This window comes from Orrella sp. JC864 (assembly GCF_037026685.1).
Taxonomy (GTDB): Bacteria; Pseudomonadota; Gammaproteobacteria; order Burkholderiales; family Burkholderiaceae_B; genus Orrella.
On sequence record NZ_JBANET010000020.1, the window covers coordinates 1 to 55,167 of the forward strand.

Genomic DNA, 55,167 nt, shown 5'->3' on the forward strand with positions numbered 1-55,167 from the left:
GTGCGGCGCGGTTGCGCCGCGCCCGGCGCCAGAAATCGCCCGCCACCCCGCCCGGCCTCGGCGGACTGCGTAGTCTGGGTGTGTGTTGGCGCTGGGGCCGGAGTCGTTCTTGCCTGCTTGCCCCATGCCGGTTGAAAAGAGAAAGATCTTGCGGGGCCGCTCAAGCGGGGCGCGCAGGCGCCCCTTCTTTCGCATTCGACCGCCAAATTTGGGAGGTAGGGCAGCGGGGCAGGCCCGAAGATCTCGGGATTGCAAAAGACTCGGCATGCGTCAGCCCGAGGGCGCCGTAATCGGCCTGACACGCATCCCCCTGCGCCCCGCCCCTGAAATCTTCCGCCTGCCTCGTCGCCCCTACCCCTCAAAAGCGGCGGTCGAATGCGAAAGAAGGGGCGCCTGCGCGCCCCGCTTGAGCGGCACTGCAAAGTTTTTCTCTTTGAGCGATCGCCGCGCAACCGCGCCGCACGGCGACGGCATCGCCCGACGCCCCGACCGGCCACGGTGGCCGTCAGGCAGCGGTCTTTCCAAACAGGGGGGAGGGGCCGTCAGGCAGAGCGGTCTTTCCAAGCACGGGGAAGGCAGCATCAGCGGCCAGCCCGGCGGCGCCACTTCTCCCCCATTGCGCCCTGCTCGGCATGGCGCCACAACCGCTCCTTGTGTTCGGCCGGCAAATCCAGTTCCGCCAGCAAGGCTGGCCAGCGGGTCATGGCGGCCTCGACGGTGGCGTTGACCGTATCCTGCAGGCTGCGCTCGGGCACTTCCCACAGGTTGGACCAGATGCGCAGCACCAGGGGCCGCAGCTGGCGGTGCGGCCGTTCGCCCGGCACCAGCGCCAGGCCGTGGCCGGTGGTGCCCAGGTAGACGCTGTAGGCCACGATATCGTAGGCCGGCGAGAGGGCGGCCTGCTGCGGGGTTTCATACAGCAGCCCGAAGTTCTTCAGGTGCGCGTCGGGATTGCCCAGCAGCTCGTTGACGACGATGCGCCGCACCAGTTCGTGGATGTCCTGGCGGGGCCGCGCCGAGCGGGCCAGCAGCGCCGCGCCCAGCTCGGCGTAGCCCAGCGTGTATTTGCGCTCGGGCGGCGTGGCGGTGACCTGGGCGAAATCCTCGGCGTGGCGCCGTCCGTTGGGCGTGCGGGCGTCGCGGTCGTAGCGGTGCACCAGCAGGAAGCGCCGCGCGTCGGCGCGCAGTTCGAAAGGCAGGCGGTCGGCGATGGCCGACAGGGGCAGCAGCTCGTGTTCGCAGGTGGTCACCCCTGCCTCGCGCGCCAGCAGGAGCGAGGCATGTTCGACCTCGGGCAGGGCGGGGTAGTCGCCGGTAGGCAGCTTGCCGATGAAATGCGCGCCGTGCGCCTTCGAGCGCATGACGTAGCGGCCTCCCGGCTCGCGCACCAGCGCGACCTTGGGCTGCACGCCGGAGATCGATTCGCCTTGCGGCGTGGGAAGCTGCCCCGCGCTGAACTCGAAGCTGTCGTGGCCCTGGCCCAGCAGCCGGCCCATCTGCGCGGGGCTCAACTCCTCGGCCACGGCCTGCACGTTGCCGGGCAGGTCCAGGCCGCAGTAGGCCAGCAGCCCCAGGCTGTCGTCGGGCGCCAGCCTGGCCAGCTCGGTCAAATGGCGCCGCAAGCGGCCTTCGGGCAGCAAGTTTTCGAAAAAGGGCGGCAGGGCGCCGCGTCCGTCGCCGCGGTTGGCGGCCAGGGTGGGATCCAGCAGCTGGCGCGTGGTGGCCTGGGGCGTGCCGCCCTCGTAGGCTTGCGACAGGACCGGCCGCGCCGCTGGCGCAAGCAGCGCATAGGATTCGTCGAAGCGAAAATAGGTGCGGCCGTCGTCCAGGGCAAAGAGCGAGCCGACGTCGACCTCGCCCAGGCGGATGCGCAACGATCGCAGCAGCGGCATGACAGGGTCCTTGGCGGCGGTCAGGGGGCGTCCTTGCGGCGGCCGCGCAAGGCCAGGCCGGCCTCGCGGGTGCGGGCCAGCAGTGCGGACAGTTCGGTGGGGCGCTGGCGGGCGTCGCCCGATTGCAGGTCGGCCACCGCGCGCGGCGCGACGGTCAGGCTCAGGTCCAGGGCGTCGCAGACGGCCAGTACCGTGGACAGCCGGGCATTGCCCAGGCCGTTTTCCAGTTCGCGCAGCGTGACGCGGCTCAGGCCGGTACGCTCGCTCAATTGCGTGGCGCTCAAACCCTGTGCCAGGCGGGCCTGCCGCAAGGATGCGCCGATTTGGGCCAAGGTAGACATGGTAGATATAGGATCCATTTTTAAGATATGGATAGCATAGTTTCTATTATGATGGATATCAAACTATCCATATCATGAAAATGGCAATTATAATTTACGCTCTGACGGCAGGCGCACAACTTATCAGATAAGCAGAACAGTTTGCGTTACACTGGCGCGATGCGCACTCCCGTCCAGACTTTGACCGACCGTGTGGCCGGCACCTTGGCAGCCCGTATCGCCGCGGGCGAATATCCCCTGGCATCCAAGCTGCCGGCCGGACGGCTGCTGGCGGCCGAATTCGGCGTCAGTGCGGCGGTCATACGCGAGGCCACCGAACGCCTGCGCGCGCAGGGGCTGATAGAAAGCCGGCAGGGGGCCGGCTGCGTGGTGCGTTCGCGCACCGCGGCCAGCGGCTTCAGGGTGCCCGAGGCCCAGGGGCTGGGCCGCGCGGAATTGGCCGCGCTTTACGAACTGCGCATAGACCTGGAGAGCGCCACAGCGGCCTGGGCGGCCCTGCGGCGCACCACCGCCCAGGCCGACGGCCTGGCGCGCATCCTGGAGCAGCTCGAGCAGCACCTGCATCACCCCGACGAGGGCGCGCGCCACGACCTGGCCTTTCACGCGGCGATCGCCGCCGCCACCCATAACCCCTATTACCAAGGCCTGATCGGCTATCTCACCGTGCAGCTGAGCCAGGCCGTGGCCGCGGCCCGCCGCAATACCGCCAGCCAGGCCGGCCCGCAGGCGGCCGCGGCCGTGCATCGCGAGCATGTGGCCATCTACGAGGCCATCCGGGCCGGCGAGCCCGAACAGGCCCGCGCAGCAGCCAGCCGGCATCTGCGCGCGGCCCGCGCCCGGCTCGGGCTCGAAGGCCCGGCGCCCGGCGCGCAACCGCACCCATCCGGGCTTGCCGGCGCCTGGCTGGTCCTTTCTTCCAACGAGCGTACCCATGAGCAATAGCGATTTCCTTGCGCGCCTGGCCGAACGGCTGGGCGCCGATTGCGTGTTGAGCGACGAAGCCTCCAAGCAGCCCTACCTGGCCGATTGGCGTGGCCTCTACAAGGGCCAGGCCCTGGCCGTGCTGCGTCCGCGCACCGTCGAGCAGGTTTCCAAGGCCCTGGCGCTGTGCAGCGAGCACCGGGTGCCGGTCGTGCCGCGCGGGGGCAATACGGGCCTATGCGGCGGCGCCGCGCCCGACAGCGGCGCGGGCAATGTGGTGATCAGCCTGGAGCGCATGAACGCGGTGCGCAGCATCGATACCACGGCCAACACGCTGGTGGCCGAGGCCGGCTGCATCCTGGGCAACCTGCGCCGCGCCGCGCAGCAGGCCGGGCGTCTGCTGCCGCTGAGCCTGGCGGCCGAGGATTCCTGCCAGATCGGCGGCAACCTGGCCACCAACGCCGGCGGAGTCAACGTGGTGCGCTACGGCATGACGCGTGAACTGGTGCTGGGCATCGAGGCGGTGCTGCCCGGCGGCGAGATCTTCAACGGCCTGCGCACCCTGCGCAAGGACAACACGGGCTACGACCTCAAGCAACTGCTGATCGGCTCGGAGGGCACGCTGGGCATCATCACCGCCGCCGCGCTGCGTCTGTATCCGCGCGCCGACGTGCGGGCGGTGGTGCTGGCGGCGGTCGATTCGCCCGCCCAGGCGCTGGCGCTGTACGAGCTGCTGTTTGCGCAATGCGGGCCGCGGTTGCAGGCCTACGAGTTCTTCACCGGCGACTGCGTCGATCTCGTGCTGGCGCATGCCGAGGGCGTACAGGAGCCCTTCGCGCAGCGCCATCCGGGCTACGTGCTGGTGGAGCTGGCCGATACGGCCGACGAAGCGGCGCTCTCGGCCCTGCTCGAGGACGTCATCGGCCAGGCGCTGGAGCGCGAGCTGTGCCAGGACGCGGCCGTGTCGGCCTCGCTGGCGCAGTTGCAGGCCCTGTGGAAGCTGCGCGAGGAAATCTCCGAAGCCCAGCGCGCCGACGGACCGCACATCAAGCACGACGTCTCGCTGCCCATCGAGCATATCCCCGCCTTCATGGTCTCGGCCGAGCGCCGCATCCGGGCGCTGCACGCCGACATCCGGCCCTATGTGTTCGGGCATTTCGGCGACGGCAACCTGCACTACAACCTGTCGCGTCCGGCCGGCGCGCCCAGCGATTGGGCAGCCCGGCACGGCGAGGCCCTGACGGCCGAGGTGCTGGACGAGGTGGCGCGCTATGGCGGCAGCATCAGCGCCGAACATGGCATCGGCCAGCTCAAGCGCGAATACTTCCTCAAGCACAAGGACCCGCTCGAACTGAAGCTGATGCGCCAGATCAAGGCCTTGCTCGACCCGGCCGGCATCATGAACCCCGGCAAGCTGCTGTAGCCGGACCGGGGCCGGCAGCGCATAGCGGTCAAGCGCGATGCCGCATGGCGGCGGGTTTGTAATAGTTGAATCAAAAAGAAACCATAAGCCTCTATTTGTTTATTTCTGGCTGATTTTTATACAAAAGTTACTAAAGGAAACAATCGGCGCCTTCCCCGCCGGAACTTCGGCGGCGCCCAGCCTGACTCAGGCCTGGTGGCGTGCGCCTTGTCGCACGCCCGGGTTAATTGTGCGTGAACGCGAACCTGGCAGCTTGTTGGCTGGCTTTGCGGCAATGTTGGCAGGTTCATCTTCGACGGACCTGCCATGCAAAAACAAGTCAAGCTTCTTGCGGCCGTCACGGCCTTTCTTGTTCTTTTCCTTGCCGCATCCGCGGCCGGGCCGGCACGCGCCCAGGCCGCGGCCGACGAGGTGCGCGGCCTTTACCTGCTTACCGACTATCCGGCGTTGACGGTCCAGGCCGGCACCACGGCGACCGTGTCCCTGCGCCTGCGCAACTACGGCCTGCCGCCCGCGCGCCTGGGCTTGCGGGTGGACGGCGTGCCGCAGGGCTGGAAGGCTGCGGTGCTGGGCGGCGGCCAGCCGGTGGCCGCCGCGATGCCGGCCACCGGAGAAAGCGTGCCGTTGCAGTTGCGCCTGGAGATCCCCGAGGATGCGGCGGCCCAGCGCCATACGCTGCGCGTGGTGGCCGAAGGGGATGGGCGCCAGGTGTCGCTGCCCATCGAGGTCGCGTTGGCCGAGGAACTGCCCGCCCGGCTGGCGCTCGAGGCCAGCCTGCCGGCGCTCAAGGGCGGGGCTTCCACGACCTTCGACTATTCGCTGACCCTGCGCAACGATAGCGGGCGCGACCTGATGGTCAGCCTGGACGCGCAGGCGCCGCGGTATTTCCGCACCGAGTTCAACGAGGGCTACGGCAGCCAGCAGATCAGTTCCGTGCCCATCGAGGCCGGCCAGTCCAAGGACATCCGGCTGCGGCTGCACCCGCCCTCGAACGCCGAGCCGGGCGACTACGAGGTCAAGGTCGCGGCCGTGGCCGAAGGCCTGCAGGCGCAGGCCGACCTGGCGCTGCAGATCGTGGGCCAGCCCACGCTGCAGGTCAGCGGGCGCGACGGGCTGATGAGCGCGCGGGCCCAGGCCGACCGGGCCACCACCGTGCCGGTGCTGATCCGCAACACCGGGGCGGCGCCGGCCGAAGGGGTGCAGCTCTCCAGCACCGCGCCCTCGGGCTGGTCCGTGACCTTCGAGCCCGAGCGGATCGAGCGCATCGCCGCCGGCGAGCAGGCCGAGGTGCAGGCCAGCATCACGCCCTCGGCGCGGTCGCTGGCGGGCGACTACATGGCCAGCATCAGCGCCCGTTCGCAAGGGCACTCGGCCTCGGGCGATTTCCGCATCACGGTGGTCACCTCCAGTACCTGGGGCATCATCGGCGTGGCCGTCATCGCCATCGCGGTGCTGATCCTGGTGGGGGCCGTTGCGAGGTTCGGACGGCGATGAACGCACCTGTCATCCAAGCGCGCGGGCTGACGAAGCGCTACGGGCAGGCGGCCGCGGTCGACGGCATCGATTTCACGATCGGCGCCGGCGAGATCTTCGGCCTGCTCGGGCCCAACGGCGCGGGCAAGACCACGACCATCCTCATGCTGCTGGGCCTGACCGAGGTGTCGGCCGGCCAAGTGCGGCTGCTGGGCATGGACCCGCAGCGCCAGCCTCTGGCCGTCAAGCGGCAGGTCGGCTACATGCCCGATGCCGTGGGTTTCTACGACTCGCTCAGCGCCCGCGAGAACCTCAGCTATACGGCGCGGCTGCTGGGGCTGGACAGCGCCGAGCGCCGCCGGCGCATCGACGCGGCGCTGGCCCGCGTCCGGCTGCTGGACGTGGCGCAGCGGCCGGTGGCGACGTATTCGCGCGGCATGCGCCAGCGGCTGGGCCTGGCCGAGATCGTCGTCAAGCAGGCGCGCGTGGCCATCCTGGACGAGCCGACGTCGGGACTGGATCCGCAGTCCACCGAGGAATTCCTGGGATTGATCCAGGACCTCAAGCGCGACGGGGTCACGGTGCTGCTGTCGTCCCACCTGCTGGACCACATGCAGCGGATCTGCGACCGCGTGGCGCTGTTTCGCGGCGGGCGCATCGCCTTGATGGGCAGCGTGCCGGAGCTTGCGCGCCAGGTCCTGGGCGGCGGTTTCTCGCTGGACGTGCAGGCCTCGGGCGCCGACCTGGCCCCGCATTTGCGCGCCGTGCCGGGCGTGCGGGACGTGCAGGCCGTGGCGCCGGGGCGCTACCGGCTGCTGGCCGAGGACGACGTGCGTGCGGCCGCCGCCCGCGCCGTGGTGCAGGCCGGCGGCGAGCTATACGAGCTTGCGCTCGAGCGTCCCAGCCTGGATGCGATCTACAACCGTTATTTCGCGACGGCCGATGCAGGCCGGCACAAGGAGTCAGCCCATGAGCAAACGTGAAGGCTCGCCCTGGACCGGCGTGGGCGTCATCGCGCTGAAGGAGGCCGCCGACCACCTGTCGGGCGCGCGCATGCGCGTGCTGGCCTGGCTGATCGCGCTGACCGCGGCCGCGGCCCTGTACGGCGCGCTGCGGGACATCCGCGCCAACACGTCCGAGGATCCCTTCGTCTTCCTGAAGCTGTTCACCCTGGCGCAGGACCCCATGCCTTCGTTCGCGGCCATGCTGGGCTTCCTGGTCCCGCTGCTGGCCATCGGGCTGGGGTTCGACGCGATCAACGGCGAATACAGCCGGCGCACGCTCAGCCGCATACTCTCGCAGCCGGTCTATCGCGATGCGCTGCTGCTGGGCAAGTTCGTGGCCGCGCTCGGCACCCTGGCGCTGTTCCTGCTTTGCCTGTGGCTGATCGTGATGGGCAGCGGCCTGCTGATGCTGGGCGTGGCGCCCGGCCTCGAAGAGCTGGCGCGGTCCCTGCTGTTCCTGGGCGTGGCCCTGGCCTACGCGGCCGTCTGGCTGGCGTTGGCCATGCTGCTGTCCACCCTGCTGCGCGCGCCGGCCACTTCGGCGCTGGTTGCGCTGGGGCTGTGGCTGTTCCTGACCCTGCTCTGGCCCCTGCTGGCCGGCGCCCTGGCCAACGCCATCGCGCCGCCGGATCTGATGGCGCAGGTGCTGGGCCGGCCGAGCCTGCAGACCCTGCAGTGGACGCAGGCGTTGCAACGCCTGTCGCCCAACCAGCTGTTCAACGAGGCCATGGTGGTGCTGCTCAGCCCCGGCACGCGTACCCTGGGGCCGGTGTTCCTGGACCAGCTGCAAGGCGCGCTGATGGGAGCGCCCCTGGCGCTGGGCCAGAGCCTGCGCATCATCTGGGCCCAGGGGGTGGGGTTGCTGGCCGCGGCCATCCTGCTGTTTACCGCCGCCTACGTGAGCTTCCAGCGCCAGGAGGTGCGGGCCTAGCGCGGGCGGGCACCGCGGGGCCGAAGGCGCTAGCCGCCTTCGGCCAGGTGCCGGTTGGCCGCCAGGTAGCCGTCGCGCGAAGGCGTCAGGTGCTCGCGGCACAGCGCCACCAGCATGTCGCGCCGGCCCTCGCGCAAGGCCTCGATCATCTGCCAGTGCTCGTGCTGCGAGCGGCTGCGGTAGTCCGCCGAGACCAGCGTGCTGAAGCGGATGGGGTGGGTCTGGCGCGCGTATTCCTGGATGGCCTTTTGCAGCACCGTGTTCTCGCACAGCCCGAACAGCGTCTGGTGGAACTCGATGTTGGTGCGAAACACCAGCCTGGGGTCCTCGGCGCGCACGGCGGCATCGTGGCGGCGCTGCACCTCGATCAGGCGCTGCAGGTCGGCGGGCGCCGGCGGGCAGGGCACCTGGCGGGCCGCTTCGGTCTCGAGCAGCTCGCGCACCGCGTACAGTTCCATGACTTCGCGTGTGGTGTACAGGCGCACCTCGGCGCCGACGTTCTTGCGCCGCTCGACCAGGCCCAGGCGCGCCAGCTCGGCCAGCACCTCGCGCACCAGGTGGCGCTTCAGGCCGAAGCGCTGCATCAGCTCGTCCTCGGTCAGCCGCTCGCGCGGATGCAGGCGGTTGAGCACGATGTCCTCTTCCAGCGCCGCCACCGCGCTGGCCAGGTCGTACGCGGCGCCGGCGCCATGCGTGGAGCCGGGGGCCAGGGGCGTTGCGGCAAGCGTGCTCATGAAGGGAAACGGACAGGTCAGCGGGAGCCTGGAATTTTCCCGTTATTTTTGTCCGACCGCAAAAAGTCGAAATCCACGCCCTGGTCGGCCTGGGTGACGCTTTGCAGGAACAGCTTGCGGTAGCCGCGCGGCGCGCTGGGGCGGCTGACGGGCTGGGCGGCGCGGCGCCGCGCCAGCTCGGCCTCGTCCACCAGCAAGCTGATTTCGCGCCGCGCCACGCTCAGGCGGATGCGGTCGCCGTTCTGCACGTAGGCCAGCGGCCCGCCCACGGCCGCCTCGGGCGTGACGTGCAGCACGATGGTGCCGGCGGCCGTGCCGCTCATGCGCCCGTCGGAGATGCGCACCATGTCCTTGACGCCGGCGCGGGCCAGCTTGCGCGGGATGGGCAGGTAACCGGCCTCGGGCATGCCCGGCGCGCCCGTGGGGCCGATGTTCTTGAGCACCAGCACGTCCTCGGGCCGCACGTCCAGGTCCGGATCGTCGATGCGGCGCGCCATGTCCTCGGCGTTCTCGAACACCACGGCGCGGCCCTCGTGCTCCATCAGCGCGGGCGCGGCGGCCGATTGCTTGATGATGGCCCCGCCCGGGGCCAGGTTGCCGTGCAGCACGGCGATGCCGCCTTGCGGGTAGATCGGGTCGGCCACGCTGCGGATCACCGTTTGCGGGAAAGCCGGAGCGGCGGCATCCAGCTCTTGGCCCAGCGTGCGCCCGGTGACGGTCAGCGCGTCCAGGCGCAGCAGCGGCCGCAGTTCGCGCAGCAAGGCGGGCACGCCGCCGGCCTTGTGCAGGTCTTCCATGTAGTGCTGGCCCGAGGGCTTCAGGTCCACCAGCACCGGCGTCTCGCGGCTCATGCGGTCCAACTGCGCCAGGTCGATGTCGAAACCCAGGCGTCCGGCCACGGCCGTCATGTGAACCACGCCATTGGTCGAGCCGCCGATGGCCAGCAGCACACGCAGCGCGTTCTCGAAAGCGGCCGGCGTCATGATGCGGTCGGGGGTCAGGCGATCCTTGGCCATCCGCACGGCGGTCACGCCCGTTTGCTCGGCATAGCGCATGCGGTCGGCGGTCACCGCGGGCGGGCTGGCCGCGCCGGGCAGCATCATGCCCAGCGCCTCGGTCATGCAGGCCATGGTGCTGGCCGTGCCCATCACCGAGCAGGTGCCCACGCTGGCCACCAGCTGGTTGTTGACGTCGGCGATCTCGGCATCGTCGATCTCGTCGGCGCGGTACTTGCCCCAGAAGCGGCGGCAGTCGGTACAGGCGCCCACCCGCTCGCTGCGATGCGAGCCGGTCAGCATCGAGCCGGTCACCAGCTGGATGGCCGGCACGCCGGCCGAGGCCGCACCCATCAGCTGGGCGGGCACCGTCTTGTCGCAGCCGCCGATCAGCACCACCGCGTCCATGGGCTGGGCGCGGATCATCTCCTCGGTGTCCATGGACATCAGGTTGCGCAGGTACATGCTGGTCGGGTGCGAGAAGCTTTCGTGCACCGAGATGGTGGGAAAGGGCATGGGCAGGCCGCCGGCCATCAGTACGCCGCGGCTCACGGCCTCTATCAGCTGCGGTGCGTTGCCGTGGCAGGGGTTGTAGGCGCTGCCGGTGTTGACGATGCCCACCACCGGGCGGTCCAGCGCGTCGTCGGTGTAGCCGGCGCCCTTGATGAACGCTTTGCGCAAGAACAGCGAGAAGCCGGCATCGCCGTAGTTGGTCAGGCCTTTGCGCAGGCCGCTCTTGGAGTCGTCTTGGCTCATGATGTCACCGGAAAAGCGGAGGCCGGCGTGCCGGCAGATTATCGATAATCAAGTTGACAATGTTATCACCCATTCCTATGATGGGCGCGAATGCGTGCCGGGCAAGCCGGCCGGACGGCTGCGTCCGCATAAAGGCGCGATAACAAGGAGGCTTTACCCATGTCGTTCTCTCTCCGTTCCTGTGGCATGCGCGCAGCAGGCGCTTTGCTGGCCGCAGGGCTTGCCCTGGGCGCTGCGCCCGCCGCCCTTGCTGCCTATCCCGACAAGCCGATCCGCATGATCGTGCCCTATCCGCCCGGCGGCGCCACCGACGTCATCGGCCGCGTGCTCGGGCAGGCCCTGGGCGAATCGCTGGGGCAGACCATCGTGGTCGAGAACCGCGGCGGGGCGGCCGGCAACATCGGCGCGGCGGCGGTGGCCACCTCCGCCCCCGACGGCTATACGCTGCTCATGGGCGCGCTGACCAGCCATTCCATCAACTCGGCGCTCTATGGCCAGCAGGTTTCCTACGACCTGGAAAAAAGCTTCGCGCCCATCGCCATCGTCGGCCGCGTGCCCCTGGTGTTCGTGGTCAACAAGTCGGTGCCCGCGCAAAACCTCAAGGAGCTGATCGACCTGGCCAAGTCCAAGCCGGGCGAACTGACCTACGCCTCGGCCGGCAACGGCTCGCCCCAGCACATGGCCGGCGAGCTGTTCAAGGTGACGGCGGGCGTGGACATGCTGCACGTGCCTTATCGCGGCAGCGGCCCGGCCATGACCGACCTGATCGGCGGCCAGGTGCTGACCATGATCGAAACCGTGCCGGCGGCCCAGCCCCACATCCTGGGTGACAAGCTGCGCGCCCTGGCCGTGGCCTCGCCCCAGCGCGTGACCACCCTGCCCGACGTGCCCACCGCCGCCGAGGCCGGCCTGGCCGATTTCGAGGTCAGCTCCATGTTCGGCATCATGGCGCCGGCCGGCACGCCGGCCGAAGCCGTGGAAAAGCTCAGCGCCGCGCTCAAGGACATCCTGGCGCGCCCGGCCATCCAGGACGCGCTGCTCAAGCAGGGCGCCATCGCCGAATACAAGTCGCCCGAAGACACCGGCAAGGAAGTGGCCACCGAAGTGGCCAAGTGGAAGGCCCTGATCGAGAAGGCGAACATCAAGCCCGAGTAAGCAGGGCGCGATCCGGTACTGCACAAGGCACCGCCCCGGCAGGGCGGTGCCTTTTTTTCATGCGTACAGTTCGAACACGCGGCGGGCCAGCGCGCTCTTGAGGACCTCTTCGGGGCCTTCGGTGATCATCATGCTGCGCTGGTCGCGCCAGAACTTCTCGACAGGCAGCTCCTTGGTCAGGCCTGCGCCGCCATGGATTTGCAGGCAGCGGCGACGGACCGGCAAAGCCGGCCAAGCCCTGCTTGGCCGGGGCCTTTACGGTGCTGCAGGTGTCCGTATAAAATTTTATACGGAAAGGGTTCATGGAACTCGAAAAGGAGATTCGCTGGGTCGGGTCTGCCTATGATGATCTGGTGTGTTTTCCCGAAGCCCCGCGCCGGGAGGCCGGCTTCCAGTTGAGCAAGGTGCAGGCGGGCCTGGAGCCGGAGGATTGGAAGCCTTTCGATGACGTGGGTGCCGGCACGCGGGAAATCCGCATTCGAGACACCAGTGGCATCTTCCGGGTGATGTACGTCGCCAAGTTCGAGGAAGCCATCTATGTTCTGCACTGCTTCCGGAAGAAGGCGCAGACGACTAGCCAGCGGGACAAGGAAATTGCCACGGCGCGCTACCGCGCCGTGGCGAAGGCAAGAAGGGCCAAGCCATGAAGATCGATACCGAGATTCGCCGCATCACGAAACCAGGCGCGAACCTGTTCCTCGAACTGGGATTCCCGGCCGACGAAGCCGCACGGCTGCAAGCTGCTTCGCGGCGGCAGATCAACGACACGCGGTTGCTAAAGGAACAGCTGATGTCGGAACTTGCCGAGTGGATGGCCCGGCATCACTTGAAGCAGGCGCAGGCCGCGCAGGTCCTGATGGTGTCACGCCCGCGCGTGTCCGACGTGGTCAACAGGAAGACGGCGAAGTTCACCTTGGACGCCCTGGTGGAGATGATGAGCCGGATCGGCAAGCCGGTGCGGCTGGCGATCGGCTGAACCGGGCGGCCATGTCGGGGACGCATGCCGCCCACGCCGGGCAGGCATCCTAGCCCGGCATCGCCACCCCCAGTTCGCGCCCCAGTCCGGCCAACCCGGCCCAGATGCCCGGCTCGTAGCTCACATGCGTGGCGTGGCGCGCCCGGTTGCCGGCTTCGAATTCGCCCGGGTACTGCACCCGTTCCACACCCGGCTGGGGCGGGCAGCTTTGCAGGTAGTCCAGGAAGGCGTCCACCTCGTGCGTGCCCCAGGCCGCGCCGCACAGCGCCTGCGGATCGAGCACGATGGCGAACATGTTGTTGGTGGCGCTGTTGCCGCGCGGATGCTCGGGCTGGATGGTGCCGCCGCCGGAAAGCACGCCGGCCAGCAGTTCGGCCACCAGGCCTAGCGCATAGCCCTTGTGGCCGCCGAAGGGCAGCAGGGCGCCGGGCGGGTCGGCGAACAGATCGGCGGCGCGGGTGGTGGGCAGCCCTTGCGCATCGATCATGGAACCCTCGGGCGCCGGCAGCCCCTGGGCGGCCAGCACGCGCGCCTTGTTGGCGGCGATGGCGCTGGTGGCCATGTCCACCACCAGGGGCGCACGCCCGCCCGGCAGGGGCCCGGCAAAGCACAGCGGGTTGGTGGTCAGGCGCGCCTGGGCGCCGCCATAGGGCGCGACGGTCGGGGCGCGGTTGATGACGTTGGTGAAGGCCAGCAGCACCAGGCCGGCCTGCGCCGCCATTTCGCCATAGTGCCCCATGCGGCCCAGGTGATGGCTGTGGCGCAGCGTCAGCAGGCACAGCGCCTGCTCGCGGGCCCGGGCGATGGCCGCCTCGACCACCACCTTGCCCACGTGCTGGCCGAAGCCGTGGCGGCCGTCGTAGGCCAGCAGCGGCCCCTGGTCCTTGAGCAGCGCGGGGCGGCCGTCGGCCGCCAGCAGGCCCTTGCCCAGCACGCGGTGGTAGCTGGGCAGGATGGACAGGCCGTGGCTGGCATAGCCGACGCGGTCCGATTCGACCAGGTGCTGCGCGACGTCGGCGGCGATGTCGCCGGGCACGCCTTGCGCGGCCAGCAGCTGCCGGCCCAGCGCGATGGCCTGGTCGATTTCGAGGGTGACGGCTTCGTTCATGTCTACATCCATCCCAGCCAGCGCCAATAGGTGGCGCCCATCAGCAGCATCAGCAGGTAGCCGGCGATCGTGATCACGATGCCGACCTTGGCGAATTGCCGCGCGTTGAAGGTTTCCGTGCCCATGCACACCATGTTTTGCGGCGCGTTGATGGGCAGGATAAAGCCGAAGCTCACTGCAAAGCCCAGCAGCATGGTCATGCCCACGGCGTTGATGTCCCCCGGCAGCGTCTGCAGCACCGAGATCAGGATGGGCAGCATGGCCGAGGTCAGCGCCGTGGCGCTGGCAAAGCCCAGGTGGATCAGGATCAGGAAGGCGGTGAGCACGGCCAGCACGGCCAGCGGGCCCAGCACGTCCAGCCCGGTGCGGGTGACCACCTGGCTGCCCAGCCATTGGCCGGCCTGCGTGGTCAGCAGCGCCGTGCCCAGGCTGATGCCTACGCCGAACACGATGATCGTGCCCCAGGGAATGCGGCTTTGCACGTCCTTCCAGGTCATCACGCCGATGCGCGGCAGCATCAGCACCACCAGTCCGGCATAGGTGGTCGAAGTGGTATCGAAACGGTGCAGCTTGCCCTCGGTGGCCCACAGCGCCAACAGGCCGATCATCACGATCATCAGGCGCTTTTGCGCGGGCGTGGTGGGGCCCAGGTCGGCCAGCGAGCGCTCGACCGCTTCCTTGCCCCCGGCGATGCTGTCCGATTCGGGAGGCAGCATCTTCAGCACCAGGACCAGCAGCACTGCGGACATGATGACCGCCCAGGGCACGCCGGCCACCAGCCAGTCGGACCAGGTGACCCGTTCGCCCAGCATTTTCTCCATGAAGCCGACCGTCAGCAGGTTCTGTGCGGCGGCGGTCTGGATGCCGACGTTCCAGATGCTGGTGCCCTGGGCCACGACGATCATCAGGCCGGCGGCGATGTTCGAGCGTTTCTCGACGCCGAAGGCCGCGATCACGCCCATCATGATGGGCACCACGCAGGCGCTGCGCGCGGTGGCGCTGGGCACCAGCAGGCTCAGCACCACGATGACGGCGGTGGCGCCCAGCAGCGCCCGGCGCGTGGTGGTGCCCACGCGCGAGAGCGTGACCAGGGCGATGCGCTTGTCCAGCCCGGTGTGGGTCATGGCCGCGGCGATGAACAGGGCGCCGGCTACCAGCGCCAGCGCGCTGTTGGAAAAGCCGCTGAGCGCCATGCCGATGGCGGCCGAGGTGCCATAGGCCAGGCCCGGGTCGGCCAGCGTGGGCGCCGTGCCTATCAGGAAGGCCATGAGCGCGGTGATCATGATGGCGCTGGCCTCGTAGGAGACCGCTTCGGTGATCCAGATGACCACGGCGAAGGCCAGGATGGCCAGCATGCGCTGGCCGGCGACCGGCAGCTCGGCCGGCAGCGGCAGCAAGAGGACCGCGACAAGGGCCGCCAGGGCGGCGAACAGTCCGACAGGCAGGCGTACGCGCTCTGGCGTCGGTTTGGGGGCGGGGGCTGCGGCTAGCGAGTTCAAGCAAGGCTCCTGTACAAGGTGATACACAGGGCGGACATGCCGTCCTCTACAGGGCACGAAGCATTGCGGCCGCTCCTGCCTGCATTGTGTCCCGCATGGCCTCGATCGCGCCTTGACGCAGATCTAGCGCCGCGGAAAAAAGCCCCCACGCTGCGCCTTCGGCTTGCTGCCCCCCGAGGGGGCCGTTTTTGCCTTGGGGCGGCCCTGCGGCAAAAAAGCCCCCACGCTGCGCCTTCGGCTTGCTGCCCCCCGAGGGGGCCGTTTTTGCCTTGGGGCGGCCCTGCGGCAAAAAAGCCCCCACGCTGCGCCTTCGGCTTGCTGCCCCCCGAGGGGGGCCGTTTTTGCCTTGGGGCGGCCCTGCGGCAAAAAAGCCCCCACGCTGCGCCTTCGGCTTGCTGCCTCCCCGCGCAGGCCGCGGACGCGCCAGGCCGGCGCCGTCAGGGCGCCAGGATATGGCGCAGATGCGTTTCCGTATGCGCGGTGGGCGCCACCCGCCAGCCGCTTTGCGCATAGCGCAGCCAGCTGCCCAGCACGAAATGGGTCAGCAGGCTGCCGTAGGCGGCAGCGTCGGTGTCGGGCGGCAGCTCGCCGTCATTGACGGCGGTGCGTATGCATTGCTTGAACGACGCCTCGATGCGGTCGTTGACATGGTTGATGCGGTCCAGCAGCCGGTGATCCTCGGTAACGAGCGCATCGCCCGTCAGCACCCGCGTCATGCCCCGGTTGCGCTCGGAGAACGACAGCAGCATGCGCGCGATGCCGCGCGCCTGGCCCAGGCCGTGCTGCTCGACCACGGTGATCTGGTTGATCAGCGTGAAGATGCTGGTCTCGATGAACTCGATCAGTCCCTCGAACATCTGGGCCTTGCTGGCGAAATGGCGGTACAGCGCCGCCTCGGAAATGCGCATGCGGGCGGCCAGCGCGGCAGTGGTGATGCGCGCGGCGCGCGGCTGCTCGAGCATTTCTGCGAGCGTCTGCAAGATCTGGGTCCGTCGTTCTCCGGGTTTGCTGGCCATGGCGATGCTGGAGATCCTGTGGAAGCGGAGCGGCGCCCGCGCGCTGCGGCGCCGCGCCGGCGGCGCGGTCAGCGCCGGCGCACGGGGCGGCGCTGTTGCAGCAGGTGTTCGACCGAGTTTACCCGCAAGTCGACGTAATCTGCGCGCCCCCGGTGCAGCTTGGCGAACGGCGTGCCGGGGTGAAAAACGTGCACCGTGCGGATCCCTGCCGCGCGCGCGCCGCGCAGGTTGCACAGGGTGTCCTCGACCAGCACCGCGCGCGAGGCGGGGATGCCTTCACGCGCCAGCACGTAGCGCATCAGCGCCACCGAGGGCTTGGGCCGGAAGGTGCCGTGGATGCGCATCTGCTCGATGGCCCAGATGCTGTCGAAGGCCCGCAGGGCTTTCAGGTGCTTGAGCACGGCGCGGGCATAGTCCAGCGGGGCGTTGGTGACCAGCACCTTGCGTCCGGGCAGGCGGGCCAGCATGCGGGCCAGCCCCTTGGGCGCGCGCACCAGCGGGCCGACCTCGAAATCGTGGCTGAGCGCCAGGAACTCGCGCACGTCCACGCCGTGGTGGCGGTGCATGCCGATGACGGTGGCGCCGTAGCGGTGCCAGTACTTGGCGCGCAGGCGGTTGGCCTCGTCCTGGTCCACGCCCAGCGTACGCGCCACGGCCGCCGTCATGCCCACGTTGATGTGCGAGAAGATGGCGTGCGAGGTATTGTGCAGCGTGTTGTCCAGGTCGAACAGCCACACCGGGTGCGCCCGGTCAGCCGGACTCAGTTCCTGGCGGGTGCGCAGCCGGCGCACCGGCGGGCCGTGCAGCCGGCGCGGATCTGCAGCCATCAGCGCGACCGGATCATCGTGCCCACGCCCTGGTTGGTCAGGATCTCGAGCAGCAGGCAGTGCGGCACGCGGCCATCGACGATGTGCACGGAGTTCACGCCGTTCTTGGCCGCGTCCAGCGCCGAGGAGATCTTGGGCAGCATGCCGCCGGAGATCGTACCGTCGGCGAACAGGCTGTCCACGCTCTGCGCGGTCAGGCCGGTGAGCAGCTTGCCGTCCTTGTCCAGCACGCCGGGCGTGTTGGTCATCATCACGAGTTTCTCGGCGCCCAGGACCTCGGCCATCTTGCCCGCCACCACGTCGGCGTTGATGTTGTAGGCCTGGCCGTCCTCGCCGTAGCCGATCGGGGAGATGACCGGGATGAACTGGTCGTCCTGCAGCGCCTTGACCACGGCCGGCTCGATGCGCACCACGTCGCCCACGAAACCGATGTCCAGCTTCTGGCCGGGGTGCTCGCGGTCGTCCATCATCTTGCGCTCGGCCAGGATCAGCGCGCCGTCCTTGCCCGTCAGGCCGACCGCCTTGCCGCCGGCCTCGTTGATCATCATGACGATGTCCTGCTGCACCTGGCCGCCCAGGACCCACTCGACCACTTCCATGGTGTCGGCGTCGGTCACGCGCATGCCCTGCAGGAAGGTGCCCTGCTTGCCCACGCGGCGCAGCGCCGCGTCGATCTGCGGGCCGCCGCCGTGCACCACCACCGGGTTCAGGCCGACCAGCTTGAGCAGCACCACGTCGTGGGCGAAGCTGCGCTGCAGGCGCTCTTCGGTCATGGCGTTGCCGCCGTACTTGACCACGACGGTCTTGCCGTGGAAACGGCGGATATAGGGCAGGGCTTCGGACAATACGCCGGCCTTGATGGCGGGCGAGAGCGCGTTCAGGGATTCGGCAAGGGCGGCGTCTTCGGCGGAACTCATGGTGGCGGCTAACCTGGCTGTCTGGCTTGGCGGGCGCGGCCCCCACGGGCCGCGGCGAGCGGAAATTGTAGCTTGGCGCGCGCCGCGGCGAGCGCCGCGCTTAGCCGGCCAGGGCTTTTTCCAGGGCGGCGTGGAATTCGCCCTTGTCGTATTCGCCCAGGTAGCGCTTGACGATGCGCCCTTGCCTGTCGATCAGGAAGGCGGTGGGCGTGAGTCTGACGTCGCCGAAGGCGCGCGCGATCTCGCCCTTGGAATCCAGCACCACCTTGAACGGCAGCTCGCGCGTCTGCGCGAAATTGAGCACGTAGTTGGGCGGGTCGTAGTCCATGGCCACCGCGATGGTCTCGAAGCCCCGCTCGTGATAGCGCCGGTAGTTCTCGATGGTGTCGGGCATCTGCTTGATGCAGGTGACGCAGCTGGTGGCCCAGAACTTGACCAGCACCACCTTGCCTTCGAGCCCCTGCATGCTCAGCGGCTCGCCGGCGATGGTGGTCATGGCCACGGCGGGCGCTTGCGGCGCCGGGGTCCATACGAACCAGGCGCCCAGCGCGAGGACGATGGCGGCGGCCAGGCCGAGCAGGAGTTTTTTCATGGGGCCGCGCCTACTGGATGGGCATGACTTCGACGTTGGCGCCGCTGCTGCTGCCGCTGCCGGCCGGCGCCTGGTCGTTGCCCGGGGTGGTGATGGGGGCGGCCTTCTTCTGCGGCTCGGGGTTCTTGCCGGCCTCGAGCAGGGCGCGCTCTTCCTCGGGCGACATGATCTCGAACAGCTTGACCACGCGCTGCACGCCGCTGACGTTGGCCGCCGCCGCGGCGGCGTAGTCGCCTTCCAGGCGCGTGACCTTGCCCATCAGGTAGACGGTGCCGCGGTGGGTGGTGACCACGATGGTGCGCGAGGGCACCCCGCGCGTGTTGACCAGGGCGGCGCGCACCTTGGAGTTGACCCAGATGTCGTTGCGCACGATGTCGCCCGTGGCCACCGGGCCCACGGTGAGCTGGTTGACCACGCGGCTGACGTTCTCGACCTTGCCGGCCAGGGTGCCGGCCTGCTGCTTGCTGGCTTCGTCGGCGATGTCGCCCACCAGCAGCACCACGGTCTGGTAGACCGCCGCGCTGACCTTGGCCTTGTCGCCGAAGTGGCGGCGCATGTTGCTCTCGACCTTGAGCGCGATGTTCTGGTCTTCGAGCTGCACGCCGGCGGTGCGCCGGTCGGTGGCCACCAGCGCCGTGCCCCCGGCCGCCGCGCCCACGACCACCGGCGCGCAGGCCGACAGCGTGGCGGCGGCCGCCGCCAGCAAGGCGGCCAGCAGCAAGGAGCGGGCGGCGGTCCGGCGCGGGAAAGCGGTCATGCGGTGTCTCCTAGCAATAGGGCGTCGATGCCGTCGCACAAGGCGTGCAGCAGCAGGATATGGACTTCCTGGATGCGCATGGTTCGGTCATGCGGCACGCACAGGTGGATATCGTCGGGCCCGAGCAGATCGTTGAAGGCGCCGCCGCCCTTGCCCGACAGCGCGATGACGCGCATGTCGCGTTCGTGCGCCGCTTCGATGGACAGGGCGACGTTGGCGGAGTTCCCGCTGGTCGAGATCGCCACCAGCACGTCGCCGGGCTGGCCCAGCGCCAGCACCTGCCGCTCGAATACGTGCTCGTAGCCGTAGTCGTTGCCCACCGCCGTCAGGATGGAGGTGTCGGTGTTCAGCGCGATGCCGGGCAGCGGCAAGCGTTCGCGCTCGAAGCGCCCGACCAGTTCGGCGACGAAATGCTGGGCGTCGGCGGCCGAGCCGCCGTTGCCGCAGGCCAGGATCTTGCCGTTGTTGGCCAAGGTGGTGAACAGCAGTTCCACACCCTGGGCCAGCGGCTCGGCCAGGGCCCGGCCGCTTTCCTGCAGGACGGCGGCCGAATCGTTGAAATGCGCGGTCATGCGCGAGGTCATATCCATGCGCGCGATTATCTCACGGCCTCGAAAGCGGCGCGTATCCAGGTGATGCCGCCCGGGCCGGCGGCCACCACGTCGAAGCGGCAGGCCGGCGTGCGCGCGCCCCAGTGCCGCAGGGCCAGCTGAGGCAGGAAGAAGGCCGCAGCGCGGGCCAGCCGCTCCTGCTTGGCGGCGGCCACGCTGGCCGCCGCGCCGCCGTAGCGGTCGCTGGCGCGGTGGCGTACCTCGACGAAGACCAGTACGTCGCCTTCGCGCATGACCAGGTCGATCTCGCCGGCGCGGCAGCGCAGGTTGCGCGCCAGCGGCTGCAGCCCCGCCCGGCACAGCAGGCGCAGGGCCTGGTCTTCGCTGGCGCGGCCCTGGCGCTGGGCCGGCGTGGGCGGCCTGGCCGGCGGCGTCGGGCCGCCTGCCGCCCGGGTACGGCCGGCCGCCCGCGCGCGCCGGCGCAGGGCCTTGCGCTGGGCCTCGCGCGCGGCGCGCCAGGCGTGCAGATCGTCCGGTGGGGGCATGGGCGTGCGTGCCAAACCATTACACTGGCAGCATCGCCCACCGACCTTCCCCCAGCAAGTCCCCCATGAACCAAAAAGTCCAGTCCGCCGAGCCCGCCTGGCGCCGCGTGGCCGAGCGCGTGGCCGAGCAGCATTGGCCCGAGGGCGCGCTCTATGTCGTGGCCACGCCCATCGGCAACCTGGGCGACCTGGGCCTGCGCGCCTGGCAGGCGCTGCTGCGCGCGGACGTGATCGCCGCCGAGGACACCCGCGCCAGCCGCGTCCTGATGGACGCCTGGGGCATCTCCACGCCGCTGATGGCCGCGCACCGGCACAACGAGGCGCAGGCCGCCCAGGCCATCGTCGAGCGGCTGGCGCAAGGGCAGCGTGTTGCGCTGGTATCGGATGCGGGCGCGCCGGCCGTCAGCGACCCGGGCGCGCGCATCGTGCGCGCCGTGCGCGAGGCCGGCCGCCCGGTGGTCCCGGTGCCCGGGCCCAGCGCGGTGGTCGCCGCCCTGATGGGCAGCGGCGTCACCAGCGACGAGAATCCCGCCTTCGCCTTCGCGGGCTTTCCCCCCGCCAAGGCGGCCGCGCGCCAGCGTTGGCTGCGGCAATGGTGCGCCCTGCCGGCGCCGGTGCTCATCTACGAATCCCCGCATCGCCTGGCGGCCACCCTGGACGGCCTGGCCGAAATCGCCGGGCCCCAGCGCCGCCTGACGGTAGCGCGGGAGCTGACCAAGCGCTTCGAAGAGATCGACACCATCGAACTGGGGCAGGCCCGCCAGTGGCTGGCGGCCGCGCCGCAGCGCGGGCAGGGCGAATTCGTGCTGATCGTGCACGAGGCGCCCGCGCCCGAGGCCGCCGACGGGCAATCCGTGCCCCCCGAGACCGAGGCCTTGCTCGAGGCCTTGCTGGAAACCGTCTCGGTGCGCGATGCCGCGCGGGTGGCCGCGCGGGTCAGCGGGCTGCCGCGCGACCTGCTGTACGCCTGGGCCCTGGCCCGCAAGCCGGCCTGAAGCGGGCCGGCGGCGCGGGCAGTCCGGGCCGCCGGCGCCAGGCGGGCATCCGCCCTCCCATCGTCGCCGGGCGGGATTGAATTTTCTAACAGACCGGTCTATTCTTGGCGCTGCGAGAAGACCGCGGGAGCGGGTTCATCGGCGCATCCCGCGCAGCCTTGCCCGGCCGCGGCGGCTGGCCGATGTCTTCATGACTCTGAACGGATCCAAAGGAAGGGAGACGGATGTTCAAAGCGATACTGCTTAGCCAGCAAGACGGCCGTACCCACGCCGAAGTGACGGAACTGGACGATGCGCAGCTGCCGTCCGGCAACGTCACGGTGGACGTGGCCTACTCCACCATCAACTACAAGGATGGCCTGGCCATCACGGGCCAGGGGCCGGTGGTGCGGCAGTGGCCCATGGTGCCGGGCATCGATTTCGCCGGCACCGTCAGCCAAAGCGATGATCCGCGCTTCAGCCCCGGCCAGCAGGTGCTGCTGAACGGCTGGGGCGTGGGCGAGACGCACTGGGGCGGGCTGGCGCAGCGCGCGCGCGTGCCGGGCGACTATCTCATCGCGCTGCCCGAGGGCCTGAGCCCGCGCGCGGCGATGGGCATCGGCACGGCCGGCTACACGGCGATGCTGTCGGTGCAGGCCTTGCAGCAGGCGGGGCTGGCGCCGGGCGACGGCGAGGTGCTGGTGACCGGCGCCAACGGCGGGGTGGGCAGCTTTGCCGTCGCCATCCTGGCGCGGCTGGGCTATCGCGTGGCGGCCAGCACCGGCCGCCCGCAGGCGGCGCAGCGGCTGCGGGACCTGGGCGCATCCGAGATCATCGACCGCGCCACGCTGTCCGAGAAAGGCAAGCCGCTGCAGAAGGAGCGCTGGGCCGGCGCGGTGGACAGCGTGGGCGGGCACACGCTGGCCAATATCTGCGCCAGCCTGCGCTACGGCGGCGTGGTCACGGCCTGCGGCCTGGCGCAAAGCATGGATCTTCCGGCCTCGGTGGCGCCGTTCATCCTGCGCGGCGTCAGCCTGCTGGGCATCGACAGCGTCAGGGCTGCGCGCGAGCGCCGCGAGGCAGCCTGGCAGGCCCTGGCCCGCACGCTGGAGCAGCCGCTGATAGACCGCATCGCCGCCCGCGAAGTCGGGCTGGCGCAGGCCATCGAAGCGGGCCAAGACATCCTGCGCGGCACGGTCCAGGGGCGGGTGATCGTCGATCCGAACCGCTGAGCGCGGCCGGGAAACCGGCGGCGCCGGCCCCTAATGCCCGAAGGCCAGCGCCGGCTGCACGCCGGTACGGTCGGCCACCATTTGCAGGGCGCTTTCCGCCGCGGCGCGATCCGGATAGGGGCCGATGCGCACGCGGTACCAGCGGTCTACCTGCTGCACGGTGACGGCGGGCGTCTCGCCGGGCTGGAAGGCGCTGTTGACGCGACCGGCCAGCGCCTGCGCGTTGCCCGGTTCGCCGAAGGCGCCCAACTGCAGGAAATAGGCGCCGGCCACGGGCGCGGCCGCAAAGGATGCCGGTGCGGGCGGCGGCGGCAGCGGGCGAGGCGCCGCGGGCGGGGGCAGGGGCGCGGGCGCCTGCGCGGGTTCGCGCAGCGCCACCGGCTGCGCGGCCGGCGCCTGTTGCGGCGGGACGGCGGGCGCGCCGGCGGCGATGCGCCGGATCTCGTCGGGCATGATGCGCTCGACGATGACCTCGTCGCTGCCCGGGCCCAGGATGCCCAGCTTGTGGGCCGCCACGTACGACAGGTCGATGATGCGATTGCTGTGGAAGGGCCCGCGGTCGTTCACGCGCAGCACGACCGTCTTGCCGGTGGCCACCCGGGTGACGCGCACGTAGCTGGGAATGGGCAGCGTGGGATGCGCGGCCGTCATGGCGTACATGTCGTAGCGCTCGCCGTTGGAGGTGGGGTTGCCGTGGAACTTCTTGCCGTACCACGAGGCCACGCCGCGCGCTCGGTAGGGCTGGCCGCTGGTGTCGGGCACGTAGCGCTTGCCGAAGATCACATAGGGACGGTTCGGTCCGCTGGCCAGCGGCTCGATGCGCGGCACGGCGTCGGGCACCCTGTCCAGGTTGGACGGGGGCCTTGCGGGCGGGCCGTCGTCCTTGTAGTAGCCGCCGCCGCGCGTGCCGGTCTTGGGCGCCGAGCCGCAAGCGGCCAGCAGCAGTATCAGCGCCAGCACGGCCAGGCGGCAGAGCCAGGCCGGCAGGGGCAAAAACCAGGCTGGCGCGACCCTGTCAAGCATGCTCGTCGGGCAGCTGGTTGCGGTGGCGCACCAGCAGCGGCTGATGATCGGCGAAGCGCCTGGCCAGCTCCTCGACCACGTACACCGAGCGATGCTGGCCGCCCGTGCAGCCGATGGCCACCGTCAGGTAGCTGCGGGTGTCCTGGATATAGCGCGGCAGCCACTTGCGGATGAAAGCGGTGATGTCGTCGATCATCTGGCCGACCTGCTCGAAGCCGGCCAGCCACTTGGCCACGGGTTCGTCGCGCCCGGTCAGCGGCCGCAGGTTGCTGTCGTAGTGCGGGTTGGGCAGGCAGCGCACGTCGAACACCAGGTCCGCATCGCGCGGCACGCCGCGCTTGTAGGCGAACGACTGGAAGGTCAGCACCAGCGGCCGCCGGTCGGCCTGCACCAGGTCCCGCACCCAGGCGCGCAACTGCCCCGGCGTCAGTTCGGAGGTGTCGATGACGTGTTCCTGCTCGCGCAGCGGCGCCAGCAGCTCGCGCTCGCGCGCGATGCATTCCTTGAGCGACGGCCTGGCGCCGCCGGGCAGGTCCAGGCGGTCGGTCAGCGGGTGGCGCCGGCGCGATTCGGAGTAGCGCTGCACCAGCGTCTCGGTGTTGGCGTCCAGGAAGATCACGCGCAGGTGGGTGCCCATGCCGCGCAAGGCGGTGATCACGTCGGGCAGCTCGGCCAGCTCGCCCGGCGAGCGCACGTCGATGGCCACCGCCACGCGGCCCAGGTTGCTTTCGCGCGCGTTGGCGATGAATTCCTGCAGAAAGCGCACCGGCAGGTTGTCGATGCAGGTAAAGCCGGAATCTTCGAGCAGGCGCAGCGCGACGGACTTGCCCGAGCCGGAGATGCCGGTCAGCAGCACGACGTTCAGCGGGGGGGCGATGTCCTCTTCTTGCACGGCGTTCTATTTGCTGTTTTGCATGATGGCGGCGGCCTGCCGCTCCATGAATTCGCCCAGGGTGTCGATGCCCCGCAGCTTCAGGATGGTGTTGCGCACGGCGGCCTCGACCAGCACCGCCAGGTTGCGGCCCGCCGCCACCTGCAGCATGACGCGCCGCACCGGCAGGCCCAGCATGTCCTGGGTCATGTCCTGCAGCGGCAGGCGCTCGAACTTGTCCTGGGCGGTGGCGCGGATCAGGTGCACGATCAGCTTCAGGCGCATCTTGCGGCGCACCGAGGTCTCGCCGAAGATGGTGCGGATGTCCAGCAGGCCCAGGCCGCGCACTTCGAGCAGGTTCTGCAGCAGCGGCGGGCAATGGCCTTCGATGACGTTGGGCGCGGTGCGCGAGAGCTCGACCGCGTCGTCGGCCACCAGGCCGTGGCCGCGCGAGATCAGTTCCAGCGCCAGCTCGCTCTTGCCCAGCCCCGATTCGCCGGTGATCAGCACGCCCAGGCCCAGCACGTCCATGAAAACGCCGTGCACCGTGGTGGTGGGCGCCAGGCGCTTGCCCAGGTAGATGCGCAGCAGGTCGATCAGCTGCGCGGCGGCGATGGGCGTGGACAGCAGCGGCACCTGCTGGCGCTCGCAGTGCTCGATGAGGTCGTCCGGGGCGCTCAGGCCGTCGCCCAGCAGGATGGCGGGCACGCCGCCGGCCAGCAGCTCTTCGATGTAGTAGACGCGCCGGCGCATTTCCAGGCGCTTGTAGAAGGCCATTTCGGGCTCGCCGAATACCTGGATGCGCGAGGGGTGGATGAGGTTCAGGTGGCCGACCAGGTCGGCGGCCGAGTCGCCTTCCTCGGGCAGGGCGTTGTCGGCCGAGGCATGCCCCGCTATCCAGGTGAACGGGATCTTGTCCGCGTTGTCGTCTACGAGATCCTGGACGGTGAGCATCGGGCGTTCGCTAGTCAGGAGTTGCCGCTGGTGAGCAGCCGGTGCACCGCGGCCGGGTCGGCCTCGGCGATGAGCCGCTCGCGCAAGGGTTTGTTCGAGAGCAGCTGCGCCAGCTCGGCAAGGATGTCCAGGTGCTGCTGGGTGGCCGTCTCGGGCACCAGCAGGATCATCAGCAGCCGCACCGGCTGGCCATCTGGCGCATCGAAGGGCACGGGCTGGGCCAGCCGGTAGAAGGCGGCCAGCGCCTCGGTCAGGCCCTTGACCCGCCCGTGCGGCACGGCCACGCCCTGGCCCAGCGCCGTCGAACCCAGGCGCTCGCGCGAGAACAGGCTGTCGAAGACGATGCTGCGCGCCAGCCCGTGGTGGTTTTCGAACAGCAGGCCGGCTTGCTCGAATGCCCGCTTCTTGCTGGTGGCCGGCAGGTCCAGGACGATGTTTCCAGCCGGCAGGATTTGCGACAGATGGTTCATGCGGACAATTATAGGTTTATATGCGGCAATGCAAAAAAAGGCCCCGCGCTGCGCCTTCGCGCTTGCTGCCGCCCGCGGGAAAGGTTCTACCCGGGTCGGGCGGCGCGACGGGGCAAGAATAGACCGGCTGCTGCGGAAAGGGAATCGGGATCGGCCGGAAGGCAACGCTTTTTCCGGCGGCGGGGATGCCGGGCGGGGGCCAGGCGCTTTGGGGAGGGCCGGGCCCGGGGCCCCCACGGACTGCCTGGGGGCGCGGGCCGCTGCACGTTGACGGGCGCTATGCCGCCATCTGCCGCTTGGCGGGCTCGTGCGAATGGTTCTGCAAACGGTCCTTGTGCTGGATGACCTTGCGATCGATCTTGTCGGCCAGGGCGTCGATGGCCGCGTAGAGGTTTTCTTCGACTGCCTCGCAGTGGATGTCCTTGCCGCGCACGCGCATGGTGATTTCCGCGCGGTGACGCAAGGGCTCTACCGAGAGCATGACCTGCGTGTCGATGACATGGTCGAAATGCCGCAGCACTCGCGCCAGCTTGTTCAAGACATATTCCCGGATGGCGGGCGTGACGTCGAGGTGGTGACCGCTGATGCTCAGGTTCATATCGGGCTCTCCTATCGAGAAAAGATGCGCCGTCGGCGCGGTTGGTACGTCTAGGCTTCCCTCCAAAAAAAATGACAGTTTCGAGTCCAGTTTATAGAGATTCGGCAGCGATTCCAACCAGCGCGCGGGCGCCCGGCTGCAGACTACATCCTGAAATGTTCGCCCAGATAGACGCGCCGCACGGCCGGGTCGCCGACGATCTCGTCGGGATGGCCGTCGGTGAGCACCTTGCCCTCGCTGATGATGTAGGCGCGGTCGCAGATCCCCAGCGTCTCGCGCACGTTGTGGTCGGTGATGAGCACGCCGATGCCCCGGCTCTTGAGAAAGCGCACGATGCGCTGGATCTCGATGACCGCGATGGGATCCACGCCGGCGAAGGGCTCGTCCAGCAGGATGAAGCGCGGCTGGGTGGCCAGGGCCCGGGCGATTTCGACGCGGCGGCGCTCGCCGCCCGATAGCGAGACCGCCATGTTGCGGCGGATGTGGCCGATCTGCAGCTCCTCGAGCAGCGACTCGAGCAGATCCTCGATCTGCTTGCCGCGCAGCAGCTTGCCATGCCGGTCCACCTGCAGCTCTAGCACGGCGCGGATGTTCTGCTCGACCGTCAGGCGGCGGAACACCGAGGCGTCCTGGGGCAGGTAGGACAAGCCCAGGCGCGCGCGCTTGTGGATGGGCATGGCCGTGACCGGCACGTCGTCGATCTCGATGCGGCCGGCGTCGGCCGGCACCAGGCCCACGATCATGTAGAAGCTGGTGGTCTTGCCCGCGCCGTTGGGGCCGAGCAGGCCCACGACCTCGCCGCTGTCGACGGAGATCGAGACGTCCTGCACGACGGTGCGCCCGCCGTAGGTCTTGCGCAGGCCGACCGCGCGCAGGCGCCCCGGGGCCTGCTGCGCGCCGGAGGCCACCGCCGCCGAGGCGGCCGGCAGGGAAGCGGGAGAGGAAGTCGATTCGCTCATGCGTCGGGCAATCAAGGTTGGGCGGCGCCCGGCTTGGCGTTGGCGCCGCCCGCCTGCGCGCAGGCGGCGGCCGCCGCCTCGGACTTGGCGCGCGGCTGGGCGATCGAGCGCACGCGCCCGCCGGGGGCCGCCGAGCCGCTTCCGCCGGTGGCCTGGTAGGTGTCGTTCTGCTGGTTGTAGCGGATGCGCTCGCCGCTGACGCTGTCAAACGGCTTGCCGCACACCAGGCGGGTGACCACGGCCTGGCCGATCATCTCGATGGTCTCGTTCCTGCCGTCGTATTCGGCGCGCTGGCCCACCGCCTCGATGACCTCGCTGGAGCCGGGCCGCACCTGGCGGATGTGCACCAGGCGGCCCTTGCCCACCGTGGCGGTGCCGTGCTGGAAGCCCTGCGCGTCCTCGCGCATTTCCAGGGTGTCGGCCCGCAGGGTCAGGTCGCCGCGCGTCATGATGACGTTGCCGGTGAAGGTGCTTTGCCGCTTGACGTCGTCGTAGTGCAAGGAGTCGGACAGGATCAGCGTGTCGGGTTCTTCGGCCTGGCCCGCGGCCTGCGCGTGCGCCGGCGCGGCGAGCAGCGAGAGGGCCAGGGTCAGCAAGGGGGCGGCGAGGCGTAGGCGCTTGGCAGGCATGGCGGTATGCGGGTCAAGGAGTCGGATTGTCGTTCAGGCGGCGGCGCCCGCTGATCGGGCCGCTGTCGGCGCCGGAAATCTGCACGTCGGTGGCCGAGTGTACGTCGAGCTGGCGGGTGCGGTTGTTGTAGCGCATGCCGGTGCCGTTCATGCGCGAGCGGCCGTTGACCACCTGCGCCGGCTTGTCGGTGTAGGCCAGGTCTTCGTCCGGCAGGATGATGATCTCTTCGCTGCGCACGTCCATGGCGGCCCGCTCGCCGTCGGCCATGCGGTGCAGGTGCGCGTCCTCGCGCATGATGATGCGCGCGCCGTCCTGGTCCATGTAGGCCTTGCGGGAGGTGCCGATGGTGACCGGGTTGCCGGCCTGCTGGCCGACCGCGCGCGGTTCGGTGATCTCGTAGGAGTCGTCGTCCGGATAATGCTGCAGCAGTGCGCCCTCGAGCCGGTTGATGGGCTTGCCGCTGGCGTCCGAGCGCAGCATCACGAACCGCTCGGCCCAGGCGTCCGGCTCGTGGGTGACGCGCCGCGGCGGGTCGATCGGGATGGCCCGCTGCGCGTAGTCGGCCGCCCACCAGGTGCCCAGCACCAGGGCGATCAGCAGGCCCAGCGCGATGAGGGTGGGAAAGCGGTCTCTCATGTCTTACTGGTTGACTCCGGGGCCCAGCAGGCCCGGCTGGAAGAAGGCGCCCAGCCGGCCCTGCGCGGCCAGGATGAGGTCGCAGCATTCGCGCGCCGCGCCGCTGCCGCCGGGACGGCTGGCGACCCAGTGCGCGGCCTGCGCGACGTAGGCCGGCGCATCCGGGACGCTGGCGGCAAAGCCCGCGCGCTGCATGGCCGGCAGGTCGATCAGGTCATCGCCCATGAAGCCGGTGTGTTCCAGTAGGACATTCAGGCGCTGCGCCAGTTCCGTCAGGGCCTGGCCCTTGTCCTGCACGCCCTGCATGACGTGGGCGATGCCCAGCTCGGCGGCGCGCCGGTCGGCGATGGGGCCCTGGCGGCCGGTGATCAGCGCCACGGTGATGCCGCTCTTGACCAGCAGGCGCAGGCCATGCCCGTCCAGGGCATGGAAGCGCTTGGCCACTTCGCCGTGTTCGCCGTACCACAGGCTGCCGTCGGTAAGCACGCCGTCGACGTCGAACACCATCAGGCGCAGCGGCGCCAGGCGTTCGCGCACGGCCGGCGGCACGCGCGACAGGACCAGGGCTTCGGCGGGATGCGGGGGGGTAAGCGTCGGTTCCATCTCGTATCAGACTACCTTGGCGGCCATCAGGTCGTGCATGTGCAGGGCGCCGGCCAGGCGGCCTTCCCCGTCCAGCACGAGCATCTGGCTGATTTTCAGTTCGTCCATCCGGGCGGCGGCGTCCACGGCCAGGGCTTCGGCGGCGATGGTGCGGGGGTTGCGCGTCATGCCTTCGGTCACGGGCAGGCCGCGCACGTCCCCGCGTTTTTCGATCAGGCGGCGCAGGTCCCCGTCGGTGAAGATGCCCACGGGGCGGCGCTGCGGATCCAGCACCACTGCCATGCCCATGCCCTTGGCCGAGATCTCCTCGAGCGCCTGAAACACGGTGGCGTCCTGGGCCACCGCCGGCAGGGCGGCGCCGCGCCGCATGACGTCGCCCACGTGGGTAAGCAGCCGGCGTCCCAGGGCCCCGCCCGGGTGCGAGCGGGCGAAATCCTCGGGGCCGAAGCCGCGGGCCTGCAGGCAGGCCACCGCCAGCGCATCGCCCAGCGCCAGGGCGGCGGTGGTGCTGGCGGTGGGCGCCAGGTTCAGCGGGCAGGCCTCGTGCTCGACCGCGCCGTCCAGGTGCACGTCCGCCAGCCGGGCCAGCTCCGAGTCGGGGTTGCCGGTGATGGCGACGATCCGCGCGCCCATGCGGCGCGCTGGCGGGATGATGGTGAGCAGTTCCTGGCTGGCGCCCGAGTGCGACAGGCACAGCATGACGTCCTGGGACGTGATCATGCCCAGGTCGCCGTGCACCGCCTCGGCGGCATGCATGAAGAAGGCCGGCGTGCCGGTCGAGGCCAGGGTGGCGGCGATCTTGCGCGCCACATGGCCGGTCTTGCCCAGGCCGCTGACCACCACGCGGCCCTTGCACTGCAGCAGCAGCTCGCAGGCCTGCGCGAAACTGTCGTCCAGCCGCCGGGCCAGCGTCTCGATGGCCTGGGCCTCGATGCGCAGGGTGCGCCGGGCGCTTTCCAGGGCCGTGTGGGTCGGGGTTGCGTTCATCGCCGGAGTTTAATTCATCGCCAGCCGCCCGGCAGGGCGGACAAGGGGGCGCCCGCCGGCGCGGCGGGCCCGGCCGCCCCCGGGCCGGCCCTGCCTGTTTGCGGGGGGCGGCGCCGCTGTGGCAAGCTTTCGCGTCTTTTCCCGCATCCTTTTCTTTCACGACGCTCAAGGCGCCCGCCATGTCCGACATTCCCGCTCCCATTCTTGGTACTCCTTCCAGTCCTTCGGCCACGCGCGTGATGCTGCTGGGCGCCGGCGAACTGGGCAAGGAGGTCGTCATCGCCCTGCAGCGCCTGGGCGTGGAAGTGATCGCCGTCGACCGCTACGAGAACGCCCCCGGCCACCAGGTCGCGCACCGCGCCCACGTGGTGGCCATGACCGATGCCCAGGCGCTGCGCCGCGTCATCGAGGCCGAGCGGCCCGACGTGGTGGTGCCCGAGATCGAGGCCATCGCCACCGACCTGCTGGTCGAGCTCGAGGCGGCCGGGGTCACGCGCGTCACGCCCACGGCGCGCGCCGCCCGCCTGACCATGAACCGCGAGGGCATCCGCCGCCTGGCGGCCGAGACCCTGGGCCTGCCCACTTCGCCCTACCGTTTCGTCGATACCGAGGACGAGCTGCGCGCGGCCATCGGCCAGATCGGCTATCCCTGCGTGATCAAGCCGGTCATGTCCTCCTCGGGCAAGGGCCAGTCCGTCATCCGGGGCGAGCAGGACGTGGCCCAGGCCTGGCGCTACGCCCAGGAGGGCGGCCGGGTGGGCGGCGGGCGCGCCATTGTCGAGGGTTTTATCGACTTCGACTACGAGATCACCTTGCTGACCGTGCGCTGCCGCGGCGCGGACGGCAGCGTGCAGACGCGCTTTTGCGACCCCATCGGCCATCGCCAGGTGGACGGCGACTACGTCGAGAGCTGGCAGCCGCATCCCATGTCGCCGCGCGCGCTCGAGCGGGCCCGGGAGATCGCGCTGGCGGTCACCGGCGAGCTGGGCGGGCTGGGGCTGTTCGGCGTGGAGCTGTTCGTGGCCGGCGACCAGGTCTGGTTCTCGGAGGTCAGCCCGCGCCCGCACGACACCGGCATGGTCACGATGATCACCCAGGAGCAGAACGAGTTCGAGCTGCATGCGCGCGCCCTGCTGGGGCTGCCGGTGGACACCAGCCTGCGCCGGCCGGGCGCCAGCAGCGTGATCTACGGCGGCGTGCAGGCGCAGGGCGTGCGTTTTCACGGCGTGGCGCAGGCCCTGGCCGAGCCGGGCACCGACATCCGCCTGTTCGGCAAGCCCGAATCCTATGTGCGCCGGCGCATGGGCGTGGCGCTGGCCACGGCCCCGGACGTGCAGGCCGCCCGCGAAAAGGCGGTGCGTGTCTCGCAGGGCGTGACGGTCGCGGCGCCGTAGCTTTGCGCCGGCAGGGTCGGCGCGCGGGCCGCGCACCCGATCCCGCTGCCGTTTGACCTGGATCAAGGCCCCGCCCGGGGCAGGCAGGCACACTGAGGGCCTTGCTTGCGCCGGGTTTCTTTTTGTTTGATAATTTCAGAAATTTCTGAAATCACTGTAACTGATGAAAAGGCCCGGCAGCATGAAACTCACCCCCCAGACCGAACGTTTCGTGCTGCATTTCGGCGAAATGGGCAGCCGCTGGGGCGTAAACCGCACGGTGGGCCAGATCTATGCGCTCATTTTTTTGTCCGAGCATCCGCTCAATGCCGACGAAATCGCCGAAACCCTGGGTTTTTCGCGCTCGAACGTCAGCATGGGCCTGAAGGAGCTGCAGTCATGGCGGCTGGTCAAGCTGGTGCACCAGGTCGGCGATCGGCGCGACTACTTCGATTCGCCCAAGGACGTCTGGGAGATCTTCCGCGTGCTGGTCGAGGAAAAACGCAAGCGCGAGATCGATCCGACCCTGACCCTGCTGCGCGACACGCTGATCGAGGCGCCGGCCGACCAGGCCGAGCGCCATGCCCAGCAGCGCATGAAAGAGATGCTCGAGCTGATCGAGCTGTCCACCGCCTGGTTCGACGAGATCCAGCGCCTGCCGCCCGAGACGCTCGAGCGCCTGATGCGCCTGGGCTCGAAGGTGCAGAAAGTGCTGGGCCTGGCCGGCAAGCTGCGCGGCGGCGCCGGCCCGGACCGATAGGGGCGGGCGACGGGATGCTCCGCCGCATGAACCCCTTGCCCGCCTTGCTTCGCAACGGGCCCGCCGGGCCCCGGCCGCACGCCTGCCGCGTGCATGTTTCCTGTCAGGGCAGATCATCATGATCGACGTCGTCGACCTGTCGCGGCTGCAGTTCGCCGCGACCGCCATGTTCCACTTCATCTTCGTGCCGCTCACGCTGGGGCTGTCCTTCCTGATCGCCATCATGGAAAGCGTCTACGTGATGACCGGGCGCACCATCTGGCGCAAGATGACCCAGTTCTGGGGCGTGCTGTTCGGCATCAACTTCGCGCTGGGCGTGGGCACGGGGGTGGTGATGGAGTTCCAGTTCGGCATGAACTGGTCCTACTACAGCCACTACGTGGGCGATATCTTCGGCGCGCCGCTGGCGCTTGAAGGGCTGATGGCCTTCTTCCTGGAGGCGACCTTCGTGGGCCTGTTCTTCTTCGGCTGGGACCGCCTGTCCAAGGTCGGCCACCTGGCCGTCACCTGGCTGGTGGCCTTGGGGACCAACCTGTCGGCATTGTGGATCCTGATCGCCAACGGCTGGATGCAGAACCCGGTCGGCTCGCGCTTCAATCCCGAAACCATGCGCATGGAAATGACCGACTTCGCCGCGGTGGTCTTCAACCCCGTCGCCCAGGCCAAGTTCGTGCACACGGTCAGCGCCGGCTACGTCACCGGCGCCATGTTCGTCATGTCCATCAGCGCCTGGTACCTGCTGCGCGGGCGCCACATCGACCTGGCCAAGCGTTCCATGGCGGTGGCGGCCAGCTTCGGCCTGGCCTCGGCCCTGTCGGTGGTGGTGCTGGGCGACGAAAGCGGGTATCTCACCACCGAGCACCAGCGCATGAAGATCGCCGCGATGGAGGCCATGTGGCATACCGAGCCGGCGCCGGCCAGCTTCAACCTGTTCGCCATTCCCGACCAGCAGGCCCGCAGCAATCATTTCGCCGTGGAGATTCCCTACGTCATGGGCATCATCGGCACGCGTTCGCTGACCACGCCCATGCTGGGCATCGAGGACCTGGTCAAGAGCGCCGAGCAGCGTGTGCGCAACGGCGTGACGGCCTATGCCGCCCTGCAGGCCGTGCGGGCCGACCCCGGCGACGCGCAGGCCCGCCAGGTGTTCGACCGGACCTGGAAGGACCTGGGCTACGGCCTGCTGCTCAAGCGCTACCGCGAGGACATCGCACAGGCCACCGACGAGGAAATCGCCCGCGCGGCCTGGGACACCGTGCCCGCCGTGGCCCCGCTGTTCTGGAGCTTTCGCCTGATGGTGGGCCTGGGCCTGTACTTCATCGTGTTCTTCGCGGTGGCCTTCTGGCTGGCCTCGCGCGGGCGCCTGGCCAGCCACCCGCGCCTGCTCAAGATCGCCTTCTGGAGCCTGCCGCTGCCCTGGGTGGCCATCGAGGCGGGCTGGTTCGTGGCCGAGTACGGCCGCCAGCCCTGGGTGATCGAAGGCGTGCTGCCCACCTTCTATGCGGCCTCGGGCCTGACCCTGACGGACCTGGCGATCAGCATGAGCGTCTACATGGCCCTGTACACCGCCCTGGCCATCGTGGGCTACAAGATCATGAAGCGCGCCATCGTGGCCGGCCCCAAGGACGACCAGCCTGCCCCGCAGCCGCCCCGGCCGCAGCCCGAACCGCAAGCGCAGCCGCAAGTTCAACCCCAGCCGGCGGCCGAACCCGCCGGCGCCGCCGACCCCCTTGGCGGCGGCCTGTCGCCGGCCAACTGAGCACGGAGCCCAATGATGGATTCTTCCCTGATTCCCCTGGATTACGCCACGCTGCGCGTGGTGTGGTGGGCCCTGATGGGCGCGCTGATCATCGGCTTTGCGGTCATGGACGGCTTTGACCTGGGCGTGGCGGCGCTGCTGCCCGTGGTCGCGCGCACCGACGGCGAGCGCCGCGTCATGCTCAACCTGGTCGGCCCGGTCTGGGAGGGCAACCAGGTCTGGCTGATCACCGCCGGCGGGGCCATTTTCGCGGCCTGGCCGCTGCTGTACGCCACCTCCTTCTCGGGCTTTTACCTGGCCATGCTGCTGCTGCTGGTGGCGCTGATCGTGCGGCCGGTGGGCTTCAAGTACCGCAGCAAGATCGAGGATCCGCGCTGGCGCGCCACCTGGGACGGCGTGCTGTGCTTCTCGGGCGTGGTCTCGGCCCTGGTGTTCGGCGTGGCGGTGGGCAACGTCATCCTGGGCGTGCCTTTCGGCGTGGAACCGGGCAGCATGCGGCCTTATTACGACGGTTCCTTCTTCGGACTGTTCACGCCCTTTGCCCTGCTGTGCGGCGTACTGAGCGTGGCGCTGCTGGTCACGCACGGCGCGGTGCTGCTGGCCTGGCGCACCGAGGGGCCGGTGGCGGCGCGCTCGCGCAACGTGGCGCGCTTCGGCGCGGTGGCCTGCGCGCTGCTGTTCATCGCCGGCGGCGGCTGGGTGGCCGGCCTGAACGGCTACGCGATCACCAGCCCGGTCGTCGCCGACGCGGCCTCCAACCCCATGGCCAAGACCGTCGAGCTGGCGCAGGGCGGCTGGCTGGCCAACTATGCGCGCTGGCCCCTGCTGTGGCTGGCGCCGGCGGCCGGCATCGGCGCGGCCCTGCTGACGCTGGCGCTGGTGTCGCTGCGCCGCGGCGCCGGATCCTTCGTGGCTTCCTCGGTGATGATCAGCGCCGTCATCCTGACCTTCGGCCTGTCGCTGTTCCCGTTCATCCTGCCTTCCTCGGCCGACCCGCGCGCCAGCCTGACGGTGTGGGATGCCTCTTCCAGCCACGGCACGCTGTGGATCATGCTGCTGGCCACGCTGGTCTTTTTGCCCATCGTCACGGTCTATACCGGCTGGGTGTACCGCGTCATGCGCGGCAAGGTCACCGAAGAGAGCGTCGGCGCCTCTTCCCATTCCTACTGATACGGAGCGACCGCCATGTGGTACTTCTCCTGGATACTCGGCCTGGGCCTGGCCTGCGCCTTCGCCATCCTGAACGCGATGTGGTTCGAGCTGCGCGAAGGCCACGAGCACGAGCCGCTGCCCCGCACGCAGGATCCGCTGCGCGGCGGCGCGCCGGGCGAGCGGGAAAGCGACGATCCGCTGCGCCCGCCCGGCGCCGCGGTCTCATGACCCACCCGGCCGCGCCGTTGCGCGCCGGCGCCGCGCACGCCGCGCCCGATGCCCCGGCCCAGCGCGTGGCGCTGCCGCGCGAGCATGCCCGCTGGCTGGGGGCGCAGACGCGGCTGGCGCGCGGCGCCATGTCGCTGGCGATCGCAGCGCCCCTGCTGGCCGGGGCGCTGCTGCTGGGGCAGGCCTGGCTGCTGGCCAGCGTGCTGCACCAGGCCATCGCGCTCGAGCGCGCCGCGGCCCAGCTCTGGCCGCAGATCGGCGCCATCGGGGCGCTGATGGCCCTGCGCGCGGCGCTGGCCTGGGCCGGCGAGCGGGCCGGCAACCATGCGGCAGAACACATCAAGGCCTGCGTCAGGCAGGCCTTGTTCGAGCGCCTGCTGGCGCGCGGGCCGCAATGGACGCGCAGCCAGCCGTCCGGCGAACTGGCCAGCGCCCTGGCCGAGCAGGTCGAGGCGCTGGACGGCTTCTTCTCGCGCTACCTGCCGGCCATGATCGCCGGCGCCTTCCTGCCGCTGGCCTTCGGCCTGGCCCTGCTGCCGGTGGACTGGATCGCCGCGCTGGTGCTGCTGTTGACCGCTCCGCTGATTCCCGTGTTCATGGCGCTGGTGGGCTGGGGCGCCGAGGCCGCCCATCGCAGCCACCTGCAGACCTTCGCCCGCCTGTCGGGGTTTTTCGCCGACCGGGTGCGGGGCCTGGCCACGCTCAAGCTGTTCGGCCGGGCGCAGGACGAAGCCCGCGCCGTGCGCCAGGCCAGCGAACGGGTGGCCGACAAGACGATGTCGGTGCTGCGCATCGCCTTTCTTTCCTCGGCGGTGCTGGAGTTCTTCGCCGCGCTGGGCGTGGCGGGCGTGGCGCTGTACGTGGGCCTGACCTACCTGGGTTTCCTGGACCTGCGCGCGCAGGCGCTGACGCTGCAGGCCGGCCTGTTCTGCCTGCTGATGGCGCCCGAGGTCTACATGCCCCTGCGCCAGTTCGCCGCGCATTATCACGATCGCGCGGCGGCGCGCGCCGCCGTGGCGCAGATCGCGCAAACCTTCGACGCGCTGCCCGCCGGGCCGGCGCTGCCGCCGGCCGATGCCAGCGGCCCCGCCTCCGCCGCGCAGCCCGCCTCCGCCGCGCCGCCTGCCGGCGCCTTGGGCGTATCGGCGCGGGCCCTGGCGCTGCGCGCCCCGGGGCGCCAGCAGGCGGTGCTGGCCGACGCGGCCTTCGTGCTGGCCCCGGGCGAGCATGCGGCGCTGGCCGGCCCCAGCGGGGCGGGCAAGTCCACCTTGCTCGAAGCCCTGGCGGGCTTGCGCGACGCCGAAGGCCAGCTTCGCCTGGGCGGACGGCCGCTGGCCGAGTGGCCGCAGGCGGACCTGCGCCGCCGCGTGGCGCTGATCGGGCAGCGGCCCTATCTGCATGCCGGCAGCATCGCCGAGAACCTGCGCCTGGCCCGCCCGCAGGCCAGCGCGGCCGAGCTCTTGGCCGCCGCCGAGCAGGCCCAGGTAATGGCCTTTGCGCGCGAGCTGCCCGAAGGCCTGGATACCCAGCTCGGGCCGCGCGGCTATGGCCTGTCCGGCGGGCAGGCGCAGCGCGTCGCGCTGGCGCGGCTGTTCCTGCGCGAAGATCCCGGCCTGGTGCTGCTGGACGAGCCGACCGCGCACCTGGACCCGCATACGCGCGATGCGGTGCTCGATGCCCTGCTGGCCTTCTGCCGCGGCCGCACGCTGCTCATGGCCACGCACGACGAACAGGTGCTGCGCCGTTTCGGGCGCTGCCTGCGCATCGACGGCCACGGGAGGCTGCAGGGATGAAGGCCGGCCGCATGCCCGCCACGACGCCGGCGCCGGACCAGGCCGGCCAGGCCGGCGCGCGGCCGGTGCGCGCGCTATGGCGCCTGCTTGCTCCGCTGTACCGCCGCCGCTGGCGCGCCTTGCTGCTGGCCGGTGCGCTGGCAGGGATCACGCTGGCGGCCGGCGTGGGCCTGCTGGGCGTGTCCGGCTGGTTCCTGACCGCGGCCGCGCTTTCCACGGCCGGCGTGGCGTTCAATCTTTTCGCCCCGTCGGCGTTGGTGCGGGGCCTGTCCTTCGTGCGCATCCTGGCGCGCTATGGCGAGCGGGTCACCGGACACGCCGCCACGCTGCAGCTGCTGGCCGACCTGCGCAGCCGCATCTTCGGCAAGCTGCTGGCGCTGGACGCGGCGCAGCTGGGGCGCTGGCGCGACGGCGAGCTCGTGGCGCGCCTGACCGGCGATGTGGACGCGGTCGATACCGTGTTCCTGCAGATACTGGTGCCCATGGCCTGCGCGCTGGCCGGCGGCTTGGCGCTGGCCCTGGCGCTGGGGCTTTGGCTGCCCGGGGCAGGATGGCTGCTTGCCGCCGCGGCGCTGGGCAGCGCGCTGCTGCTGCCGGCCTGGCTGGCCTGGCGCAGCCGGGCGCCGGGCCAGGCCGCGCAGCAGGCCCTGGCCGACCTGCGCGGCCAGGTGCTGCAGGCCGTCGAGGGGCACGCGGACCTGCGCGGCCTGGATGCCGAGCCGCAGGCCCTGCGCGCGTTCGCCCGGTCCTGCCGGCAGGCCGGGCAGGCGCGCCGCCGCCAGGCCGCGCTGGGCTCGGCCGGGCAGGCCGGCCTGCAGCTGCTGGCCGGCGCGGCGGTGCTGGCCGTGCTGGTGCTGGGCTTGGACGCCTTGCGGGCCGGCACGCTCTCGGGCCCCATGCTGGCCGGGCTGCTGTTGGCCACCCTGGGTTTCTTCGAGGTGGCCGGCCCGCTGATGCGCGGCGCGGCGCGGCTGGGCGGCGCCGTATCGGCCGGGGCGCGCATCGCGGCCGTGGCCGCGCTGCGCCCGGCCATCGGCGATCCCTTGCGTCCCCAGGCCCCGCCGCAATCGAGCGCCTTGCGCATGGAGCAGGTCGGCTATGGCTACCGCGCCGGCAGGCCGGTGCTGCAGGACGTTACGCTGCGGGCCGAGCCGGGGCGGCGCATCGCCCTGGCCGGCGCCAGCGGCTCGGGCAAGTCCACGCTGCTGCACCTGTTGCTGCGCCTGGCCGATCCGGACCAGGGCAGGGTGCTGCTGGGCGGTCGCGACCTGCGCGACCTGCGCCTGGCCGATGTGCATGCGCGCATCGCCCTGTTGTCCCAGCATGCGCCGGTGTTCCTGGGCACGCTGCGCAGCAATCTGCTGATCGGCGCGCCCGATGCCGACGACGAGCGCCTGTGGCGCGCGCTGGAGGCCGTGGGCCTGGCTGGTTTCGTGCGCGGCCTGCCCGAAGGGCTGGATACCTGGACCGGCGAGACCGGCCGCAGCCTGTCGGCCGGGCAGGCGCGCCGCCTGTGCCTGGCGCGCGTGCTGCTGGGGCCGGCCCAGGTGCTGCTGCTGGACGAACCCACCGAAGGGCTGGACGCGCAGGCCGAGCGGGCGTTCTGGCTGGACCTGCCGCAGGCGGCGGCCGGGCGCACCGTGATCATCGCCACCCATGCCCGGCTGCCGGCCGGCGTGGTGGACGAAACCTGGCGCCTGCACGAGGGCCGGCTGCAGGACCGGCCCGAAGCGGCCTGAGCCCCGCACCCGGGACAGGCCCGGCATCGCCGGGGCCGGCGCGCCGGCCGCCGGTTCGCTGGCCGCGTTATAGTGCTCGCTGCCAGCCCTTTCACTGGACGCCCGCCGCCATGCACACTCCCGCCGCCCAGCTCATCCGCAACGCCGTCGCGAGCGTGCGCGATTGGCCCCAGCCCGGCGTCACCTTCCGCGACATCACGCCCATCCTGCAGGATCCGCGCATCTTCCGGATGCTGATCGACCTGTTCATCTATCGCTATATGGACCGCCGCCTGGACCTGGTGGTCAGCATCGACGCGCGCGGGTTCATCCTGGGCAGCGCCCTGGCCTATGAGCTGAAGCTGGGTTTCGTGCCCATCCGCAAGCAGGGCAAGCTGCCGCGTCCCACCGTGCGCGAGCAGTACGAACTCGAATACGGCACGGCCACCGCCGAAATCCACGCCGATGCGGTCAAGCCCGGCCAGCGCGTGCTGCTGGTCGATGACCTGATCGCCACTGGCGGCACCATGCTGGCCGGCATCAAGCTGCTGCAGCGGCTGGGGGCGAACGTGCTGGAGGCCGCCGCCATCATCGATTTGCCGCAGGTGGGCGGCTCGCGCCTGATCGAGCAGACCGGCACGCCGCTCTATACGGTGTGCCGCTTCGACGAGGACGAATGAGCCGGGCCGTGCGGCCCGGCCGCTACAGGAACAGCCGGTAGGCCGGGTTGTCGGTCTCGTTCCAGTACGGGTAGCCCAGGTCGGCCAAAAATTCCTTGTAGCGCTTCTTGTCCGAGGCCGGCACCTGTATGCCCACCAGGATGCGGCCGTAGTCCGCGCCCTGGTTGCGGTAGTGGAACAGGCTGATGTTCCATTCCTGCGGCATGGCGTTCAAGAAACGCATCAGCGCGCCGGGCCGTTCGGGAAATTCGAAGCGGTACAGCAGCTCGTCGTGCGCCAGCGGCGAGCGCCCACCGACCATGTGGCGCAAGTGCGTCTTGGCCATTTCGTCGTGGGTCAGGTCCAGCACGTCAAAGCCATGCTTGCGGAAATTGGCGGCCATCCTGGCCGGCTCCGCCGGCGAGGCCACCTGCACGCCCACGAAGACGTGGGCCTTGTCCGCATCCGAGATGCGGTAGTTGAACTCGGTGACGTTGCGCGGGCCGACCAGCTCGCAAAAGCGCCGGAAGCTGCCGCGCTGCTCGGGCATGGTGACGGCGAACAGGGCCTCGCGCGCCTCGCCGACCTCGGCGCGCTCGGCCACGAAGCGCAAGCGGTCGAAGTTCATGTTGGCGCCGCAGGCGATCGCCACCACGGTCTTGTTCTTCCACTTGTGTTCCTGGCAGTACTGCTTGGCGCCGGCCAGGGCGAGCGCCCCGGCCGGTTCGAGCACGCTGCGCGTTTCCTGGAAGACGTCCTTGATCGCGGCGCAGATGGCGTCGGTATCCACCACCACGAAATCGTCCACGTGCTGCCGCACCAGGCGGAAAGTCTCGGCGCCCACCTGCTTGACCGCGGTGCCGTCCGAGAACAGGCCCACGTCCGGCAGCTGCACCCGCCGCCCGGCCCGCACGCTGCGCACCATGGCGTCCGAGTCCTCGGTCTGTACGCCGATGATCTTGATCTCCGGGCGCAGCTGCTTGATGTAGGCGGCCACGCCGGCGATCAGCCCGCCGCCGCCGATGGCCACGAAGATGGCGTCGATGGGGCCGGGGTGCTGGCGCAGGATCTCCATGCCCACCGTGCCCTGGCCGGCGATCACGTCCGGATCGTCGAAAGGATGGACGAAGGTGAGCTTTTCCTTCTTTTCCAGTTCCTGCGCGTGTTCGTAGGCGTCCGAGAAGCTGTCGCCGGCCAGCACGACCTCGCCGCCCCAGCCGCGCACCGCGTCGATCTTGACTTGCGGGGTGGTCACCGGCATGACGATGACGGCCCGGCAGCCCAGCCGGCTGGCGGCCAGCGCCACGCCTTGCGCATGGTTGCCGGCCGAGGCCGCGATCACGCCGCGCGCCAGCGCCGCCGGGGGCAGGTTGGCCATCTTGTTGTAGGCGCCGCGCAGCTTGAAGCTGAACACCGCCTGCGCGTCTTCCCGCTTGAGCAGCACCGCGTTCGAAATTCGCTCGGACAGCAAGGGGGCGTGTTCCAGGGGCGATTCGACGGCGACGTCATAGACCTTGGACGTCAGGATGCGTTTGAGGTAATCGGCGGACATTACGGCGGAAGGACGGTGGGAAGCGCCGGCGCCAGGCAGGAATGCGCTCGGCAGGAGAAATAGCGGGCCAGATTACCACAGCGCCCAGCCCGCTCTTACCGCAGCGCCCAGTCCGCTCGCGCTCGTGGCCAGGGGACTGGCCGGCGCCGCGCCATCCCGGTCCGCCGTCTGTCCGATGGCGCGATGGCCCGGGCCGTCGGCCTGGCTGCCATGCCTGGCCCAGCTGGTCAGCGGCTTGTCAGCTACCTGACTGATGCCTGAATGCAACAGTGTCCCCGCTTATTTCGCCTTCTTTGGCCAGCTTTTAAGAACTTTACGTTTCCCCACCGTATAAAAACGCAAAGATGGTTACAAACAATAATCATTCTTATTAAAAAACGGACGACGTGCTGGCTCCCCGTCGATCCGCGCTGCCCGATGCGGCACAAACCCTCCTTCGTCTCGAAAAGGATCCTCCGACATGAGCATGTCTTCCCCCCGCTTTTCCGCGCCGTTCGCGCCGGCGCGCCTGTCGCTGGCCCTGGCCTTGGCCCTGCCGGCCCTTGCCTGGTCGCAGTCCATGCCGCCCGTGCAGCAGATGCGCGAAGTCGTGGTCACCGCCAGCGGCTTCGAGCAGGATCTCAAGCAGGCGCCGGCCAGCATCAGCGTGATCAACCGCCAGCAGCTGCAAGAGCGGCGGGTGACCAGCATCGCCGATGCCCTGAGCGACGTGGAAGGGGTGGACGTGCGCGGCGGCACGGGCAAGACGGGCGGCCTGAACATCAGCATCCGCGGCCTGCCCAGCGACTACACGCTGATCCTGATCGACGGCCGGCGCCAGAACGTGGCTGGCGACGTCACGCCCAACGGCTTTGGCGAGACCAGCACCAGCTTCCTGCCGCCGGTCTCGGCCATCGAGCGCATCGAGGTGATCCGCGGCCCCATGTCCACGCTGTACGGCTCGGACGCCATGGGCGGGGTGGTCAACATCATCACGCGTCCGGTGGCCAACGAGTGGGGCGGATCGGTGACCGTCGAGCGCGGCATCCCGCAGGACAGCGACTTCAGCGACACCACCAGCACCAATTTCTACCTGAACGGACCCATCAAGCACGACCGCCTGGGCCTGGCGCTGCGCGGCAGCTACCTCAAGCGCGGCGAATCGAACCTGCACGCCTCGAACGTGGATGGCGTAGAGGTCAGCCGGCGCGGCCCCGCGCCGGTGGAGTCGGACATCTACAGCATCGGCGGCAAGCTGACCCTCAAGGCCAATGCCGATCACGACTTCTGGCTGGACCTGGACCGTTCGCGCCAGTGGTACAACAACGACGAAAGCCAGCTGGGCACGCTGGACGTGCCGGGCGACTACGCCGGTTATGCCGACTACCTGCGCTTTCACCGCGACCAGGTCGCCATCGGCCATGTCAGCCGCTTCTCGTTCGGCCGGCTCGAATCGAGCCTGATGCACAACACCACCGAGACGCTGGGCCGCACCATTCCCAACATCGCCGACAACTCGCCGCTGCGCCGCCACCTGACACCGGGCGCCGCGCGCAAGCTGGAAACCACCAACCTCGTCTTCGACAGCAAGCTGGTCACGCCCATCGGCGATGCCCACGTGCTGACCAGCGGCGTGCAGTTCTGGGACGCCCGGATGCGCGATGGCCTGGTGCCGGACAAGTACCGCCAGAAGACCTACTCGATCTTCGCGGAAGACGAATGGATGCTGCGCCAGGACCTGACCGCCACCCTGGGCCTGCGCTACGACCGGCACGACGCCTTCGGCGGCCATTTCAGCCCGCGCGGCTACCTGGTCTGGAACGCCACCGACAACTGGACGGTCAAGGGCGGCGTGAGCCGGGGCTACAAGACCCCGCGCCTGAACCAGCTGCACGACGGCATGAACGGCGTGAGCGGACAGGGCCGCACCTTGAACATCGGCAATCCCGATCTGAAGCCGGAAACCTCCACCAGCACCGAGCTGGGCCTGCTCTACGACAACCTGGCCGGCTTTACCGCGGGCGCGACGGTGTTCCACAACCGCTTCCGCGACAAGATCGCCAGCGGCAACGCGGTGCCCAACTGCGACTTCGCGGCTGAACCCAACCTGCCGGGCTGCGTCTCGATCGGCGCCTTGCCGACCCAGCGCGAGTTCGGCCAGCAGACCAACCTGGACAGCGCCACCACGCAAGGCGTGGAGCTGTCCACCCGCATTCCGCTGGCCGAGCGCTGGTCGCTGTCGATGAACTACACCTACACCGACAGCGAGGTCAAGAACGACGGCCAGGCCAACGGCGAGCTGTCGGACACGCCCAAGCACATGGCCAACGCCATGCTGCGCTGGTCGGTCAACGAGCGCTTCAGCACCTGGCTGCAGGCCGAGTACCGCGGCAAGGCCCGCCGCTTCGAGGGCGATCCGTCCAACCTGACCGGCAACGACCGGCTGGCCTACGAGGCGGTGGGCGACCTGCGCAGCTGGGCCATGCTGCACCTGGGAGCCTCGTATCGCCTGACCGACAACGTGACCCTGACCGGCAACGTCTACAACCTGCTGGACAAGGACTTCCTGAAGTACCGCTCCTACGTCAACCAGGACGGCGAGACGGTGTACATCAACGAGTACAGCCACTCGGCCCAGTCCACGCGCGGCACCATCCAGGCCGGGCGGACCTTCTGGCTGTCGGCCACCGTGACGTTCTAGCAGGGCAGGGCCGCGGGCGCCGGCGGCAATCCCCGGCGCCTGCGGCTACACTTGCCGCGTCATGGAAGACGTGCTGCTTTCCTTCATCCACGGCCTGCTGGCCACCTTGGCCCTGCCGCAGGTCGGCCTGTCCGCCATCTTCGCCATCGCGCTGGTCTCGGCCACCCTGCTGCCGCTGGGCTCCGAGCCGGCGGTGTTCGGCTACATCAAGCTCGCTCCGGACATGTTCTGGGCCGCCGTGCTGGTGGCCACGGCGGGCAACACGCTGGGCGGGGCGATCAGCTACTGGATGGGCCTGGGGGCCGAAAAGGCCTACGAACGCTGGAAGGCCAAGCACGGCAAGGAGCGCGCGCCCGGCCGCTGGGATGCCCGGGCGCGCGCCTGGATGAGCCGGCTGGGGCCGCCGGCCCTGCTGTTCTCGTGGCTGCCCGTGGTGGGCGATCCGCTGTGCGCCGCGGCCGGCTGGCTGCGGCTGCGGTTCTGGCCCTGCCTGGCCTACATGGCGATCGGCAAGTTCGCCCGCTACGTGACCATGACGTATTTCCTGCTGTGGGCCGCGCAAGGCTGGTAGGCCCCCGGGCAGCCGGGCGCTAGGCGCTGCCGCGCGCCCGCGCCTGGGCCGCTTCGGCGGCCTGCGCGCGCAGGGCCGAATCCTCGGCCGGCGCGGGCTCGGCCGCGTCGCGCTGCTCCGGGTCCAGCGCGCGGATATGGCGCGTCAGCGTGGCAACGAAGGCAGCCGAGGCCGGCGACAGCGGCCGGCGCGGGTGCGTGACGCTGACCACCTGGCGCGACAGGCGCGGCGAAACGACGGCATGGCTGCGCAGCTGGCCTCTTTCCAGCCGCCGGCGCACCGCCACGCGCGGCAGCAGCGTGGCGAACTGCGTGCGCTCGACCAGCTTGATGATGCTGACCACCGAGTCGGTCTCGCACCGGGGCGCCAGGTCCACGTCCTCGGCCTGTGCAAAGCTTTCCAAAATGCCGCGCAGGCCGTGGTGGCGGGTCGGCAGGGCCAGCTCCAGCGTGGGCACCACGCGAAACGGCACGCTGGGCGGCAGGGCCTGGCGATGGTGCACGCCGGTCAACAGCAGCAGGTCTTCGTCGGCGATGTGCTCGACGTTCAGGGCCAGCGGGCGGCGCGGCTTGTTGATGATGGCCGCCTCGATCTGGCCGCCGGCCACCCAGTCGGCCAGCACCGCGCTGTAGCCGTCGGTCACCGTGACGTTGACCTTGGGATGGCGTTCGGCGAATTCGATCAGCGCATCCGACAGCACGCCCTGCGCGATGGAGGCGATCATGCCCACGCTGACGTGGCCGCCGAGCTCGCCGTCGGTGCGCAGGATCTGTTCGCGCGCATGCGCGAAATCGCGCAGGATGGGCAGGAACAGGCGATACATCTGGCGGCCGGCCGAAGTGGGCTGCATGCCCTGCGGGCTGCGGTCGAACAGCCGCTGTCCGAGCTCGTCCTCGAGCTTGGCGATCTGCATGCTCAGCGCCGGCTGCACGATGTTCAGGCGCTTGGCCGCGCGCGTCACGGTGCCTTCTTCGTACAGACAGACGAAGTACTGGATCTGCCGGAATTCCATGCTGGGCTCCTCGTCCACCATATCAGGAATGATGATGGATGTTATCACCGGCCTTATCTTCGTTCTATGTCCACGCCGTCCGGCAAGGCAGGCACGCACAGCTAGGGATAAACCCTGATCGCGCGGGCAGCGGCATGCAGGGAAAGGAGTACGGCCATTTTGATATCAGAAATCGTGATTGGAACAATAATTAAAGATTAATTGACGTGATATGTGTGCATTCCTACACTGCCCCTCCATCGACGACAGCGGGCCATCCGGACCCGCCGCACAGGAGACGCCATGCCGCAGACGCGCATCCCCACCGCAGCCCAGTGCCCGGCCCCGGCCGGCGCCAGCGGACCGGCGCGCGGCCTGCGGATCCGCGATGTCCACGCCTGGGCGGTCTCGTTCCCGGTGCCCGCCGAGCACAGCGTGCGGCTGGGCGTGGGCAGGGCGGTCAAGCGCGACGCCGTGGTGGTGCGGGTGCGCACCGAATGCGGCCTGATCGGCTACGGCGAATCGCATCATTGCCGCGCCCACACCACCGTGGCGCATTTCATCAATACGGCGCTGGCCGATCTGCTGCGCGGGCGCGATGCCGGGGACACGGCCGGCGCCTGGGAGCACGTCTATGCGCGCCAGCTGGTGGCGATGGGGCTGGGCACGGGCTGCGTGGTGGCCTACAGCGGCGTGGACATGGCCTTGTGGGACGTGCGCGGCAAGGCGGCCGGGCTGCCGCTGTATCGCCTGCTGGGCGGCGGCGGCAAGCCCGTGCCGGCCTACGCGGGCGGCGTGGCGCTGGGCTGGCAGGCGCCCGATGCACTGGCCGACGAAGCGTTGCGCCACGTGGCCGCGGGCTATCGGGCGGTCAAGCTGCGCCTGGGCGACACCCCGGCGCGCGACCTGGCCCGCGTAGCCGCGGTGCGCCGGGCCGTGGGCCAGGACGTCGCCATCCTGGCCGATGCCAACACGGCCTACAGCCTGCAGGACGCCCGCACCGTCATGCCCGGCCTGGACCAGCTGGACGTGGGCTGGCTGGAAGAGCCCTTTGCCCCCCAGGACACGCGCGCCTATGCCACGGCCCGCGCCTACGGCACGGTGCCCTTCGCCGCCGGCGAGAACCACTACACGCGCTTCGAGTTCGCGCGGCTGGTGGATGAAGCGGTGGTGGCCCATCTGCAGCCGGACCTTTCCAAGGCGGGCGGCATCACCGAGACCTTGCGCATCGCTGCGCTGGGTTCGGCGCGGCGCCTGCCGGTGCACCTGCATACGTCCATGACCGGCCTGAACATGGCCGCCAGCATCCACGTGCTGTCGGCGTTGGATAACGCCGGCTATTTCGAGGCCGATGTCTCGCGCGGCAACCGCTTTCGCGACGAGATGGTGTCCGAGCCTTTCCGGCTCGATGAACAAGGGTGCGTGCGGCCCTGCGAGGCGCCGGGCATCGGCGTGCAGGTGGACGAGGCCTTCATCCAGGCGCATCCGCCCATCGAGGGGCCGGCCTACGTTTAGCCGGGCCAGGCACACAGAAAAAACAAGGGAGACGACAAGAACATGAAGCAGATCTTGCGCAGCGCGGTGTTCGGCCTGGCCATGGCCGCGGCGGCGGCCGCCGGGCCGGCCCAGGCGGCGGACGGCACATACCCGGACAAGCCGATCCGGATCGTCGTGCCTTATCCAGCGGGGGGATTCAACGATACGCTGGCCCGCGTGGTGGGCAGCAAGCTGCAGCAGGCCTGGGGCCAGCCCGTCATCGTGGACAACAAGCCGGGAGCCGGCACGCAGATCGGCACGGCCTTCGCCGCCAAGGCGCCGGCCGACGGCGCCACGCTGCTGGTGGTGCAGTTTCCTTTCGCGGCCAACCCGTGGCTGTACGCCAAGCTGCCCTACGACACGCGCAAGGATTTTGCGCCCGTGGTGCTGGCCGGCCGCTCGCCCATGCTGCTGGTGGCCCACGAGGGTGCGCCGTACCGTTCGGTGGCCGACCTGCTGCAGGCCGCGCGCCAGCGGCCCGGCGCGGTCAACTACGGGTCTTCGGGCAGCGGTTCGTCCAACCACCTGGCCATGGCGCTGTTCGAGGGCATGGCGCAGGTGCAAATGACGCAGGTTCCCTACAAGGGCAGCACGCCGATGCTGACCGACCTGGCCGGCGGGCAGGTGGAAGTGGCTTTCGATGCGTTCCCGCATGCGCTGCCCTTCATCCAATCCGGCAAGGTCAGGCCGCTGGCCATCGCCACGGCCGCTCGCTCGCCGCTCATGCCCGAGCTGCCTACCGTCGGCCAGGCCGGCGTGCCCGGCTACGAGGTCTCGTCCTGGCATGGATTCGTGGTGCCTGCCGGCACGCCCGCGCCCATCGTGGACAAGCTCAACGCCGAGATCAACGCCATCCTGCGCATGCCGGACGTGCGCAAGGTCTTCGCCGAGCAAGGCGTGACGCCCGATGGCGGCAGCCCCCAGGACTTTTCCGCCTTCATCGACGGCCAGATGGCGCTTTGGCAGAAAGTGGTCCGCGACGCCGGCATTCCCCCGCAATAGGATGATCATGTCTTTTTCCCAGCCCGATGCGCTGAACCTCATCGATGGGCGCTGGCTGTCCGCGGCCGGCGGCGCCACCTCGGAAAGCCTGGATCCGGCCACCGGCCGGCGCCTAGGCGCTTTTGCCGACAGCGGCGCCGAGGATGCGCTGGCCGCCATCGACGCGGCCCGCCGCGCCTTCGAATCGCCCGGCTGGGCGCAGAACCCGCGGCTGCGCCAAATGGCGCTGCTGCGCTGGGCCGATGCGCTGCAGTCCCAGGCCGAGGCGCTGGCGCAATTGCTCATGCGCGAGAACGGCAAGGTGCTGGCGCAGGCGCGCGCCGAGATGGCCGGCGCCATCTCGGAAATCCGCTACTACGCCGGCCTGGCGCGCCACATTCCCGGATCGGCGCTGGAGGTCGAGCCCGGCGTGTTTTCCACGATGCTCAAGGAGCCGGCCGGCGTGGCCGGGATCATCGTGCCGTGGAACGCGCCGGTGGTGCTGCTGATCCGCTCGCTGGCGCCCGCATTGGCCGCGGGCTGCACCGCGGTGGTCAAGCCCGCCCCGCAGACGGCGCTGATCTCGGCCGCCGTGCTGCGCGCCCTGCACGAGGTCCCGGACCTGCCTGCCGGCGTGCTGAACCTGGTGTGCGAGAGCGGCCATGCGGCGGCCGAGGCGCTGGTCGCCTCGGCCCAGGTCGATGTCATCAGCTTTACCGGCTCGAACGGCACCGGCCAGCGCATCATGGCCGCGGCCGCGCCCACCATGAAGAAGCTCTCGCTCGAACTGGGCGGCAAGTCCAGCTGCCTGGTGTTCGAGGACGCCGACGTGGACCGGGTGGCGCCATTGCTGGCTGGCGCGGCCACTGTCATTTCGGGCCAGCAATGCACGGCGGCGCGCCGCGTGCTGGTGCATGCCTCGCGCTACGAGGAGATGAAAGCCGCCTTGGCCGCGGCGATGTCGGCGCTGCGCGTGGGCGCGGGCGACGCGCCGGGCGTGCACCTGGGGCCGCTGATCGATGCGCATTCGGCCCGGCAGGTGCAGGCGCGCATCCAGGCCGCCATGGACGCGGCCGACGAAGTGCTGCTGCGCGGCGGCTGCACGGGCGGCGCTTTCGTGACGCCCACGCTGGTGGCGCACCGCGATACGCATGCGTTCTTTGTCCAGGAAGAGATCTTCGGCCCGCTCGTCGTGCTGGAGCGATTCGAGGACGAGCGGCAAGCCGTGGCACGCGCCAACCATAGCGAATTCGGCTTGTCCGCCAGCGTCTGGACCGTTGACGGCGCGCGCGCCTGGCGCATCGCGCGGGCCTTGCGCAATGGCACGGTGTGGATCAACGACCACAACAAGCTGTTCGCCGAAGCGGAGACGGGCGGCTATCGCAAGAGCGGCATCGGACGCCTGCACGGCTACGACGCGCTGGTCGACTTTACCGAAATCAAGCATATCTACCAGAACGCCGGCGTCGTCTGACGCCGTCAATATCCAGTCCCAAGGAGACATAACAATGAAGAAAACCCTGGCCACCGCCATGCTGGCCCTGGCCGGCGCACTGGGCGCCACCGCAACCGCCGCGGCTTCGCCCGCCGACAACTATCCCGGCAAGAACGTGAGCATCGTGGTGCCCTATACGCCGGGCGGCTTCAACGACACGATGGCGCGCCTGTTCGCGCGCAAGCTCCAGGACGCCTGGGGCCAGCCGGTGATCGTCGAGAACAAGCCGGGCGCGGGCACGGTCATCGGCACGGAGTTCGGCGCGCGCGCCGCGCCCGACGGCTACACGCTGACCATCGTGGGCTTTCCGCTGGTCGTGAACCAGTACCTGTACACCAAGGGCCTGCCCTACGACGCGCAGAAGGATTTCGCGCCCATCATCGTGGGGGCGCAGACTCCCAACCTGCTGGTGGTGCGCGCCGACTCGCCATTCAAGTCGCTCAAGGAGCTGGTCGATCACGCCAAGGCCGCGCCGGGCCGCCTGAACTACGCCACGGCCGGCACCGGCACGTCCAACCACCTGACCATGGAGTACTTCAAGAGCCAGACCGGGACCGACATGGTGCAGATTCCCTACAAGGGCAGCGCGCCGATGGTCACCGACCTGCTGGGCGGGCAGGTGGACGTGATGTTCGACAACATGCCGCACGTGCTGCCGCATGTGCAGGCCGGCAAGATGCGCGCGCTGGCGGTCACCAGCGCGCAGCGCTCGGCGCTGGCGCCCGATATCCCCACCGTGGCCGAGCAAGGCTATCCCGACTTCAGCGTGGCGGTCTGGTATGGCCTGGCCGCGCCCGCGGGCACGCCGCCGGCCATCGTCGAGAAGATCAACGCCGAGCTGAACAAGGCCTTGCAGGCCGATGACGTCAAGCAGGTCTTCGCGCAGCAGGGCGTGGAGGCCGTCGGCGGGTCGGTAGAGGACTTCCAGCGCTTCTTCCAGGCCCAGATGGACAAGTGGTCGGTGGTGATCAAGGAAAACGGCATCAAGGCCGATTGAGCCGCCGGCCGGCGTCAGGAAGACGATGACAGCTCCCGCAACTTCGCATAACAGCACCGCGCCGGCCGCTTCCTGGGTGGGACAGTCCGTGCCGCGGCTGGAAGACCGCGCCGTGCTGACCGGCCGCGGCCAGTATGGCGACGACCAGCCGCTCAAGCCCGGCACGCTGCATGCGGCCATCGTGCGCTCGCCCCATGCCCATGCGCGCATCACCGGGGTGGACGCCAGCGCCGCCCTGGCGGTGCCGGGCGTGCGCGCCGTGCTGACGCCGGCCGACGTGGCGGCCTGGTCCAAGCCTTTCGTGGTCGGCGTCAAGCAGCCCATGGAGCAATGGGCGCTGGCGCAGGGCAAGGTGCGCTATGTGGGCGAGCCGGTGGCGGTGGTCATCGCCGAATCGCGCTACCTGGCCGAGGACGGCGCCGACCGCGTGACGGTGGGCTACGAGACGCTGCCGGCGGTCGTGGACGTGGTCCAGGCCACCGGCGCCGATGCCCCGGTGCTGCATGAGCAAGTGGGCAGCAACGTGGTCAGCGACCGCAGCTTTCGCTATGGCGATCCCGAAGCGGCGTTCGCCGCCGCGCCGCACCGCGTGTCGCTCGACGTGCGCTATCCGCGCAATTCCTGCACGCCCATCGAGGGCGGGGTGGTGATCGCCGAATACCTGTCGGCGCAGGACGGCTACGAGGCCAGTTCCAACTTCATGGGGCCCTTCACGCTGCATACCGTCATGGCGCTGGCGCTGAAGGTGGCGGGCAACCGCCTGCGCCATCGCACCTTCAAGGATTCCGGCGGCAGCTTCGGCGTCAAGCAGGCGGTGTTCCCCTACGTGGTGCTGATGTGCCTGGCCGCGCGCAAGGCGCAGGCCCCCGTCAAATGGGTGGAGGACCGCCTGGAGCACCTGAGCGCGGCCACCTCGGCCACCGGGCGCGCCAGCCGCATCGAGGCGGCCGTGCAGGCCGACGGGCGCATCACGGCGCTGTCCTACGACCAGCTCGACGACGTGGGCGGCTATTTGCGCGCGCCCGAGCCGGCCACCTTCTACCGCATGCATGGCTGCCTGACCGGCGCCTACGATATCGCCAACCTCTCGGTGCGCAACCGCGTGGTGCTGACCAACAAGACGCCGGCCGGGCTGGTGCGCGGCTTTGGCGGCCCGCAGGTCTATTTCGCCCTGGAGCGGCTGATGCAGCGCATCGCCGTGGAGCTGGGCCTGGATCCGCTCGAGGTCTACGCACGCAATTTCATCGCCCGCGAGGCCTTTCCCTACCAGGCCGCCGCCGGCGCCCTGATCGATTCGGGCGACTATCACGGGGCGCTGGCGCTGGTACGCCGCCAGGGCGGGCTGGACGCGCTGCTCGCCCGGCGCGAGGCCGCCCGCCGCGAGGGCAGGCTGTACGGCATCGGCTATGCGGCCATTGTCGAGCCTTCCGTCTCCAACATGGGCTACATCACTACCGTGATGCCGGCCCAGGCGCGCACCAAGGCCGGCCCCAAGAACGGGGCGATCGCCTCGGCCACCGTGGGCATCGACCCGCTGGGCGGCCTGAACGTGGTGGTGGCCTCTTCGCCCGCCGGCCAGGGCCATCGCACGGTGTGCGCGCAGGTGGTGGCCGACGTGTTCGGGCTGGCGCCCGGGCAGGTGGCGGTCAATGTCGAGTTCGATACGCAGAAGGATGCCTGGTCGGTGGCCGCCGGCAACTATTCCAGCCGTTTCGCCGGCGCCGTCGCGGGCACCGTGCACCTGGCGGCGCTGCGCCTGCGCGATAAGCTGGCGCGCATCGCCGCCCATCATTTCGGCTGTGCCGCCGAATCGATACGTTTCGAGGGCGGGCACATCCATCCGGCCGGCGAGCCCGGACGCGCCACGCCCTTCGTACGGCTGGCGGCCTCGCCGCATTGGGCGCCGGCGCTGCTGCCCGAAGGCATGGAGCCCGGCCTGCGCGAGACCGCGTTCTGGAGCGCGCCGCAATTGGCCGCCCCGGACGAGGCCGACCGGGTCAATACCTCGGCCGCCTATGGTTTTGCCTTCGACGTGTGCGCCGTGGAGATCGACCGCGACACCGGGCGCGTGCGCATCGACCGCTACATCACCACGCACGATGCCGGCCGCATCCTGAATCCGGCGCTGGTGGACGGGCAGATCCGCGGCGCGTTCGCCCAGGGGCTGGGCGCGGCCTTGATGGAGGAGTTCCGTTATGGCGAGGACGGCAGCTTCCAGTCGGGCACCTATGCCGACTACCTGCTGCCGACCACCTGCGAGGTCCCCGATCCGGTGATCCTGCACATGGAGACGCCCTCGCCCTTCACGCCGCTGGGCGCCAAGGGCGTGGGCGAGGGCAACAACATGAGCACGCCGCCCTGTATCGCCAACGCGGTGGCCGACGCGCTGGGCGTGCGCGACGTGACGCTGCCGCTCACGCCATGCCGCGTCATGGCGCTGCTGGGCATGGACGATCCCGCCCCGTCGCAGCCGATGGCCCAGCCCGCGGCGCCGGCCGGCAAGGGCGGACGCGCACTGGCCGCGCAAGGCGAAGTGCTGCTGCCGGCCACGCCCGAGGCGGTGTTCGCGGTGCTGCTCGACCCGCAGGCGCTGGCCAAGGTCATTCCCGGCTGCCATGGGCTGCAGCAGGACGGCGCGCACCGCTATCGCGCCGACGTCACGGTGGGCGTGGGCATGGTCAAGGCGCGCTACGCGGCCGAGGTGGCCCTGTCCGAACTGGATCCGCCGCGCAGCCTGCGGCTGTCCGGATCGGGGCTGTCCTCGGTGGGTTCGGCGCGCGGCAGCGGCCTGGTCAGGCTGGAGCCGGCCGAAGGCGGCACGCGGCTGTCCTACGACTACCAGGCCGAGGTCTCGGGCAAGGTCGCCGCCGTGGGCGGGCGCATGCTGGAAGGCGCGGCCAGGATCGTGCTGCGCCAGTTGTTCGAACAGCTCGGCCGCCAGGCCGCCGGCGGGCAGGCGGGATCGCCGCCGTGGTGGCGGCTGCTGCGCCGCCTGGGAGTCAAGCGATGAAGCCGCAAGCCTTGGACGTGGTGCGCGCCGATAGCGCGCAGGAAGCCGTGGCGCTGCTGGCCGAGCTGGGGGCCCAGGCCCGCATACTGGCCGGCGGCCAATCGCTGATGGCCGCCCTGAACATGCGCCTGGCGCAGCCCGGGACGCTGATCGATATCTCGCGCTGCGCCGACCTGGACTACGTGCGGGCCGAGGACGGCTGGCTGCGCGTGGGTGCGGCGGCCACCCAGGCCAGCGTGCAGTGGCGGCCCGCGCTGGCGCGCGAGGTGCCATTGCTGGCGCAGGTCTTTCCCCACATCTCGCACTTCCAGGTGCGCAATCGTGGAACCGTGTGCGGCTCGGTGGCGCATGCCGATCCCAGTGCCGAACTGCCGCTGGCGCTGGTGGCGCTGCAAGGCCAGGTCGTGCTGCGCAGGCGCGGCAAGCGCCGGGTGCTGCCGGCCGAGGCCTTCTTTACCGGCATGCTGAGCACCGCCCGCGAGCCCGACGAACTGGTCGAGGAGGTGCGGTTTCCCTTGGCGCGCAGCGGCGAACGCACGGCGTTCGAGGAGTTCTCGGCGCGCCACGGCGATTTCGCCATCGTGTCGGTCGCGGCGGTGCGCCACGGCCAGAGCCTGCGCCTGGCCGTGGGCGGGGTGGCCGACCGGCCCCGCACCATCGCGCTGCCGGCCGGGCCGGGCGCCGTGCGCGATGCCGCCATCAATGATTTCGCCTGGGCGCTGCAGGCCCAGGATGACGCCCATGCGACGGCCGTGTTCCGCCGCCACCTGGTGCGGCGCCTGGCCGCCCGGGCGATCGAGGAGGTGTATCGATGAAAAGGTATGAACAGGGCCAGCGCCACGAGGTGCGCATCACGCTCAATGGCCAGCCGCGCCAGGGCCTTTGCGAATCGCGCACCCTGCTGTCGGATTTCCTGCGCGAGGGCCTGGGCGCGACCGGCACCCACGTGGGCTGCGAGCACGGCGTATGCGGCGCCTGCACCGTGCTGGTCGACGGCATCGCCGGGCGCGCTTGCCTGACGCTGGCGGTGCAGGCCGACGGGCGGCGCGTGGACACCGTCGAAGGGCTGTGCGGCCTGGAGGACGAACTGTCGGACCTGCAGGAGGCGTTTCACCGCAACCATGCCTTGCAGTGCGGCTTCTGCACGCCCGGCATCCTCATGTCCTGCGTGGACTACCTGCGCCGCCGGCCCGATCCCAGCGAGCAGGAGGTGCGCGACATGCTCTCGGGCCATCTGTGCCGGTGCACCGGCTACACCAACATCGTGCGCGCCGTCCTGGAAACGGCGGCCGCTCGCCGCGCGGCCGCGCAGGCCGCGCCTGCTTCCTTGGGGGAATGAAGACATGCTGGATCTGGGCCGAACCTTTCTGCAAAGCGTCGAGCGCAGCCCGAATGCGCTGGCCGTGGTGGACGGCAGCGTGCGGCGCACCTACGCGCAATGGCGCGAGGACATCGCCGCGCTGGTGGCGGGGCTGCACGGCATGGGCCTGACGCATGGCGACCATGTGCTGGCGGTGCTGCAGAACCGCTATGAGATGGCCACGCTGCACTGGGCCTGCCAG

53 protein-coding genes and 1 pseudogene (1 of these 54 only partly in view) are annotated in these 55,167 nt (G+C 70.0%); 28 read left to right on the top strand and 26 right to left on the bottom strand.

What is annotated here, in order from left to right; all coding sequences use genetic code 11:
• Positions 1-581 precede the first annotated feature (581 nt).
• On the bottom strand, positions 582-1,892 hold the full coding sequence (locus tag V8Z80_RS16500; protein ID WP_155196332.1) for a type II toxin-antitoxin system HipA family toxin: 1,311 nt from the start codon (positions 1,890-1,892) through the stop codon (positions 582-584).
• A gap of 20 nt (positions 1,893-1,912) precedes the next feature.
• A complete protein-coding gene (locus V8Z80_RS16505) occupies positions 1,913-2,233 on the bottom strand; it encodes a helix-turn-helix domain-containing protein (protein WP_336062768.1) in 321 nt (106 codons plus the stop codon).
• A 159-nt stretch (positions 2,234-2,392) separates the two neighbouring features.
• On the opposite strand from V8Z80_RS16505, the gene V8Z80_RS16510 reads away from it, so the two are divergent.
• The 5 genes from V8Z80_RS16510 (at position 2,393) to V8Z80_RS16530 (ending at position 7,985) form a co-directional block, all read left to right on the top strand.
• The gene (locus tag V8Z80_RS16510; RefSeq protein ID WP_336062770.1) at positions 2,393-3,175 is read left to right on the top strand and encodes a FadR/GntR family transcriptional regulator; all 783 of its coding nucleotides are present in this window, start codon (positions 2,393-2,395) and stop codon (positions 3,173-3,175) included.
• Complete coding sequence (locus tag V8Z80_RS16515; RefSeq protein WP_155196329.1) at positions 3,165-4,577, top strand: FAD-binding oxidoreductase; 1,413 nt, start codon at positions 3,165-3,167, stop codon at positions 4,575-4,577. The genes V8Z80_RS16510 and V8Z80_RS16515 overlap by 11 nt, the downstream gene beginning before the upstream one ends.
• A 306-nt stretch (positions 4,578-4,883) precedes the next feature.
• A complete protein-coding gene (locus V8Z80_RS16520; protein ID WP_336062771.1) occupies positions 4,884-6,071 on the top strand; it encodes an NEW3 domain-containing protein in 1,188 nt (395 codons plus the stop codon).
• Positions 6,068-7,033 (top strand): ABC transporter ATP-binding protein, encoded by a 966-nt coding sequence (locus V8Z80_RS16525; RefSeq protein ID WP_336062772.1) that lies wholly within the window; start codon positions 6,068-6,070, stop codon positions 7,031-7,033. Before V8Z80_RS16520 ends, V8Z80_RS16525 begins: the two co-directional genes overlap by 4 nt.
• Positions 7,020-7,985 (top strand): ABC transporter permease, encoded by a 966-nt coding sequence (locus V8Z80_RS16530; protein WP_336062773.1) that lies wholly within the window; start codon positions 7,020-7,022, stop codon positions 7,983-7,985. The genes V8Z80_RS16525 and V8Z80_RS16530 overlap by 14 nt, the downstream gene beginning before the upstream one ends.
• A 29-nt stretch (positions 7,986-8,014) precedes the next feature.
• On the opposite strand, the gene V8Z80_RS16535 is transcribed toward V8Z80_RS16530, so the two are convergent.
• Both V8Z80_RS16535 and V8Z80_RS16540 read right to left on the bottom strand, forming a co-directional pair.
• Positions 8,015-8,719: a GntR family transcriptional regulator gene (locus tag V8Z80_RS16535; protein ID WP_155196325.1), complete on the bottom strand. Its 705-nt coding sequence runs from the start codon at positions 8,717-8,719 to the stop codon at positions 8,015-8,017.
• A 17-nt stretch (positions 8,720-8,736) separates the two neighbouring features.
• Positions 8,737-10,470 (bottom strand): IlvD/Edd family dehydratase, encoded by a 1,734-nt coding sequence (locus tag V8Z80_RS16540; RefSeq protein WP_336062774.1) that lies wholly within the window; start codon positions 10,468-10,470, stop codon positions 8,737-8,739.
• A 159-nt stretch (positions 10,471-10,629) separates the two neighbouring features.
• On the opposite strand from V8Z80_RS16540, the gene V8Z80_RS16545 reads away from it, so the two are divergent.
• A complete protein-coding gene (locus V8Z80_RS16545) occupies positions 10,630-11,625 on the top strand; it encodes a Bug family tripartite tricarboxylate transporter substrate binding protein (RefSeq protein ID WP_155196323.1) in 996 nt (331 codons plus the stop codon).
• A 57-nt stretch (positions 11,626-11,682) separates the two neighbouring features.
• Here the strand turns inward: V8Z80_RS16545 and V8Z80_RS16550 are convergent, their stop codons facing one another.
• Positions 11,683-11,850, bottom strand: a complete 168-nt coding sequence (locus tag V8Z80_RS16550; RefSeq protein WP_336062775.1) for an acyl-CoA dehydrogenase family protein — start codon at positions 11,848-11,850, stop codon at positions 11,683-11,685.
• Between the two features lie 77 nt (positions 11,851-11,927).
• Between V8Z80_RS16550 and V8Z80_RS16555 the strand changes: the two genes are divergently transcribed.
• Positions 11,928-12,272, top strand: coding sequence for a type II toxin-antitoxin system RelE/ParE family toxin (locus tag V8Z80_RS16555; protein ID WP_155196318.1), 345 nt, complete (start codon positions 11,928-11,930; stop codon positions 12,270-12,272).
• Entirely contained in the window at positions 12,269-12,601 is a 333-nt protein-coding gene (locus tag V8Z80_RS16560) for a helix-turn-helix domain-containing protein (protein WP_155196317.1), read from the top strand. The genes V8Z80_RS16555 and V8Z80_RS16560 overlap by 4 nt, the downstream gene beginning before the upstream one ends.
• A gap of 49 nt (positions 12,602-12,650) precedes the next feature.
• On the opposite strand, the gene V8Z80_RS16565 is transcribed toward V8Z80_RS16560, so the two are convergent.
• The 9 genes from V8Z80_RS16565 to V8Z80_RS16605 form a co-directional block, all read right to left on the bottom strand.
• Positions 12,651-13,709, bottom strand: a complete 1,059-nt coding sequence (locus tag V8Z80_RS16565) for an Ldh family oxidoreductase (RefSeq protein WP_336062776.1) — start codon at positions 13,707-13,709, stop codon at positions 12,651-12,653.
• 2 nt (positions 13,710-13,711) lie between these two features.
• A complete protein-coding gene (locus V8Z80_RS16570; protein ID WP_155196315.1) occupies positions 13,712-15,208 on the bottom strand; it encodes a DASS family sodium-coupled anion symporter in 1,497 nt (498 codons plus the stop codon).
• A gap of 437 nt (positions 15,209-15,645) precedes the next feature.
• Positions 15,646-16,224 (bottom strand): nucleoid occlusion factor SlmA, encoded by a 579-nt coding sequence (gene slmA / locus V8Z80_RS16575; RefSeq protein WP_155196314.1) that lies wholly within the window; start codon positions 16,222-16,224, stop codon positions 15,646-15,648.
• A gap of 68 nt (positions 16,225-16,292) precedes the next feature.
• A complete protein-coding gene (locus V8Z80_RS16580; protein ID WP_336062777.1) occupies positions 16,293-17,051 on the bottom strand; it encodes a pyrimidine 5'-nucleotidase in 759 nt (252 codons plus the stop codon).
• Entirely contained in the window at positions 17,051-17,968 is a 918-nt protein-coding gene (gene argB, locus V8Z80_RS16585; RefSeq protein ID WP_155196306.1) for an acetylglutamate kinase, read from the bottom strand. The genes V8Z80_RS16580 and argB overlap by 1 nt, the downstream gene beginning before the upstream one ends.
• A gap of 100 nt (positions 17,969-18,068) precedes the next feature.
• Positions 18,069-18,560: a peroxiredoxin family protein gene (locus V8Z80_RS16590; RefSeq protein ID WP_155196305.1), complete on the bottom strand. Its 492-nt coding sequence runs from the start codon at positions 18,558-18,560 to the stop codon at positions 18,069-18,071.
• 10 nt (positions 18,561-18,570) lie between these two features.
• The gene (locus V8Z80_RS16595; protein ID WP_155196304.1) at positions 18,571-19,317 is read right to left on the bottom strand and encodes a BON domain-containing protein; all 747 of its coding nucleotides are present in this window, start codon (positions 19,315-19,317) and stop codon (positions 18,571-18,573) included.
• A complete protein-coding gene (locus V8Z80_RS16600; RefSeq protein ID WP_155196303.1) occupies positions 19,314-19,907 on the bottom strand; it encodes a phosphoheptose isomerase in 594 nt (197 codons plus the stop codon). Before V8Z80_RS16600 ends, V8Z80_RS16595 begins: the two co-directional genes overlap by 4 nt.
• A gap of 8 nt (positions 19,908-19,915) precedes the next feature.
• The gene (locus tag V8Z80_RS16605; RefSeq protein ID WP_336062779.1) at positions 19,916-20,413 is read right to left on the bottom strand and encodes a YraN family protein; all 498 of its coding nucleotides are present in this window, start codon (positions 20,411-20,413) and stop codon (positions 19,916-19,918) included.
• Between the two features lie 65 nt (positions 20,414-20,478).
• Between V8Z80_RS16605 and rsmI the strand changes: the two genes are divergently transcribed.
• Positions 20,479-21,408 (top strand): 16S rRNA (cytidine(1402)-2'-O)-methyltransferase, encoded by a 930-nt coding sequence (gene rsmI, locus V8Z80_RS16610; protein WP_336062780.1) that lies wholly within the window; start codon positions 20,479-20,481, stop codon positions 21,406-21,408.
• 224 nt (positions 21,409-21,632) lie between these two features.
• A complete protein-coding gene (gene acuI, locus V8Z80_RS16615) occupies positions 21,633-22,619 on the top strand; it encodes an acrylyl-CoA reductase (NADPH) (protein WP_155196300.1) in 987 nt (328 codons plus the stop codon).
• Between the two features lie 30 nt (positions 22,620-22,649).
• On the opposite strand, the gene V8Z80_RS16620 is transcribed toward acuI, so the two are convergent.
• From V8Z80_RS16620 to V8Z80_RS16665, 10 genes are all read right to left on the bottom strand, one after another.
• Complete coding sequence (locus V8Z80_RS16620) at positions 22,650-23,642, bottom strand: septal ring lytic transglycosylase RlpA family protein (RefSeq protein ID WP_155196299.1); 993 nt, start codon at positions 23,640-23,642, stop codon at positions 22,650-22,652.
• Positions 23,635-24,534, bottom strand: a complete 900-nt coding sequence (gene rapZ, locus V8Z80_RS16625; protein ID WP_442951991.1) for an RNase adapter RapZ — start codon at positions 24,532-24,534, stop codon at positions 23,635-23,637. The genes V8Z80_RS16620 and rapZ overlap by 8 nt, the downstream gene beginning before the upstream one ends.
• Positions 24,535-24,540: 6 nt before the next feature.
• Positions 24,541-25,467, bottom strand: a complete 927-nt coding sequence (gene hprK / locus V8Z80_RS16630; protein ID WP_155196298.1) for an HPr(Ser) kinase/phosphatase — start codon at positions 25,465-25,467, stop codon at positions 24,541-24,543.
• Between the two features lie 14 nt (positions 25,468-25,481).
• Positions 25,482-25,937, bottom strand: a complete 456-nt coding sequence (locus tag V8Z80_RS16635; protein WP_155196297.1) for a PTS sugar transporter subunit IIA — start codon at positions 25,935-25,937, stop codon at positions 25,482-25,484.
• 277 nt (positions 25,938-26,214) lie between these two features.
• Positions 26,215-26,535, bottom strand: a complete 321-nt coding sequence (hpf, locus tag V8Z80_RS16640) for a ribosome hibernation-promoting factor, HPF/YfiA family (protein ID WP_155196296.1) — start codon at positions 26,533-26,535, stop codon at positions 26,215-26,217.
• A gap of 143 nt (positions 26,536-26,678) precedes the next feature.
• On the bottom strand, positions 26,679-27,494 hold the full coding sequence (lptB, locus tag V8Z80_RS16645; RefSeq protein WP_336062781.1) for an LPS export ABC transporter ATP-binding protein: 816 nt from the start codon (positions 27,492-27,494) through the stop codon (positions 26,679-26,681).
• A gap of 11 nt (positions 27,495-27,505) precedes the next feature.
• The gene (lptA, locus tag V8Z80_RS16650; protein ID WP_155196294.1) at positions 27,506-28,123 is read right to left on the bottom strand and encodes a lipopolysaccharide transport periplasmic protein LptA; all 618 of its coding nucleotides are present in this window, start codon (positions 28,121-28,123) and stop codon (positions 27,506-27,508) included.
• A 13-nt stretch (positions 28,124-28,136) separates the two neighbouring features.
• Positions 28,137-28,760, bottom strand: coding sequence for an LPS export ABC transporter periplasmic protein LptC (gene lptC / locus V8Z80_RS16655; RefSeq protein WP_336062782.1), 624 nt, complete (start codon positions 28,758-28,760; stop codon positions 28,137-28,139).
• 3 nt (positions 28,761-28,763) lie between these two features.
• Positions 28,764-29,363: a KdsC family phosphatase gene (locus tag V8Z80_RS16660; RefSeq protein ID WP_155196292.1), complete on the bottom strand. Its 600-nt coding sequence runs from the start codon at positions 29,361-29,363 to the stop codon at positions 28,764-28,766.
• Positions 29,364-29,369: 6 nt separating this feature from the next.
• Positions 29,370-30,350, bottom strand: coding sequence for a KpsF/GutQ family sugar-phosphate isomerase (locus V8Z80_RS16665; protein WP_336062783.1), 981 nt, complete (start codon positions 30,348-30,350; stop codon positions 29,370-29,372).
• 179 nt (positions 30,351-30,529) lie between these two features.
• On the opposite strand from V8Z80_RS16665, the gene purT reads away from it, so the two are divergent.
• The 8 genes and pseudogenes from purT to V8Z80_RS16705 all read left to right on the top strand — a co-directional run bounded on the left by purT (position 30,530) and on the right by V8Z80_RS16705 (position 39,813).
• Entirely contained in the window at positions 30,530-31,744 is a 1,215-nt protein-coding gene (gene purT, locus V8Z80_RS16670; protein WP_155197433.1) for a formate-dependent phosphoribosylglycinamide formyltransferase, read from the top strand.
• A gap of 181 nt (positions 31,745-31,925) precedes the next feature.
• Entirely contained in the window at positions 31,926-32,483 is a 558-nt protein-coding gene (locus V8Z80_RS16675) for a GbsR/MarR family transcriptional regulator (RefSeq protein ID WP_155197434.1), read from the top strand.
• 118 nt (positions 32,484-32,601) lie between these two features.
• The gene (locus V8Z80_RS16680; RefSeq protein ID WP_336062784.1) at positions 32,602-34,242 is read left to right on the top strand and encodes a cytochrome ubiquinol oxidase subunit I; all 1,641 of its coding nucleotides are present in this window, start codon (positions 32,602-32,604) and stop codon (positions 34,240-34,242) included.
• A gap of 15 nt (positions 34,243-34,257) precedes the next feature.
• Positions 34,258-35,412 (top strand): cytochrome d ubiquinol oxidase subunit II, encoded by a 1,155-nt coding sequence (cydB, locus tag V8Z80_RS16685; RefSeq protein WP_336062834.1) that lies wholly within the window; start codon positions 34,258-34,260, stop codon positions 35,410-35,412.
• 15 nt (positions 35,413-35,427) lie between these two features.
• A pseudogene (cydX, locus tag V8Z80_RS16690) lies at positions 35,428-35,547 on the top strand (cytochrome bd-I oxidase subunit CydX); the annotation flags it as partial.
• Positions 35,548-35,618: 71 nt separating this feature from the next.
• Complete coding sequence (gene cydD / locus V8Z80_RS16695; protein ID WP_442951992.1) at positions 35,619-37,415, top strand: thiol reductant ABC exporter subunit CydD; 1,797 nt, start codon at positions 35,619-35,621, stop codon at positions 37,413-37,415.
• A gap of 11 nt (positions 37,416-37,426) precedes the next feature.
• Complete coding sequence (cydC, locus tag V8Z80_RS16700) at positions 37,427-39,154, top strand: thiol reductant ABC exporter subunit CydC (RefSeq protein ID WP_336062786.1); 1,728 nt, start codon at positions 37,427-37,429, stop codon at positions 39,152-39,154.
• Between the two features lie 110 nt (positions 39,155-39,264).
• Entirely contained in the window at positions 39,265-39,813 is a 549-nt protein-coding gene (locus V8Z80_RS16705) for an adenine phosphoribosyltransferase (protein ID WP_336062787.1), read from the top strand.
• A gap of 22 nt (positions 39,814-39,835) precedes the next feature.
• On the opposite strand, the gene ilvA is transcribed toward V8Z80_RS16705, so the two are convergent.
• On the bottom strand, positions 39,836-41,344 hold the full coding sequence (gene ilvA / locus V8Z80_RS16710) for a threonine ammonia-lyase, biosynthetic (RefSeq protein ID WP_155194756.1): 1,509 nt from the start codon (positions 41,342-41,344) through the stop codon (positions 39,836-39,838).
• A gap of 460 nt (positions 41,345-41,804) precedes the next feature.
• On the opposite strand from ilvA, the gene V8Z80_RS16715 reads away from it, so the two are divergent.
• Both V8Z80_RS16715 and V8Z80_RS16720 read left to right on the top strand, forming a co-directional pair.
• Positions 41,805-44,024 (top strand): TonB-dependent receptor domain-containing protein, encoded by a 2,220-nt coding sequence (locus tag V8Z80_RS16715; RefSeq protein WP_336062790.1) that lies wholly within the window; start codon positions 41,805-41,807, stop codon positions 44,022-44,024.
• A 61-nt stretch (positions 44,025-44,085) separates the two neighbouring features.
• A complete protein-coding gene (locus V8Z80_RS16720; RefSeq protein ID WP_155194758.1) occupies positions 44,086-44,595 on the top strand; it encodes a YqaA family protein in 510 nt (169 codons plus the stop codon).
• Positions 44,596-44,614: 19 nt separating this feature from the next.
• Here V8Z80_RS16720 and V8Z80_RS16725 read toward each other — a convergent pair whose 3' ends face one another.
• Positions 44,615-45,607, bottom strand: coding sequence for a LysR family transcriptional regulator (locus V8Z80_RS16725; protein WP_155194871.1), 993 nt, complete (start codon positions 45,605-45,607; stop codon positions 44,615-44,617).
• Positions 45,608-45,889: 282 nt separating this feature from the next.
• Between V8Z80_RS16725 and V8Z80_RS16730 the strand changes: the two genes are divergently transcribed.
• The 8 genes in view from V8Z80_RS16730 to V8Z80_RS16765 are tightly spaced (at most 42 nt apart) and all read left to right on the top strand, a layout consistent with a single transcriptional unit that may run on beyond the window.
• Positions 45,890-47,101, top strand: a complete 1,212-nt coding sequence (locus V8Z80_RS16730; RefSeq protein WP_336062793.1) for a mandelate racemase/muconate lactonizing enzyme family protein — start codon at positions 45,890-45,892, stop codon at positions 47,099-47,101.
• Between the two features lie 42 nt (positions 47,102-47,143).
• Positions 47,144-48,124, top strand: a complete 981-nt coding sequence (locus V8Z80_RS16735) for a tripartite tricarboxylate transporter substrate binding protein (RefSeq protein ID WP_336062794.1) — start codon at positions 47,144-47,146, stop codon at positions 48,122-48,124.
• A 7-nt stretch (positions 48,125-48,131) separates the two neighbouring features.
• Positions 48,132-49,577 carry an aldehyde dehydrogenase family protein gene (locus V8Z80_RS16740; RefSeq protein WP_336062795.1) on the top strand — a complete coding sequence of 482 codons (1,446 nt, stop codon included), beginning with the start codon at positions 48,132-48,134 and terminating at the stop codon, positions 49,575-49,577.
• Between the two features lie 34 nt (positions 49,578-49,611).
• Entirely contained in the window at positions 49,612-50,595 is a 984-nt protein-coding gene (locus V8Z80_RS16745; protein ID WP_336062796.1) for a tripartite tricarboxylate transporter substrate binding protein, read from the top strand.
• Between the two features lie 25 nt (positions 50,596-50,620).
• Positions 50,621-53,605 carry a xanthine dehydrogenase family protein molybdopterin-binding subunit gene (locus V8Z80_RS16750; protein ID WP_336062798.1) on the top strand — a complete coding sequence of 995 codons (2,985 nt, stop codon included), beginning with the start codon at positions 50,621-50,623 and terminating at the stop codon, positions 53,603-53,605.
• Positions 53,602-54,420, top strand: coding sequence for an FAD binding domain-containing protein (locus tag V8Z80_RS16755; protein ID WP_336062799.1), 819 nt, complete (start codon positions 53,602-53,604; stop codon positions 54,418-54,420). The genes V8Z80_RS16750 and V8Z80_RS16755 overlap by 4 nt, the downstream gene beginning before the upstream one ends.
• A complete protein-coding gene (locus V8Z80_RS16760) occupies positions 54,417-54,944 on the top strand; it encodes a (2Fe-2S)-binding protein (RefSeq protein WP_336062800.1) in 528 nt (175 codons plus the stop codon). The genes V8Z80_RS16755 and V8Z80_RS16760 overlap by 4 nt, the downstream gene beginning before the upstream one ends.
• A gap of 4 nt (positions 54,945-54,948) precedes the next feature.
• A protein-coding gene (locus tag V8Z80_RS16765) for an AMP-binding protein (protein WP_336062801.1) crosses the window boundary here: on the top strand, positions 54,949-55,167 show its beginning. Its footprint extends 1,332 nt past the window's final position; 219 of the gene's 1,551 nt are visible here — the first part of the coding sequence; its start codon is at positions 54,949-54,951; the stop codon falls past the right edge of the window.

Bases quoted from the DNA above. Each gene is read 5' to 3' on its own strand.
- V8Z80_RS16500 (WP_155196332.1), bottom strand. From the start codon at position 1,892: ATGCCGCTGCTGCGATCGTTGCGCATCCGCCTGGGCGAGGTCGACGTC.
- V8Z80_RS16505 (WP_336062768.1), bottom strand. From the start codon at position 2,233: ATGTCTACCTTGGCCCAAATCGGCGCATCCTTGCGGCAGGCCCGCCTG.
- V8Z80_RS16510 (WP_336062770.1), top strand. From the start codon at position 2,393: ATGCGCACTCCCGTCCAGACTTTGACCGACCGTGTGGCCGGCACCTTG.
- V8Z80_RS16515 (WP_155196329.1), top strand. From the start codon at position 3,165: ATGAGCAATAGCGATTTCCTTGCGCGCCTGGCCGAACGGCTGGGCGCC.
- V8Z80_RS16520 (WP_336062771.1), top strand. From the start codon at position 4,884: ATGCAAAAACAAGTCAAGCTTCTTGCGGCCGTCACGGCCTTTCTTGTT.
- V8Z80_RS16525 (WP_336062772.1), top strand. From the start codon at position 6,068: ATGAACGCACCTGTCATCCAAGCGCGCGGGCTGACGAAGCGCTACGGG.
- V8Z80_RS16530 (WP_336062773.1), top strand. From the start codon at position 7,020: ATGAGCAAACGTGAAGGCTCGCCCTGGACCGGCGTGGGCGTCATCGCG.
- V8Z80_RS16535 (WP_155196325.1), bottom strand. From the start codon at position 8,719: ATGAGCACGCTTGCCGCAACGCCCCTGGCCCCCGGCTCCACGCATGGC.
- V8Z80_RS16540 (WP_336062774.1), bottom strand. From the start codon at position 10,470: ATGAGCCAAGACGACTCCAAGAGCGGCCTGCGCAAAGGCCTGACCAAC.
- V8Z80_RS16545 (WP_155196323.1), top strand. From the start codon at position 10,630: ATGTCGTTCTCTCTCCGTTCCTGTGGCATGCGCGCAGCAGGCGCTTTG.
- V8Z80_RS16555 (WP_155196318.1), top strand. From the start codon at position 11,928: ATGGAACTCGAAAAGGAGATTCGCTGGGTCGGGTCTGCCTATGATGAT.
- V8Z80_RS16560 (WP_155196317.1), top strand. From the start codon at position 12,269: ATGAAGATCGATACCGAGATTCGCCGCATCACGAAACCAGGCGCGAAC.
- V8Z80_RS16565 (WP_336062776.1), bottom strand. From the start codon at position 13,709: ATGAACGAAGCCGTCACCCTCGAAATCGACCAGGCCATCGCGCTGGGC.
- slmA (WP_155196314.1), bottom strand. From the start codon at position 16,224: ATGGCCAGCAAACCCGGAGAACGACGGACCCAGATCTTGCAGACGCTC.
- V8Z80_RS16580 (WP_336062777.1), bottom strand. From the start codon at position 17,051: ATGGCTGCAGATCCGCGCCGGCTGCACGGCCCGCCGGTGCGCCGGCTG.
- argB (WP_155196306.1), bottom strand. From the start codon at position 17,968: ATGAGTTCCGCCGAAGACGCCGCCCTTGCCGAATCCCTGAACGCGCTC.
- V8Z80_RS16590 (WP_155196305.1), bottom strand. From the start codon at position 18,560: ATGAAAAAACTCCTGCTCGGCCTGGCCGCCGCCATCGTCCTCGCGCTG.
- V8Z80_RS16595 (WP_155196304.1), bottom strand. From the start codon at position 19,317: ATGACCGCTTTCCCGCGCCGGACCGCCGCCCGCTCCTTGCTGCTGGCC.
- V8Z80_RS16600 (WP_155196303.1), bottom strand. From the start codon at position 19,907: ATGGATATGACCTCGCGCATGACCGCGCATTTCAACGATTCGGCCGCC.
- V8Z80_RS16605 (WP_336062779.1), bottom strand. From the start codon at position 20,413: ATGCCCCCACCGGACGATCTGCACGCCTGGCGCGCCGCGCGCGAGGCC.
- rsmI (WP_336062780.1), top strand. From the start codon at position 20,479: ATGAACCAAAAAGTCCAGTCCGCCGAGCCCGCCTGGCGCCGCGTGGCC.
- acuI (WP_155196300.1), top strand. From the start codon at position 21,633: ATGTTCAAAGCGATACTGCTTAGCCAGCAAGACGGCCGTACCCACGCC.
- V8Z80_RS16620 (WP_155196299.1), bottom strand. From the start codon at position 23,642: ATGCTTGACAGGGTCGCGCCAGCCTGGTTTTTGCCCCTGCCGGCCTGG.
- hprK (WP_155196298.1), bottom strand. From the start codon at position 25,467: ATGCTCACCGTCCAGGATCTCGTAGACGACAACGCGGACAAGATCCCG.
- V8Z80_RS16635 (WP_155196297.1), bottom strand. From the start codon at position 25,937: ATGAACCATCTGTCGCAAATCCTGCCGGCTGGAAACATCGTCCTGGAC.
- hpf (WP_155196296.1), bottom strand. From the start codon at position 26,535: ATGAACCTGAGCATCAGCGGTCACCACCTCGACGTCACGCCCGCCATC.
- lptB (WP_336062781.1), bottom strand. From the start codon at position 27,494: ATGAGCGAATCGACTTCCTCTCCCGCTTCCCTGCCGGCCGCCTCGGCG.
- lptA (WP_155196294.1), bottom strand. From the start codon at position 28,123: ATGCCTGCCAAGCGCCTACGCCTCGCCGCCCCCTTGCTGACCCTGGCC.
- lptC (WP_336062782.1), bottom strand. From the start codon at position 28,760: ATGAGAGACCGCTTTCCCACCCTCATCGCGCTGGGCCTGCTGATCGCC.
- V8Z80_RS16660 (WP_155196292.1), bottom strand. From the start codon at position 29,363: ATGGAACCGACGCTTACCCCCCCGCATCCCGCCGAAGCCCTGGTCCTG.
- V8Z80_RS16665 (WP_336062783.1), bottom strand. From the start codon at position 30,350: ATGAACGCAACCCCGACCCACACGGCCCTGGAAAGCGCCCGGCGCACC.
- purT (WP_155197433.1), top strand. From the start codon at position 30,530: ATGTCCGACATTCCCGCTCCCATTCTTGGTACTCCTTCCAGTCCTTCG.
- V8Z80_RS16675 (WP_155197434.1), top strand. From the start codon at position 31,926: ATGAAACTCACCCCCCAGACCGAACGTTTCGTGCTGCATTTCGGCGAA.
- V8Z80_RS16680 (WP_336062784.1), top strand. From the start codon at position 32,602: ATGATCGACGTCGTCGACCTGTCGCGGCTGCAGTTCGCCGCGACCGCC.
- cydB (WP_336062834.1), top strand. From the start codon at position 34,258: ATGGATTCTTCCCTGATTCCCCTGGATTACGCCACGCTGCGCGTGGTG.
- cydD (WP_442951992.1), top strand. From the start codon at position 35,619: ATGACCCACCCGGCCGCGCCGTTGCGCGCCGGCGCCGCGCACGCCGCG.
- cydC (WP_336062786.1), top strand. From the start codon at position 37,427: ATGCCCGCCACGACGCCGGCGCCGGACCAGGCCGGCCAGGCCGGCGCG.
- V8Z80_RS16705 (WP_336062787.1), top strand. From the start codon at position 39,265: ATGCACACTCCCGCCGCCCAGCTCATCCGCAACGCCGTCGCGAGCGTG.
- ilvA (WP_155194756.1), bottom strand. From the start codon at position 41,344: ATGTCCGCCGATTACCTCAAACGCATCCTGACGTCCAAGGTCTATGAC.
- V8Z80_RS16715 (WP_336062790.1), top strand. From the start codon at position 41,805: ATGAGCATGTCTTCCCCCCGCTTTTCCGCGCCGTTCGCGCCGGCGCGC.
- V8Z80_RS16720 (WP_155194758.1), top strand. From the start codon at position 44,086: ATGGAAGACGTGCTGCTTTCCTTCATCCACGGCCTGCTGGCCACCTTG.
- V8Z80_RS16725 (WP_155194871.1), bottom strand. From the start codon at position 45,607: ATGGAATTCCGGCAGATCCAGTACTTCGTCTGTCTGTACGAAGAAGGC.
- V8Z80_RS16730 (WP_336062793.1), top strand. From the start codon at position 45,890: ATGCCGCAGACGCGCATCCCCACCGCAGCCCAGTGCCCGGCCCCGGCC.
- V8Z80_RS16735 (WP_336062794.1), top strand. From the start codon at position 47,144: ATGAAGCAGATCTTGCGCAGCGCGGTGTTCGGCCTGGCCATGGCCGCG.
- V8Z80_RS16740 (WP_336062795.1), top strand. From the start codon at position 48,132: ATGTCTTTTTCCCAGCCCGATGCGCTGAACCTCATCGATGGGCGCTGG.
- V8Z80_RS16745 (WP_336062796.1), top strand. From the start codon at position 49,612: ATGAAGAAAACCCTGGCCACCGCCATGCTGGCCCTGGCCGGCGCACTG.
- V8Z80_RS16750 (WP_336062798.1), top strand. From the start codon at position 50,621: ATGACAGCTCCCGCAACTTCGCATAACAGCACCGCGCCGGCCGCTTCC.
- V8Z80_RS16755 (WP_336062799.1), top strand. From the start codon at position 53,602: ATGAAGCCGCAAGCCTTGGACGTGGTGCGCGCCGATAGCGCGCAGGAA.
- V8Z80_RS16760 (WP_336062800.1), top strand. From the start codon at position 54,417: ATGAAAAGGTATGAACAGGGCCAGCGCCACGAGGTGCGCATCACGCTC.